Genomic DNA, 57,671 nt, shown 5'->3' on the forward strand with positions numbered 1-57,671 from the left:
TGTACCCCCGATGGGATTCGAACCCACGCTACCGCCGTGAGAGGGCGGCGTCCTAGGCCGCTAGACGACGGGGGCCTGGAACTTTCCTCGGCACCGACCGATCGGTGCCTTCGGAGAGAAGAAACACCCACCGAACCGCAGATCGGTGGGAGTCCGTTGTACCCCCGATGGGATTCGAACCCACGCTACCGCCGTGAGAGGGCGGCGTCCTAGGCCGCTAGACGACGGGGGCCTATGGAACTTCTTCTCTTCGCTCCCCGAAGGAAGCTCAGCCAGCATAGCTGGCCGAGGCGCTGCGGGCAAACCACCGCGCCTCAGCTGGGGTACCAGGACTCGAACCTAGAATGGCTGAACCAGAATCAGCTGTGTTGCCAATTACACCATACCCCAATGGTCTGTTCCGTCGGCCCGCGCTCTCGCGCTGCGGTCTCCGTTCCGAACCGAGAAGAAGATTAGCACCAACCCCGCCATGAACTACAAATCGGCTGGTCAGAGCACCGAAATCGAGCCCGGACACCATCTCGGCCCGTCGCCGGGAGCAGGCGGCGGGCCGAGAGGACGGACTCGTCAGGCGATACGAGTGCGGCCGGCGCGCAGCCGGGCGAGCGTGCGCTCCCGGCCGAGCAACTCCATCGACTCGTAGAGCGGAGGGCTGACGTGCGATCCGGTCACCGCGACCCGCACGGGCGCGAAGGCCTTCCTCGGCTTGAGTTCCAGGCCCTCGATCAGCGCGCTCTTCAACGCCTCCTCGATCGCCGGGGTGGTCCAGTCGGCCAGGCCCTCGAGGGCCGTGAGGGAGGCGTCGAGCACCGGCGCGGCATCCTCTTTGAGGTTCTTCGCCGCGGATGCCTCGTCGAGCGTGAAGTCGGCCTCGTCGACGAACAGGAACTTCAGCAGATCCCAGGCGTCGCCGAGCACCACGATGCGGGTCTGCACGAGATCGGCGGCCGTGCGGAAGAGCGCGTCGTCGACCTCGGCCCCGATCCTGCCGTGCTCCACGAGATAGGTCTTCAGGCGCGCGGCGAACTCCGCCGGTTCGAGCAGGCGGATGTGCTCGGCGTTGATCGCGTCGGCCTTCTTCTGGTCGAACCGGGCCGGGTTCGAGTTGACCTTGGAGATCTCGAAGGCCGCCACCATCTCGTCGAGGGAGAACACGTCGCGGTCGTCGGCGAGACCCCAGCCGAGCAGGGCGAGGTAGTTGAGCAGGCCCTCGGGGATGAACCCGCGATCGCGGTGCAGGAAGAGGTTGGACTCCGGGTCGCGCTTGGAGAGCTTCTTGTTGCCCTGCCCCATCACGAACGGCAGGTGGCCGAACTCGGGTGTGAAATCGGTGACGCCGATGCGCTGCAGCGCCGCATACAGCGCGAGCTGACGCGGGGTCGACGACAGCAGGTCCTCACCGCGCAGGACGTGCGTGATCTTCATCAGCGCGTCGTCGACGGGATTGACGAGCGTGTAGAGCGGGATGCCGTTGCCCCGGGTGAGCGCGAAGTCGGGCACCGAACCCGCCTTGAAGGTGGTCTCGCCGCGGACGAGGTCGTTCCAGGTGAGGTCCTCGTCGGGCATGCGCAGTCGCACGACCGGCTTCCGGCCCTCGTCGAGGAAGGCCTGCCGCTGCTCCGGGGTGAGGTCGCGGTCGAAGTTGTCGTAGCCGAGCTTCGGGTCGCGACCGGCGGCCTTGTGCCGCTCCTCGACCTCTTCCGGCGTCGAGAACGACTCGTAGGCCTCGCCGGCGTCGACGAGCTTCTGCACGATCTCGAGATGCAGGTCGCGCCGCTGCGACTGCCGGTACGGCTCGTACGGTCCGCCGACCTCCGGGCCCTCGTCCCATTCGAGACCCAGCCACCGGAGCGCGCCGAGGATCGCCTGGTACGACTCCTCGGTGTCGCGTGCGGCGTCGGTGTCTTCGATGCGGAACACGAAGGTGCCGCCGTGATGACGCGCGAAAGCCCAGTTGAACAGGGCGGTGCGCACCAGACCCACGTGCGGGGTTCCGGTCGGTGACGGGCAGAAACGTACGCGTACTTCGCTGGTGGTCATGACTCGCTCAGGGTTGAGGATCGACGGGAGACCATCCCAGGCTATCCGCCCTGCCGCGAGTTCCTGTCAGGATCCCTTCGCGACGACCGGGTTGGTGAGCGTACCGATGCCCTCGACTGTGATCGAGACCGTGTTCCCCGGCTCGATGGGCCCCACCCCCTCGGGCGTACCGGTGAGGATGATGTCGCCCGGGAGCAGCGTCATGACACCGGAGATCCACTCGACGAGCTTCGGGATGTCGTGCACCATCTTCGACGTCCGGCTGCGCTGCCGGATCTGCCCGTCGACCTCGGACGAGATCTCGAGATCGGAGGCATCGATGTCGGTCTCGATCCACGGCCCGAGAGGACAGAAGGTGTCGTACCCCTTGGCGCGACCCCACTGGCCGTCCGTGCGCTGATGGTCGCGAGCGGACACGTCGTTGGCGATCGTGTACCCGAGGATCGCCTCCCGCGCCTTCGCGGCGGGAACGTCCTTGCAGGGGCGGCCGATGACCACCGCAAGTTCCGCCTCGTGATGGACGAGCGAGGTGGAGGGTGGAATCACGATCGGCGCTCCCGGCCCCACGATCGAGGTGTTGGGCTTGAGGAAGATCATGGGCTCGTCGGGGACATCGCTGCCGAATTCGGCCGCGTGCGCGGCGTAGTTGCGGCCCACCGCGATCACCTTGGTGGCGAGGATCGGGGCGAGAATCCGCACGTCGGCGAGGGGCCAGCTCCGGCCCGTGAAGGTGGGATTGCCGAAGGGATGCTCGGCGATCTCCTTCACCCTCGCGGACTCCCCCTCCCCCTCCACGCTCACGAACGCGACTCCATCCGGGCTGGCAATTCGACCAAGGCGCATGTCCGGAGTCTAACGGGGTGCGCACACGGCGATCGACTGCCGGGTGGCCGGGAGGTAGAGTCCGGATCGAATTCCACATAACGGAACAGTCATCTCAGATAGTGAGAGAAATGGATAGTCCGGACATCGGCCGGCGGCGGTGGCTCATCCTCGCGCTCGGCGTCTTCGCCCAGGCCGCGCAGGCCACGGTGATCAACGGCGTCGCCTTCCTCATCCCGACCCTCGACGAGGACACCGGCCTCACCCTCGCCCAGGCCGGGACACTCGCCGGCGCACCACTGCTCGGCGGCGTGTTCACCCTCGTCGTGTGGGGTGCGATCGCGGATCGTTTCGGTGAGCGTCTCGCGCTCACCGCCGGACTGGGAATCGCCGGCACCGCGATGGGTGCCGCGAGCGCGACGACATCCGTGGAACTCTCCCGCACGACCTCCGCGGCCCTGCTCGGTGTGCTGCTGATGTGCGCGGGAGCCGGCGCCGTGAGCGCCAACTCGGCGAGCGGCCGGGTCGTCGTCGGATGGTTCCCTCCGCACCGGCGCGGCCTCGCGATGGGGATCCGGCAGATGTCGGTACCGCTGGGCGTCGCCGCGGGCGCCCTCGTCATTCCGACACTGGCGGGCGATCACGGAATCGCCTGGGCTCTCGCGTTTCCCGCGCTCGCGTGCGGTGGGGCGGCCGTCGCCTGCGCCGTCGGTGTGACCGATCCGCCACGCCCCGGCCGGACCGAAGCCGAACGCGCAGGTGTTCTTGCGAATCCGTATCGAACTTCGATGTCCCTCACGCGGATTCATCTCGCGTCGATACTGCTCGTGATCCCGCAGTACGTCGTGTGGACCTATGCCCTGGTGTGGTTGATCACCGATCGCGGATGGGACGAGGTCGGTGCCGGTCTCGTCATCACGGCAGCCCAGATCCTCGGCGCGATCGGCCGTGTCGTCACCGGAGCGTGGTCCGACCGCGTCGGGAGCAGGCTTGCCCCGATGCGCCTCGTCGCCGTATCGGTCGTCCTGGCGATGATCGCGCTCTCCGTCACGGCGTGGACGAACTCACCGATCGCCGTGGGTGTCCTGCTCGTCGCGTCGATCCTGACGTCGGCCCCGAACGGGTTGGCGTTCACCGCCGTGGCCGAGATCGCCGGACCGTTCTGGGGAGGTCGTGCACTCGGGATCCAGAACACGGGACAGTTCGTGTTCGCCGCGGCGGTCGGGCCCGTGTTCGGCGGCCTCATCGCCGCGGCCGGGTTTCCGATCGCCTTCGCGCTGGCCGCAGTGGCTCCGGCGGCGGCGGTTCCGGTGGTGCCGAAAGACTGACGGACCGTGTGGCTCCGGCAGGTACCCGACGGAGCCACACGGGAACGTCAGAGCGCGGCGGTGATGCGGTCGCCGATCTCGGTGGTCACGATCGGACCGGTGCCACGGGTCGAGAGATCGGCCTCGACGGCTCGCTCGACGCGGGCAGCGTCCTGCTCGCGTCCGAGATGGCGCAGCAGCAGTGCGGTGGACAGGATCGCCGCGGTGGGATCGGCGATGCCCTTGCCGGCGATGTCCGGAGCCGAACCGTGGACGGGCTCGAACATCGACGGGTTGGTGCCGGAAGCATCGATGTTGCCGCTCGCGGCCAGACCGATGCCACCGGTCACCGCACCGGCGAGGTCGGTGACGATGTCGCCGAACAGATTGTCGGTGACGATGACGTCGAACCGCGACGGGTCGTCGACCATGTAGATCGTCGCCGCATCGATATGGCAGTAGGCCGTCGTGACGTCGGGGAATTCCTTCCCCACCGTCTCGATGGCCCGTGTCCAGATCGCACCGGCATTGGACAGGACGTTGGTCTTGTGGATCAGCGTCAGGTGCTTCCGGCGGGTCTGCGCGAGCTCGAAGGCGTACCGCACCACACGCTCGGCTCCGAACCAGGTGTTCACCGACACCTCGGTGGCGATCTCGTGCGGCGTTCCCACCCGGATCGCTCCCCCGTTACCGGTGTACGGCCCCTCGGTGCCTTCACGGACGACGACGAAATCGATCTCGTGGTCGGCGGCGAGCGGCGACTTCGCTCCCGGGTACAGCCGTGCCGGACGGAGATTGACGTGGTGGTCGAGCGCGAACCGCATGTTCAGGAGGAGACCGCGTTCGAGGACACCGGGGGTGACCGACGGATCACCGATGGCGCCGAGAAGGATCGCGTCGTGCTCGCGAATCGCGGCGAGATCGGCATCGGGCAGCAGTTCACCCGTCGTGTTGTACCGGCGGGCGCCGAGGTCGTACTCGGTCGTCGCGAGGTCCGGGACGAGCGCGCGGAGCACTTTCAGCGCTTCCGCTGTGACCTCGACACCGATGCCGTCACCGGGGATGACCGCAAGTTTCATGAGCACTACTCACTTCCTGTGCGACGGTGGCCGCGACCGTGCAGACACGGTCGCGGCCACCGAATGATGGAGAACGAAACGATCAGGACAGGTCGACCTGGGCGACCCGCGCCTCGAGCGCCTGGGTGATCTGCTCGACCTCGGCGTCGCCGACAGGGCGATCGACGCGCAGGATCACGGTCGCGCCGGGGCCCTCCGCGTCCTGACTCAGGGCCGCGGCCTGAATGTCGATGCTCGCGTTGCCGAGCACGGTGCCGAGCGTTCCGAGGACACCCGGGCGGTCCTGGTAGTGGACGATCAGGTTGTGGCCCTCGGCGCGGAGGTCGAAGCTGCGGCTGTTGATGTTGACGATCTTCTCGACCTGCTGCAGGCCGGTGAGGGCACCCGCCACAGAGGTGACGTGTCCGTCCGGCGCCACGGCGCGGACCTCGACGGCGCTGCGGTGCGTGGTGGCCTCGCTGACCTTGTCGACCTCGACGGTCACGCCACGCTGCTCCGCGAGCTTGGGGGCGTTGACGAAGGTGACCGGCTCGTCGCTGCTCGCCGAGAACAGGCCGCGGAGGGCCGCCAGACCGAGGATGTCGACGTTCTCGGCGGAGAGCTCACCGCTGACGACGACCTGGACGTTCTGCACTGCCTCGGGCGAGAGGGTACCGGCGAGCAGGCCGAGCTTGCGGACGAGTTCGAGCCACGGCGCGACCTCCTCGCCCACGGGGCCACCGGAGACGTTGACGGCATCGGGCACGAACTCGCCGGCGAGGGCGAGCAGCACGCTCTTCGCGACGTCGGTACCGGCGCGGTCCTGGGCCTCGGCGGTGGAGGCGCCCAAGTGCGGGGTGACGACGACGTTGTCGAGATCGAACAGCTTGGAATCGGTGCACGGTTCGGTCTCGAAGACGTCGAGGCCGGCAGCTCGCACCTTGCCGCCGACGAGCGCGTCGTACAGGGCGTCCTCGTCGATCAGGCCACCACGAGCGGCGTTGACGATGATCACGCCGTCCTTGGCCTTGGTCAAGCGTTCGGCGTTGATCAGGCCGGCGGTCTCCTTGGTCTTGGGCAGGTGCACGGAGATGAAGTCGGCGCGGGCGACGAGTTCGTCGATGTCGACGAGCTCGATGCCGAGCTGTGCGGCACGAGCGGCCGGCAGGTACGGGTCGTACGCGATGACATGGGTCTCGAAGGCCGCGAGACGCTGGGCGAACAGCTGGCCGATACGGCCGAGGCCGACGACGCCGACCGTCTTGCCGAGGATCTCGGTGCCGTTGAAGCTCGACCGCTTCCAGGTGCGCTCACGCAGGGTGCGGTCGGCGGCCGGGACCTGGCGGGCCGCGGACATGAGCAGGGCGACCGCGTGCTCGGCGGCGGAGTGGATGTTGGAGGTGGGCGCGTTGACGACCATCACGCCGCGCTCGGTGGCAGCGGCGATGTCGACATTGTCGAGGCCGACACCGGCACGACCGACGATCTTGAGGTTGGGCGCCGCCGCGAGCACCTCGGCGTCGACGGTGGTCGCGGAGCGGACCAGCAACGCCTGGGCCTCGGGCACGGCCGCGAGAAGGGCGGGGCGGTCGGGGCCGTCCACCCAGCGCACCTCGACACCGTCACCGAGCGCGTCGACGGTCGACTGCGCAAGCTTGTCGGCGATCAGGACTACTGGACGGCCATTCTGGCTCACGTGCGGACTCCCTGTGTCGTGGATGTGTGAGTGGTCGACGGCGCTCGCGCCCGACAGCATGCACGGGCACCCGCGACCGCCCACAGTTTAGTGCCCCGACCCCGGCCACGGCGCCACCGGGATGGGGATCACGGTGGTGCGGGCGGATCCTTCCGTGGCGGCAGCACGACGTGCCGCGGAGACGCGACGAGCAGACTGCGCTCGATACCGGGTCGGTTGCGGGGGCGAAAGGCCGGTCGTGGTATCCGGCGACGTCCTCGAGTTCGACCGGTTCGGTCCGGTGGGATCGCCGGGCACGCACGACGACGACCGCCGGCGACGATACGATCGCGGCGAGCTGGGTACGCGCTCCGGCCTGTTCGAGCATCGGCGTCCGGCTGTCACCGGCGCGGATCGGGAATCCCCCTGTGCCACCGGCTGCGATGTTCACCACACCGAGAGCGCGCATCTCGGAGCCACATCGGCCGAGTGTCCTCCGCCGCCTTCGCCCGTGGGGCGGCATCGCTCACGACATCACCTGCTCACGATCGCACGGACGACGGCGGCCCGGCACCCCCGCAGGGGTACCGGGCCGCCGTGACCGGATCGGGAGGTCTTACGCCGTCTCGGTGATGGGGCGATCGACCCAGCTCATCAGGTCGCGCAGCTGCTTGCCGACGACCTCGATGCCGTGCTCGGCGTTCTCCTTGCGGAGGCCCTCGAGTTCCTTGTTGCCGCCCTCGACGTTGGCGACGAGGCGCTTGACGAAGGTTCCGTCCTGGATGTCCTTCAGGATCTCCTTCATCCGCTCCTTGGTGCCGGCGTCGATGACGCGCGGTCCGGAGAGGTAGCCACCGAACTCGGCGGTGTCGGACACCGAGTAGTTCATGCGGGCGATGCCACCCTCGTACATGAGGTCGACGATGAGCTTGAGCTCGTGGAGGACCTCGAAGTAGGCCATCTCGGGGGCGTAGCCCGCCTCGACCATGACGTCGAAACCGGTCTTGACCAGTTCCTCGGTGCCACCGCAGAGCACGGCCTGCTCACCGAAGAGGTCGGTCTCGGTCTCTTCCTTGAAGGTGGTCTTGATGACGCCGGCGCGGGTGCCGCCGATGCCCTTGGCGTAGGACAGCGCGAGCGCCTGGCCCTCACCCTTGGGGTCCTGGTGGACGGCGATGAGCGCCGGAACGCCCTTGCCGTCGACGAACTGGCGACGCACGAGGTGGCCGGGGCCCTTGGGGGCGACCATCGCGACGGTCACGTTCTCGGGAGCGGTGATGAGACCGAAGTGGATGTTGAGGCCGTGGCCGAAGAACAGCGCATCGCCGTCCTTCAGGTTGGGCTCGATGTCGTTGGTGAAGATCGACGCCTGTGCGGTATCGGGGGCGAGGACCATGATGACGTCGGCCCACTCCGAGACCTCGGCGGGCGTACCGACGGTGAGGCCGGCCTCCTCGGCCTTGGCCCGCGACTTCGAGCCCTCCTTCAGACCGATGCGAACGTCGACGCCCGAGTCGCGCAGGCTCAGCGAGTGCGCGTGTCCCTGACTGCCGTAGCCGATGACGGCGACCTTACGACCCTGGATGATCGACAGGTCGGCATCGTCGTCGTAGAACATCTCGACTGCCACAGTGATTACCTCTTTCAGAAAGTATGGGTGTGTTAAGGCTAACGGGTAGCCGTGATGGACTTCGGACCGCGTCCGACCGCGACGACACCGGACTGGACGATCTCGCGGATTCCGTACGGTTCGAGCATGCGCAGCAGCGCATCGAGCTTGGACCGCGTACCGGTGGCCTCGATGGTCAGCGACTCGGGCGAGACGTCGATCACCTTGGCGCGGAACAGATTCACCGTCTCGATGACCTGGGTGCGCACGCTGGCGTCCGCCCGCACCTTGATGAGCACGAGTTCGCGGGCGACGGACGCCTCGTCCTCCTGCTCGACGATCTTGATGACGTTGACGAGTTTGTTGAGCTGCTTGGTGACCTGCTCGAGCGGGAACTCGTCGACGGTCACCACGATCGTCATCCGCGAGATGTCGGGCACTTCCGTACCACCGACGGCAAGGGATTCGATGTTGAACCCGCGTCGCGAGAACAGCGATGCGACTCGGGCGAGCACGCCCGGCTTGTCCTCGACGAGAACACTGAGAGTGTGGCTCGTGCTCACTTGGTCTCCTCCTGGGCCGCCGCGTTCTCGCTGCGGGCTTCGAGCGCGTCGATGGTCTCGTGGATGACGGCGGGATCGTCGGCGGCGGCGTCGTCGTCGAACAACGGCCGGATGTCGCGGGCCGCCATGATCTCGTCGTTGCTCGTGCCGGCGGCGACCATCGGCCACACCTGCGCGTCCTTGCCGACGATGAAGTCGATCACGACGGGACGATCGTTGATCTCCTGCGCCCGGCGGATCGCCGGCTCGACGTCCTCCTCGCGCTCGACGCGGATGCCCACGCAGCCGAGGGCCTCGGCGAGCTTGACGAAGTCGGGGATGCGCAGCGAGTGCGTCGCCAGGTCGGTGTTCGAGTACCGCTCCTCGTAGAAGAGGGTCTGCCACTGCCGGACCATGCCGAGATTGCCGTTGTTGATGAGCGCGACCTTGATCGGCACACCCTCGACGGCGCACGTCGCGAGTTCCTGGTTGGTCATCTGGAAGCAGCCGTCGCCGTCGATGGCCCACACCTCGGTCTCGGGGCGGCCCATCTTGGCGCCCATCGCGGCGGGCACCGCGTAGCCCATGGTGCCGAGACCACCGGAGTTGAGCCAGGTGCGCGGCTTCTCGTAGTCGACGAACTGCGCCGCCCACATCTGGTGCTGTCCGACACCCGCGCAGTAGATCGCGTCGGGACCGGCGAGCTTGCCGACGGCCTGGATGACGTACTGCGGCGACAGGGTGTCGTCGGTGGGGCGGTCGTAGCTCAGCGGGTAGGTGCGACGGATGTCGTCGAGATAGGCCCACCAGGCCGCGTAGTCGAGCTTCGTGCCGGTCGCCAGGTCGGCGCGGATGGCCTCGAGCAGCTCGACGATGACCTCCTTGCAATCACCGACGATCGGCACGTCTGCGTGCCGGTTCTTGCCGATCTCCGCAGGATCGATGTCTGCGTGGATGACCTTGGCGTCGGGCGCGAACGAGTCGAGTTGGCCGGTCACCCGGTCGTCGAAACGGGCACCGAGGGTGATGAGCAGATCACTCCTCTGCAGCGCGGCGACCGCGGCGACGTTGCCGTGCATGCCGGGCATGCCGCAGTGCAGGTTGTGGCTGTCGGGGAACGCGCCACGGGCCATGAGCGTCGTGACGACCGGAATGCCGGTCAGCTCGGCGAGTTCGAGCAGCTCGGGCGACGCGTCGGCCTTGATGACACCGCCACCGACGTACAGCACCGGGTTCGTCGCGTCGGCGATCAGCCGCGCGGCCTCGCGGACCTGCTTGCCGTGCGGCTTCGTCACGGGGCGGTAGCCGGGCAGGTGCATCTCCGGCGGCCAGCTGAAGGTGGTCTGCGCCTGGAGGATGTCCTTGGGGATGTCGACGAGGACGGCACCCGGCCGGCCCGAGGAGGCGAGGTAGAACGCCTCGGCCAGGATGCGCGGGATGTCGGCGCCGTCGGTGACCAGGAAGTTGTGCTTCGTGATCGGCATGGTGATGCCGGAGATGTCGGCTTCCTGGAAGGCGTCGGTGCCGATGAGCGGACGACCGACCTGGCCGGTGATCGCGACGACGGGCACGGAGTCCATCTGCGCGTCGGCGAGAGGGGTGACGAGGTTCGTCGCGCCCGGACCGGAGGTGGCCATGCACACGCCGACCTTGCCGGTCGCCTGGGCGTAACCGGTGGCAGCGTGTCCGGCGCCCTGCTCGTGACGGACGAGCACGTGACGCACGCGTCGCGAGTCGAAGAGCGGGTCGTAGACGGGCAGGATCGCGCCGCCGGGAATGCCGAATACCGTGTCGACCTCGAGTTCCTCGAGTGCGCGGACCACCGACTGCGCGCCGGTGACCCGCTCGGGGGCGACCTGGCGACGGTTGGCGGGCTGCGCTGCGGCAGCTGCGGGAGTCGGGGTGGTGGACCCCGGCTTTCGCGGCGAGGGTTGAGGCCGTGCGGTTGGTGCGCTCACTGCGAGTTCCTCTGATTCTGGCTCCGGGCAACAAAAAACCCTCGTCAGCAAGTCTGCTGTACGAGGGTGGCGCGTCGTGGGCGAGTTGCGGAATGCGGCTCAGGCGACGACGCGCCGGCCGATTACGAGCAACCCATTCTGATTCACGCGCTCGACGGTAGGCGCATGGTGTCCAGACAGTCAACTTGATGCGGTCGACTGTCCCAGAATGTGAGATGCCGCGGCTGCAGTGCGAAGATGTAGAGGTGTCATCTTCCCAGCAGCCCGTGCCACCTACTCCATCATCCCACACGCCCGATTCGACGACGCAGGTCATCCAGATCTCGCGACTGTCGTTCCTGGCGTGCGCCCTGCTGTTCCTCGCCCTCGCCTCCCCCGCGCTGGCGTGGCCGGCGGCCTTCGCATGGACGCTGATCATCCCGTTTCTCGTCGCCGCATGGATCGTGCGTGTACGCACCGTCGTCGGCCCCGAGGGCATCGTCGCGCGGGCGACCTTTTCCACCACGACTCTGGACTGGGATTCCCTCGACGGCCTCCGGTTCCCGAAGCGGGGCTGGGCCCGCGCACGGCTCACCGACGGCAGTGAGGTCGCACTGCCGGTCGTCACCTTCGGCCGCCTGCCGCAGCTGTCGGAAGCCAGCGCCGGCCGCATCCCCGATCCGTACGCGGCCGCACGCCGCGCCGAGGAGGAGTCCCACCGCGCCGAGGCGGCATCCGAATCCGAATCCGGATCCGAATCGGTATCCGGTGCCGAAACCGCCGACGACGCAGGCACCGTCGAGAAGAAGGACCACCGCTCCTCCTGAGTCCCGCGACCGGGTGCGGATAGATGCACCCGGAGACACACGAGTAGATTCGTCGGTGCCGCTGCCCGAACCCGCCCCAGCCCGGCGACCGGATGCGGCCCGGCCGATTGCGCACACAGCCACCGTCAAGGAAGTCAGCCCATGCCCCCGTTGAGGTCACGCACCACCACCGTCGGACGAAACGCTGCAGGAGCGCGCTCCCTGTGGCGCGCCACCGGCCTGACCGATTCCGACTTCGGCAAGCCGATCGTCGCGATCGCGAACTCCTACACGCAGTTCGTACCCGGTCACGTCCATCTCAAGGACGTCGGTGAGATCGTCGCGAAGGCCGTGCGCGAAGCGGGCGGCGTGGCACGCGAGTTCCACACGATCGCCGTCGACGACGGCATCGCGATGGGCCACGGAGGCATGCTCTACTCGCTCCCGAGCCGCGAGATCATCGCCGACTCGGTCGAATACATGGTCAACGCGCACACCGCCGACGCGCTCGTGTGCATCTCCAACTGCGACAAGATCACGCCGGGCATGCTCAACGCCGCGATGCGCCTGAACATCCCGACGATCTTCGTCTCCGGCGGCCCGATGGAGGCCGGCAAGGCCGTCGTCGTCAACGGTGTCGCGCACGCCCCTACCGACCTCATCACCGCCATCTCCGCCTCCGCCAGCGAGGACGTCGACGACGCAGGCCTCGACGAGGTCGAGCGCAGCGCGTGCCCCACCTGCGGTTCGTGCTCGGGCATGTTCACCGCCAACTCGATGAACTGCCTCACCGAGGCCCTCGGTCTCGCGCTGCCCGGCAACGGTTCGACCCTCGCCACCCACGAGGCGCGACGCGCACTGTTCGAGACCGCCGGAACGACGATCGTCGAGGCAGCCCTGCGTTACTACCGCGACGACGACGAGTCGGTGCTGCCGCGAAACATCGCGACCCCGGCCGCCTTCCGTAACGCGATGGCGCTCGACGTCGCGATGGGTGGTTCCACGAACACCGTGCTGCACACCCTCGCCGCCGCGCAGGAGGGCGAGGTCGACTTCGACCTGTCCACCATCGACGAGATCAGCCGTCGGGTGCCGTGCCTGGCGAAGGTCTCCCCGAACTCCGACTACCACATGGAGGACGTGCACCGCGCCGGCGGAATCCCCGCCATCCTCGGCGAACTGCGTCGCGGTGGCCTGCTCGAGACCGACGTCTCCACGGTCCACACGAAGAGCTTCGACGAGTGGCTCGACACCTGGGACATCCGGTCCGGCAAGGCGTCCGAGACCGCACTCGAACTGTTCCACGCCGCCCCGGGTGGTGTGCGCACCACCGAACCGTTCTCGACGGACAACCGCTGGTCGTCGCTCGACACCGACGCCGCGGGCGGCTGCATCCGCGACATCGAGCACGCCTACACCGTCGAAGGCGGGTTGTGCGTGCTGCGCGGCAACCTCGCACCGGACGGCGCGATCCTCAAGACCGCCGGCATCGACGAGGATCTGTTCCACTTCGAGGGCCCGGCCTACGTCGTCGAGTCGCAGGAGGAGGCCGTCTCGGTCATCCTCGGCAAGAAGGTCAAGGCCGGGGACGTGGTGGTCGTGCGTTACGAGGGCCCGGCCGGCGGCCCCGGCATGCAGGAGATGCTGCATCCCACCTCGTTCCTCAAGGGAATCGGTCTGGGCAAGGTGTGCGCCCTGATCACCGACGGCCGGTTCTCCGGCGGCACGTCCGGTCTGTCCATCGGGCACGTCTCCCCCGAGGCCGCCTCGGGCGGTGTGATCGGCCTGATCGAGCAGGGCGACCGGATCCGCATCGACGTCGCGACCCGCACCCTCGAGGTACTCGTCGACGACGACGTGCTCGCCGAGCGACGCGCGAAGATGGAGGCCTCCGAGCGGCCCTGGCAGCCGGTCGACCGCGAGCGCACGGTCTCGAAGGCACTGCGCGCATACGCTGCGCTGGCGACCTCTGCCGACAAGGGTGCCGTCCGGCGCGTGCCGTAACCCCTCACCACACGAGGGCGAAGGCTCCGCGATCATCCGATCGCGGAGCCTTCGCCCTTGTCGTATCCCGGTTGTTCGTCGTATCCCGGTTGTTCGTGGGTCAGCGTCCGAAGATCCACAGGCACACGCCTGCCGCCACACCCAGCAGCAGTACGGTGAACGAACCCACGAAGGGGCGTGTCGCCCAGCCGCGTCGTCCGTCGACCGCGATGCGGCCCGGCCCGGTGAGGGTGATCGCCACCGCGCAGGCGACGAGGAGGGCCTCGAATTCGAAGCCCGACGATTCGGCGGCGAAGAACTGGACGCCCGGTTCGAGTTCGTGTTCGAACAGCACCGCGTTGATCATGATCGCGACGATCGCGGCCGCCGCGAACGGGGTGAGCAGACCGAGCACGAGCAGCGCACCGGCGGCGATCTCACCGACCGCGCCGACGATCGCGAGCACCGCCGGCTCCCGGTATCCCGCATCGCGCAGCAACGCTTCGAAACCGTCCAGCCCGGGGCCGTTCCACAGCCCCACCAGCTTCTGCAGTCCGTGGGCGACGAGGATCGCCCCGACCGCTGCCCGCAGGACGAACAGACCGAGGTCCAGGGTGCCCCGGCGGACCTTCACCGGAGTCCGCTCCCCGGCGGCCACCGCGCCGCCCGTCTCCGCACCGTAGACCGGTTCCGGCCGGTACATCTGCTCGGTGGGAGCGGCGTAGGCGTCGTTGCCCAGCGGAGTTCCGGCATCGAAGTCGTCGTCGGACCCGAGATACGACTCGCGTGGTCGGCGCATCTCGAGTGTGCGTTCGTCGGGCTGAGTGCCGTAGGGACTCGAACCCGCGTCCGGTACGCCACCGTTCTTGTTGTCGGCCACGTCCTCAGCCTAGGCCCGCCTCCGCACCCGCACCCGGCATCCGCGGGTGCGCGCGTCGTGCCGGTAACGTTTGCGGCATGACACGGGGTACGCGGTGGACCGGTTCGTGGGGCGTACGCGCGGCAGCGGCGGCGGTGGCCGTCGGAGTCCTCGCCGTCCCGTCGTGTGCCCGCTTCGACGACTCCGCATCGAGCCCGTTCACCCCCGAACCCACCTTCGATCCCGGTCCGGGTGTAGGCCCGCAGGATCCCACCGAGACGACGACGCCGAGCGCCTCCCCCAAGCTGCCGGGACCGTGTGTCGATCCCGACCCGGCGGTGATCGCGACCTGCCTCGACGTCACCGGTGGGCTGGTGACGATGCCCGACGGCAACTCCGCGCTCGTCACCGAACGCCGAACGGGTCGGATACTGCAGGTCGCGCCGGACACCGAGCCGGTCGAGGTCGCGACGATCCCCGTCGACGGGTCCGGAGACGGCGGGCTGCTGGACGTGGCGCTCTCCCCCACCTTCGCCGAGGACCGGTTGTTCTACGCCTACATCACCACGGCCTCCGACAATCGCGTGGTCCGGATCGCCGCGGGCGACACCCCCAAGGACGTGCTGACGGGGATACCCCGCGGCGCCACCGGCAATGCCGGCGCCCTCGAGTTCGTCTCGCCCACCGAGATCGCCGTCCTCACCGGTGACGCCGGAAATGCTTCCGCCGCAAACGATCCGAACGTCCTGTCCGGCAAGCTCCTGAAATTACCGCTCCCGGCGCCCGGAGCGGCGCCGGCACCGTCGGTGATGCTGTCGGGTATCGGTACCGCGGGCGACGTGTGCCGCGATCCGAACGGCAACCTGTGGGTCACCGACCGCACGCCCCTCGAGGACCGGCTCCAGCGGGTCGGGGTGGACGGCTCGACCGGCACCGGCCCGGCCTGGACGTGGCCCGAGCGGCCCGGCGTCGCCGGTTGTGCGGCGGCCCCCGACGGGATCGCGATCTCGCTCACCGACGCGAAAGCCGTCGCGGTCGTCACCACCGACCCGGGAACCGGGGCGGTCACGGCAGCCCCCGTCCTCGCCGCGGAGGACCGCTACGGCATGCTGCGCGGCGCGGCCTCGTCGCCCGACGGCCTGCTGTGGGTGTCCACGGTCAACAAGTCGGGCGCCGAACCGGGACCGAACGACGACCGCGTCGTCCGCATCCAGTTCCCGGCCGGCGGCGGCGGATTCGACTGATCAGGCCCGCTCCGGTGTCTCCGCCGGCGCGGGACGGTGGAGCAGTCCCGCGAGCATCGGGAGCACCAGGACGGTGACGGCGCCGGCCGCCACGAGGATCGACGCGCTCGCGTTCGACATCTGCCCGGCGGCCACCGCGACCCCCGTGACCGCGACGATCAGCGGGAGGCCGGTCGTCGAGTACAGCGCGATCTGCAGTTGTTCCGCGGTTCCGAACATCCGGTTCCCGGTCGCGTCGCGTTCGAGACGCGACGCGACGAACACCGGCACACCCCGTACGAGGATCAGCAGTCCGAGGAAGGCCAGCAGGATCCCCGGGGCGCCCACGACGGCACCGACGTCGATCGCCATGCCCGAGGTGACGAAGAAGATGGGGATGAGAAAGCCGTATCCCAGACCGTCGAGCTTCTTCTCGAGCCGTTCGTCGCCGGCCGGGATCGTGCGGCGCAGGATGAAACCGGCCGCGAACGCGCCGAGGATGATGTCGAGATCGAAGACCGCGGCCACCGCGATGAGCCCGACGAGCAGCAGCATCGTCAGGCGCACCGGGATCTGGGCGGTGGTGTCGGAGCCGAGCCGGACGAACTGCGAGAACCGCGTGCCCTCCCGCAGGATCCAGGTGGGCAGCACGGCGACGAGGACGGCCACCACCGCGAAGGCCAGCAACACGATCAGCGACCCGAGTGCGCCGCGCGCCCCGAGCAGGATCGCCATGGCGACGACCGGCAGCAACTCCCCGAACGCACCGTGGTTGAGCACCGACCGCCCGACCGGGGTGGCGACGAGTCCGCGGTCGGCGAGGATCGGCAGGAGGGTCCCGAGTGCCGTGGACGTCAGGGCGATCGCCACGGCGATCTCGGCGTGCACCTGACCCGTTGTTCCGAGGAGGGCGACGGTACCGAGCGCCGACAGCATGCACACGCACCAGGTGACCATCGCGCGACGTCCGCCTCGCCCGCGCAGCTCGGCCGGGTCGATCTCGTATCCGGCGAGCAGGAACAGCATTCCCAGCCCGAGCTCGCGCAGGATGCCGATCTCGCTACCGGTCTCCGCGAGATCGAGCGCGTAGGAGCCGATGAGGACACCGGCGACCAGCAGCAGCACGACCTCGGGGATCAGCCGACGCGGAACGAGGCCGGCGATCAGCGGTGCGAGCACCGCTGCGACGACGATCCAGAACAGCGAGGTGGCAACTGCGGCGTCCATGCGCCGCTACTCTAGCGGCGCAAGATCAACTGCAGGCGGCGATCACGAGTTCCTTCACGCGCGCCGGATCGGCCTGTCCGCGAGTAGCCTTCATGACGTCGCCGACGATCTTGCCGGCCGCCTGGACCTTGCCCGAACGGATCTTGTCGGCGATGTCCGGGTTGGCGGCGAGGGCGGCGTCGACCGCGGCCTGCAGCGCCGAATCGTCGCGCACGACCTCGAGACCGCGAGCGGCCACCACCTCGTCGGGTTCGCCCTCACCGGCGAGCACACCGTCGACGACCTGACGGGCGAGCTTGTTCGTCAGCTTGCCCTCGGCCACCAGCGCGATGACCCGGGCGAGCTGCTCGGGCGTGATGGGCAGCTCGGCGAGTTCGACGCCGCGGGTGTTGGCCTGCTGGGCCAGGTACGCAACCCACCACGAGCGGGCCTCCGAGGCGGAGGCACCGGCCTCGGTGGTCGCGATGACGAGATCGAGCGCGCCGGCGTTCACCAGGTCGCGCATCTCCTCGTCGGACACGCCCCAGTCGGCCTGGATGCGGGCCCGGCGCAGCCACGGCAGCTCGGGCAGGGTGGCGCGCAGTTCCTCGACCCAGGCGGCGTCGGGAGCGATGGGCTCGAGATCGGGCTCCGGGAAGTAGCGGTAGTCCTCGGCGGTCTCCTTGCGACGACCGGGCGAGGTGGTGCCGTCGGCCTCCTGGAAGTGCCGCGTCTCCTGGATCACCTCGCCGCCGGACACGAGCACCGCCGCCTGCCGGCGCATCTCGTAGCGCACGGCCACCTCGACGGACTTGAGGGAGTTGACGTTCTTCGTCTCGGTGCGGGTACCGAATTCCTTCGCGCCGATCGGCATGAGCGAGATGTTCGCGTCGCAGCGCATCGAACCCTGGTCCATGCGGACGTCGGAGACGTCGAGGGCCTTCAGCAGGTCGCGCAGGGCGGTGACGTAGGCACGCGCGACCTCGGGGGCGCGCTCGCCGGCACCGACGATCGGCTTGGTGACGATCTCGACGAGCGGCACACCGGCACGGTTGTAGTCGAGCAGCGAGTGGCTCGCGCCGTGGATGCGGCCGGTGGCGCCACCGACGTGCAGCGACTTGCCGGTGTCCTCCTCCATGTGCGCGCGTTCGATGTCGACCCGCCAGGTGGTGCCGTCGTCGAGCACGACATCGAGGTAGCCGTCGGTGGCGATCGGCTCGTCGTACTGCGAGATCTGGTAGTTCTTCGGCTGATCCGGGTAGAAGTAGTTCTTCCGCGCGAAGCGACCCCACGGGGTGATCGAGCAGTTCAGCGCGAGCCCGATCCGGATCGCGGACTCGACCGCGGCCTGGTTGACGACGGGCAGCGCCCCCGGCAGGCCGAGGCAGACCGGGCACACCTGAGTGTTCGGCTCGGCGCCGAAGGCGGTCGGGCATCCGCAGAACATCTTGGTGGCGGTGTGCAGCTCGACGTGCACCTCCATGCCCATCACGGGCTCGAACTTCGCGAGCACGTCGTCGTAGGCGAGCAGGTCAGCGGACACGGAGGCAGTCATGATGTCGATTTTAGACGGCGCCACGAGTGCCGCCGCGCGGCCTCACCCGAACAGGATCCGCATCTCCTGGTAGCGCTCGTCGGGCACGTACTTCGGCTCGGCGAGCTCGTCGAAATCGACCCGGGCGATGTCGGTGCCGTGCAGCGCGACCATGTGCCCCCAGTCCTCCTCGGCGACGAGATCGGTCACCGCCATGCCGAGGCGGGTCGCGAGCACCCGGTCGAATGCCGTGGGGACACCGCCTCTCTGGATGTGCCCGAGCACCGTCGCGCGGGTTTCGATACCGGTGTGTTCCTCGATGAGCGGGGCGAGCACCTCCGCGATACCGCCGAGGCGTGGCCGGTCGAAACCGTCGAGTCCCTTGATGGAGTACGCCTCCTCCATCTCGGGGAGCGTGAAGCCCTCCGCGACGACGACCATCGGCGCACGTCCGCGGTCGCGGACGCTGGTCACCCACTCGCAGATCTGTTCGAGGCTCTCGGGGTGTTCGGGGATGAGGATGGCGTGCGCACCACCGGCGGTGCCCGCATGCAACGCGATCCACCCGGCGTGCCGGCCCATGACCTCGAGCACCATGCACCGTTTGTGGGAGTTGCCCGTGGTGCGGAGACGGTCGATCGCCACGGTCGCGATCTCGACGGCCGTGTCGAAACCGAAGGTGTAGTCGGTGTGACCGAGGTCGTTGTCGATCGTCTTGGGCACACCGACGATGCGGATTCCCTCACCGAACAGCCGCTTCGAGGCGGCGGCGGTGCCCTCTCCCCCGATGGCGATCACGGCGTCGACACCGAGGCGGTCGAGCGTCTTCTGGATGTTCTGTGCTCCACCGTCGGGCCCCTGGTACGGGCCGAACCGGCTCGTACCGAGGATCGTGCCGCCCTGCTGGGCGAGACCGCGAACACGGCTGCGGTCCAACGGGATCACATCGCCCTCGACGAGACCGCGCCAGCCGTCGAGGAATCCGACGAACTCCTGCCCGTGCACCTCGGTCCCCTTGAGCACCGCACCGCGGATGACCGCGTTGAGACCGGGGCAGTCCCCGCCGCTGGTGAGAATTCCGATCCTCGTCACGCACTACCTCCCGTCGCATGGATCCGTACCGCACGGACCGATACCGCCCGGACCGCTGCTGCATTGCCATCCTGCCCGTTCACCGGCGCGACGGCAGCCCGATTCAGCCGGGTGTGACGAGACCGGACTCGTAGGCGAGCACCACGGCCTGCGCGCGGTCGCGCAGATGCAGCTTCCCGAGCACCTTTCCGACGTGGGTCTTCACGGTCTGTTCGGCGACGAACAAGCGTTCGGCGATCTCGGTGTTCGACAATCCGTGCGCGATCAGTTCGAGCACTTCGAGTTCGCGCGGCGTGAGTGGGTCGAGGACACGATCGCGTCCCCTCGTCGGTCTGCGCCGGCTGGTGACGTCGGCGATGAGACGACGGGTGACGGTCGGCGCGAGGAGTGCCTGGCCGTCGGCGACGACCCGCACGGCCCGCACGAGTTCGTCGGCGGGGGCGTCCTTGAGCAGGAACCCGCTCGCTCCCATCCCGAGCGCCTCGTAGACGTAGTCGTCGAGGTCGAAGGTGGTGAGCATGAGGACCTTCGACCGCGGCTCACGGGTGTCGGCAAGGATGTGCCGTGCCGCCTCGAGGCCGTTCATCTCGGGCATCCGCACGTCCATGAGAACGACGTCCGGGCGCAGGCGCGCGACTTCCGCGACGGCCGCCCGGCCGTCGGGAGCGTCGCCGACGACGCTGATGTCGGGCTGGGCACCCAGTAGCGCGCCGAAGCCCTGCCGGACCATGGCCTGGTCGTCGGCGATGAACACGGTGATGGGTGGGTGCGGTTCGGTCATCGGCACCCACCTTAGGCCCCGGTCGCCATCGGAAGGACCGCTCGGACCTCGAAACCTCCGTCGGGTCGTGGGTGAGCGACGAGCCGGCCGCCCACGACGGATGCGCGTTCGGCCATGCCCAGGATGCCGTTGCCACCACTGCGCTCCGACTGCCGAGCTGCAGCGTCGAACTCGGCGGCCACCGCCGGTCCGTTGGTCACCTCCACCGTCACGGTCGCCGGTTCCCACTGCAGCCGCGCGCACACGCGGGCACCGGGTGCGTGTCGGGCCGCGTTCGCCAGGGATTCCTGCAGGATCCGGTAGACGGTGAGTCCGACTCCGTCGGAGACGGACCCGGGGATGCCGACCGTCTCCGTCTCGAGCGTCATACCGGCTCGACGGGAGGAGTCGAACAGCTCGCCGATGCGGTCGATGCCGGGCTGCGGTTCGTGTTCGGGGAGTTGCCCGTCGCTGCGGAGCACACCGAGCAGGGTGCGGACGTCGTTCAGCGCTTCCCGCGCGGTCGCGCCGAGGGCCTCGAATTCGGCACGCACGTCGTCGTTCACGTCCGGAAGCCGATAGGGGGCACTCTGCGCCTGCACGACGATCATCGACATGTGGTGGGCGACGATGTCGTGCAGGTCGCGTGCGATGTGCGCCTTCTCCTCGAGGATGGCGCGACGCGCACGTTCGAGCTCGCTGACCTCTTCCTCCCGGGCGAGTTGCCGGCGGGAGATCAGCAGCCACCGCACCAGCAACCCGAAGACGACGATCGCGCTGATCCCGATGCCCCATCCCCAGCCGTCGCGGCCGGGAACGAAGGCCGCGAACAACAGGACGGTCGCGACCCACACGACCAGCACGACGCGGATCTCCTCGCGGATTGCGACGGCGAACACCAGCGCGAGCATCACCAGGATGTGCACGACCTGCCACGGATAGTCGTATCCCGGAAGCCGGTCGAACGCGATCGGGACGACGAGACCGGCCGCCGCAACCACCGCCCACCCGAGCGCCGGCCGGACCAGCACGAGGAGGAACGGGAGTACCGCCATCCCCGAGATCAGCGGCAACAGGGGCGGGGAGATGTCGTGCGTCAGGGGCAGCGTCGGCCACGCGATCGCATAGAGGATCACCGTCACGGCGACCACGGCGACGACACTCCACCGTCCCCGGCCCAGGCGTTCCGCGGTTCTCGCGCCGGACTTCGCAAGCTCTTTCACCTCACCCACGCTAGGAGCCGGGGTCTCGACTGTCCTCATACCTGGGAGTGAGATCCGCATAGCTCTGCGGGTGGTGTCGACCTCCTCGAGATCGCTCCGTCGCGGGGTCCGGTGCAGGGCTGCGCGTTCCTAGCGTCACCGGCATGACAGTGAGATCCGCAGCCGCCCGAATCGGGTCGGTCGTCTTCCTCGCCACCGCAGCGTATGCCGCCGCGCCGGGGGCGCTCGCCCACTCCGCCGCACCTCCGGCGGAGAACACCGCGGCCGCAGCGACGGTGACGGCGCTCGTCGCCGACGACCCGGAGCGAGCACTGTCGTCTCTGCCGGCCGATTTCACCGCCGTGATGGGGTATGCGCCGATCGTCGAACAGTGGGCGGACGGGACGACGGTGCTCGCCGACCCCGAAGGTGACTGCTCCGCTCCGGTGCCGCTGCCGGCGGCGTTCGAATCGGCATGCCGGGTGCACGATCTCGGGTACGACCTCCTGCGGTACGCCCACACCACCGGTGGCGAGCTGGGCACCGGTGCCCGCCGCGACCTCGACGGTCTGTTCGCACGGCATCTCGACACCGTCTGCCGTTCCGAACCCGGCATCCCCTCCTGCACGCCGATCGCAGGGATTTCTTCTGCAGCAGTGGAATTCAACTCGTGGCGACAGGGTCACCGGACACCTGTCGCGGAATCGCCGTGGGCCCTGGCCGTCGCTGCGGGCTCGGTCGTCCTGGCGTACACGGTGCGAAGGGTTCGGCGATGACGGTTCTCACGGTGGTTCTCGCGACGGTGATCTCCCTCGCTCCTCCCCTGCTGCCGCGACAGTCGGTCGTGCAGGGCGTCGTCACCGGGCTGTTCGTCGTGACGGCGCTGGCGCTGCTCCGCCTCGTCGTGTCCGTGCGGCGACGCCGGTCCGGGCGAACTGCACCTCCCGAGCGGTCCGAGCTCCGTCTGCCCGTCGCGCTCGTCGGTGGATCCGCCGTGCTGGTCGCGGCGGCCGGTGCCCATCGGTGGCAGAACCGGCTGCGGGAGGCGATGTCGGTCCCGACCCTGGACGTGCGCTACTGGTTCGAGGCGCTGGCGGTCACGATCGTGGTCGTCGCGGTGTTGCTCGCCGTTCCACGCCTGGTGAATCTCCTGTCGCGGCGCCGGGCGGCGACGGCCGTCGCCGTGATGGTGGTGATCGGCACCGCCACGGTTGCCTTCTCCCCCGGAAGGACGATCGACACGGTCGTCTCCCCCACCGCCCTGTCGGCCGGCCTGTCGGGCGGCGCGGGATCGGCGATGTCGTGGAACCGGTTGGGCAGCGAGGGACAGAAGTTCGTCTCCCTGCCTGCCGAGGGGTCACCGATCCGGATCTATGTGCCGTTGTCGGCCGCGCCGGATCCGTCTGCACGCGCCGAGTTCGCGGTGGACGAACTCCGTCGGACGAGTGCCCTCGACCGACCGCATCTCGTGGTGGCCGTGCCGACCGGCTCGGGTTGGGTCGATGCCGCTGCGGTCCGCGGCTTCGAGAACCGGTGGGGCGACGACGTCGCCATCGTCGCCCAGCAGTACTCGGACCTGCCGAGCTGGGCGACCTTCGTCCTCGACCGCCGTGCCGCGGCGGAGGAGGCCCACGCCCTCGTCACCGCACTGCGTGCCCACCTGTCCACCCTGCCGGACGAACGGCGTCCCGCCCTCCACGTCTACGGGCAGTCCCTGGGCGCGAGCGGCGCGAGCGCCGTCTTCGACGACATCGAGCCGGAGTCGTGCGCGCTCTTCCTCGCGGGGCCACCCGCCGGTGTCCGCACGGCCGGCGCGAGTGTCCTGGCGAACACCTCCGACCCGGTGGTGTGGTGGCGGCCGTCGCTGCTGTGGTCGCCGCCGGACCTGTCGCACGCGCGTGTCGACGCTCCCACCCCGCCGTGGCTACCGGTGGTGTCGTTCCTGCACACGACGGTGGATCTGCTCACCTCGCTCGATACAGCACCCGGCCACGGCCACCGTTACGGCGACGACCAGACATCGTGCACCTCACCCGCAGGATGATGCGACGGCCCGGAAGACCGCGACCCGCCGGCCGACGGGCGGCACGGCGGGTCGCGGTACGACAGCGGATCAGGCGACGATGGGTCCTCGTGCCGCCTCGAAGGCCGCACCCACGCGGTACAGGCGCTCGTCGGCCAGAGCCGGGGCCATGATCTGCAGGCCGACGGGAAGACCGTCGTCCGCGGAGAGGCCGGACGGCACCGACATCGCGCAGTGACCCGCGAGGTTGGTCGGGAGCGTGCACAGGTCGGAGAGGTACATCGCCAGCGGATCGTCGACCTTCTCGCCGAGCTTCCACGGCGTGAACGGGCTCGTGGGCGAGACGAGTACGTCGACCTGCTCGTATGCCTTGTCGAAGTCCTGGGCGATGAGACTCCGGACCTTCAGCGCCTGACCGTAATAGGCCTCGTAGTAGCCGGACGACAACGCATAGGTACCGATCATGATGCGGCGCTTGACCTCCTTGCCGAAACCGGCGGCGCGGGTCGCGGCCATGACCTGCTCGGCGCTCATCGTGCCGTCGTCGACGCGCATGCCGTAGCGCATCGCGTCGAAGCGGGCCAGATTGGAGGACACCTCCGACGGCAGGATCAGATAGTACGACGCGAGGGCATATTCGAAGTGCGGGCACGACACCTCGACGACCTCCGCGCCGAGCTTCGTGAGTGTCTCGACCGCCGCGTCGAACGACGAGAGCACGCCGGGCTGGTAGCTGTCGGAGTGCAGTTCCTTGACCACGCCGACCTTCAGGCCCGTCAGGTCGCCGGCCGCACCCTGCCGCGCCGCCTCCACGACGGGACGCACGGCGGCGTTCACCGACGTCGAATCGCGCGGGTCGTGCCCGGCGATGACCTCGTGCAGCAGCGCGGTGTCGAGGACGGTACGGCCGCAGGGACCACCCTGGTCGAGCGACGACGCGCACGCGACCAGGCCGTACCGCGAGACCGTGCCGTAGGTGGGCTTGGTGCCGACCGTGGCGGTGACGGCGGCAGGCTGACGGATCGAGCCACCGGTGTCGGTGCCGATCGCGAGCGGCGCCTGGTAGGACGCGAGTGCGGCAGCGGAACCACCACCGGAACCACCGGGGATGCGGCTGGTGTCCCACGGGTTGCGGGTCGGTCCGTAGGCCGAGTTCTCGGTGGACGAGCCCATGGCGAACTCGTCCATGTTGGTCTTGCCCAGGATGGGGATACCCGCCTCGCGCAGCTTCACGGTGAGCGTCGCATCGTAGGGCGAGACCCAGCCCTCGAGGATCTTCGAACCGCACGTGGTGGGCATGTCCGTGGTGGTGAACACGTCCTTGAGCGCGAGCGGGACACCGGCGAGCGCCGACGCCGGCTTCTCACCCGCGGCGACGGCGCGGTCGACCTCGGCCGCGGCGGCGAGCGCCTGCTCGGACGCGACGTGCAGGAAGGCGTTGTACTCCCCGTCCACCTCGGCGATGCGATCGAGGTGGGCCTGGGTGACCTCCACCGACGACAGTTCGCCGGCGTGGATCTTCGACGCCAGGGTCGCGGCGTCGAGACGGGTCGTATCGGCGCTCATTCGCCCTCTCCCAGGATCTGCGGGACCGAGAAGCGGTCCTCCTCGACGGCCGGCGCACCGGAGAGCGCCTGCTCGGGCGTGAGCCCGGGAACGACGACGTCGGGTCGGGTCACGTTGGTGACGGCGTTCGGGTTCGCCATGGGAGCCACATCGTCCGCGGCCACCTCCGACACCGCCTTGACGTGGTTGAGGATCGAATCCAACTGACCGGCGAACTCGTCGAGTTCGTCATCGGTCAGCGCAAGCCGGGACAACCGGGCGAGATGCGCGACCTCGTCACGGGAGATGGCAGGCACCGTGAATGGCCCCTTTCCGATGGAGAGTGAACGTCCTGTCCAGGGTAATGCGTCCTGGAAGCGGCGGCGCACGCGGTTCGACGACGTCACTCGCCGCCCGCGCGGTGCCGCTTTCCGCGGTCCGATGTTGCGGGCTCCGCAACGCTGTGTTGCATTCGTGTGACATCCCCGGTCGCGACCGGGGATTTTCGGTGGGCTCGGCCTATTTTCGATTCCGCACCGTCCCTGACGCCGTCGACGAGGTGCAAGGATGTGGTCTGCCAGAGGCCGATACGGCCCTTGGCGCCGGCATGCGGATGCCGGCGCACCACATGCCGTCGCTGTGGCGTTCGCCGACGGCACGAAACGACTGAGGAAGGACTCACGTGTCGTACCTCCTGCGTGTCAGGCTCCCCGATCGTCCCGGTAGTCTCGGCTCGCTCGCCCTGGCGCTCGGTTCGGTCGGCGCCGACATCCTGTCGCTCGACGTGGTCGAACGCGGCAGCGACTTCGCGATCGACGATCTCGTCGTCGACGTCGAACCGGGCAAGCTCCCCGACACGCTCCTCACCGCGGCCGAGGCCCTGCCCGGCGTCACGGTCGACTCGATCCGCCCCTACGCCGGGATCCTCGACACACATCGCGAACTCGAGCTGATCGATCACGTCGCCGCCGCGCGCGACGATCGGATCCAGATCCTCGTCGACGGCGCGCCTCGGGTGCTGCGCGTCGGCTGGGCGACCGTCCTCGGGGTCGGGCCGAACGGCATCTTCCGCATCGCGGGGAGCCCGGGTTCGCCGGAGACCCGTCTCAGCGGCGTCCCCTGGATGCCGCTCGCCGAAGCCACCCTGCTCGACCACGAGGGCGACTGGGTGCCGCAACTCTGGCGCGACATGGACACGATGCTCGCGGCCGCTCCTCTCGGCTCATCCGAGCGCGTCCTCGTCCTCGGGCGTCCCGGCGGACCCGAGTTCCGGCCGTCCGAGATCGCGCGCATCGGTTACTTCGCGGGCATCGTCGGCACCGTCCTCCGGTAGTCGCCCGAGGTTCGGGGACAGGCCTCAGCCGACGACGAGTCTGTGTGCCTGCGCGATCGCTTCCTCACGTGAATGCACACCCAGTTTCCTGTAGAGGGAACGCAACTGGGTCTTGACGGTGTTGAGGGTGACGAACTGTTCTTTGGCGATCGTGCCCGCCGTGCCGCCGGCGAGCAACGCGTCGAGGACCGCGCGCTCGCGTGGGGTCAGCCGTACGGCGACACGGATCTCACGGAAGATGCCGTACTCGGCCATCGCCGAGTCGAGATCGATCGGCAGGTCGACACCCAGGGACAGGATGTCGCGCACTGCCGACGGTGGGACACCGACGAACGGCCGCGTCACCCCGGCATGTTCCGCCAGCACCACTGCCCGCTGGAGCCGTCGTCGCGCATCGGTGCGGCGACCGAGTCGCAGCGCCGCCACCGATCCGATCAGGGCGAGTTCCGCACCGACGGCCGGACAGTGCTCACGGGCGGCATCCCCGCGATGCACGATCACCTCGGCGCCTCCGGGATCGCCGGCGAGCAGACTCGATCGCGCCCGGGCCGGAACGGTGAGGGGGTGTGTCGACCCGTCGAGCAGCTCGCGTGCCGCACCGGGCTCACCGAGAGCGAGGTGCAGATCGGCGCGCGCGGCATCGACCAACACCGCGGAGATACCGGTGAGGCGATGGGAGAAGTGCTGCAACTCCGAATCGATGTACAGCAGGCCGTCGGCGGGCACACCACTCAGCAACGCCAATCGACCGCGCGCGTACATGACGGCCGCCCACAACTCCTCCGTGTGGCGGAGTGTGCCGAGCTCGGAGAGTGCGCGGAAGGCCGTGCCGGTGTCGAGCCGGTCGAGTGCCACGAGCGCGGTGGCGGCCAGACCTGCCGTACGGACGAGGGCCTCGGCTTCTCCCAGGATCGGCGGATGCCGCTGTTCCTCCTCGATCCACCGGGTGGCCTCGTGGGTCCGGCCCCGGAGCGCTTCGAGCAGCGCGAGTTTGCCTGCGGCCTCCCGCTCGACGAACACCCCTCGCCCCGCCGTGTGGGCGTGGCGCAGCATCGTGCCGGCCTCGGTGGTGCGGCCGCCGAGGAGGTAGACGGTGCCGAAGTTGAGGTATTTCAGTCCGTGAGCGTGCCGGGCCGTGGTGTCGAGCGTCTCGAAATCCGGCACGGGTTCGGCGGCCAGGCCATCGCACACCTCCATCGCCTCGTCGTAGGAACCCTGCATCCGGAGACTTCCGAGGCGGAGGACCGCTTCGAAGGATTGCGGGAATGTCCACTCCCTCGGCTCTTCCGGGCGGTTCCGTGCACGGGTGATCGTCCGCAGCGACGCGACGGTGCGATCGTCGGTCGCCATGCCGTCGGGAAGCAACTCGAGCAGCACGATCCCCAGGGAGCGGAGCGATCCGCTCCCGTACAGCGCCACCCAGTTCTTCTCGACGATGTCGATCGCGCATCGCCGGTCGCGCCGCTCCACGGCGTGTTGGAGGGCGATGTCCGGACGTGAGCGCTGCAACCAGTAGTCGATGAGAGCCGACCGCGCATCCCCCAATTCCTCCGGGTATTCCGCGCTGCCCACCCGCAGGAGTGATCTTCTGACGACCTCGGGATAGCACCGGGTGGTCCGGCCGCTCGCGGGGTCCGCGTCCGTCGAACAGGTCTCGATCAGTCCCGAATCGGTCAGTGCGGCGAGGAAGACGTCGCCGTCGTCGATGTGCGGCAGGGCCGAGATCGACGACCGTGTCACCGTGTTCGGTGCGGCGGAGACGAGGACCGAGCGGGAGGGCAGTGCCGGTGAGGAATCCGCCGCCAGCGCATGCATGACGACGAGATCGACGGCCGAGTCGACGAGTACGTCGAGGGCGTCGGCGCCGTAGGCCCGGTGCGGTCTCTCCGCGCGCAGCGTCGCGCACACCGCTGCGACGAACGCGGCGAATCCGCCGGTGCGGCGGGTGATCCACTCGATGGTGCGTTCGTCCCGTGCGAGTCCGAAGAGACGACACAGTGCAGCGGTCTCGTCCACAGTGAACGCCAGGTCGTCGGTTCCGACGACCGTCCTGTGCCGGTGCCCGTCGACATGTTCGTCCCACGAGCCCGCAGCCCTGCTGGTCGCCACGACGCGCACCCGCGGACCGAGCTGCAGCAACCGCGCCACCCGGTCCTCGATCGCCTCGACCGACCGGACACCGTCGAGCACGAACATCACCGGTCGGGCGTGCCGGACCAGTACCGAACACACCGTGTCGAAGGAGCCTTCCGTTGCAACGGATTCGTCGATTCCGAGGGAATTGCACAGCGACGATGCCACCGTCGACCAGTACGCCTCGGGTGTGACATCGTGCGCGGGCTCGGGAACCACCACGGGCACCATGTCGGGGCACGGGTCGGTCGCCAGCCATGTGTCGACGAGTGTCGTCTTACCCGAGAAGGGACCACCGACGAGCACGGCGAGTTCGGAATGTGCAGACAGAACGGAGAACAATCGGCGACGAGACAAAGGCATCGTTCTCGGCACGTCCACTATCCCTTTCGCACCCGGACAGCATCGTCCCCGAAACGGACTCACAGATTTGTGCGAATTCTAGCAGTGTGCGGGGAAATTGACGGATTCAACCGGAATTCCGATCGAGCGCCGGGAATCACATCGAAGTAATTCTCCACTTCGATTCCCGCGGTCCACGAACGGTTCTCACAGCGACGGGGGAGAAGCTCCCTGAGCTTCTCCCCCGTCTGTGACACCGTCAGTGCGCGAATGCCTGGGCGGTGTGACCGCGGCCGACGCCCTTGCGGAGATATCCGACCACATCGGCGATGTCCTCGCCGAGCTTGTGGGCCATGTCCCGGCTGAAGCCCTCACGGAGCACGATGCGCAGCACCGCGACGTCCTCCGCGTCCGCCGGCATCGTGTAGGCCGGAACCTGGAACCCGCGGGCCCGCAGCTCGTGGGAGATGTCGAACACCGTGAAGCCGGGATCGCCCGTCACCTCGAAGGAGATCACCGGAATGGCGGAGCCCTCCGTGATGATCTTCATGTTCTCGATCTCGGAGATCTGCTCCGACAGCATGAGCGCCGTGTCGCGCAGCGTCTCCATGATCTGGGTGTAGCCGGCGACACCGAGCCGGATGAAGTTGTAGTACTGGCCGATGACCTGATTACCCGGGCGCGAGAAGTTCAGCGTGAACGTCGGCATGTCGCCACCGAGGTAGTTGACCCGGAAGACGAGGTCCTCGGGCAGATGTTCCTTCGAGCGCCAGACGACGAAACCGATACCCGGATAGGTCATGCCGTACTTGTGGCCACTGACGTTGATGGACACGACCCGCGGCACCCGGAAGTCCCATTCGAGATCCGGATGGAGGAAGGGTACGACGAAGCCACCGGAGGCGGCGTCGACGTGGAGCGGGACGTCGGGACCGCCGGAGGCCGCGAGCTCGTCGAGCGCGGCGGCGATCTCCGCCACCGGCTCGAGCTCGCCGGTGAAGGTGGTGCCGAGGATCGCGACGACGCCGATGGTGTTCTCGTCGACCGCGTCACGGACCTGCTCGGGGGTGATGACGTAGCGGCCGGGCTCCATCGGCAGGTACTTCGGCTCGACGTCGAAGTAGCGGCAGAACTTCTCCCACACCACCTGCACGTTGCTGCCGAGCACCAGGTTCGGCTTCGACGCGTCCTTGCCGGCGGCCTTGCGGGCCTCACGCCAGCGCCACTTGAGCGCGAGCCCACCGAGCATGACGGCCTCGGACGAACCGATCGTCGAGACGCCGGTGGCCGACGACGGATCGGCCGGATCGAGCTCCTCGGCGTGGAACAGGGCCGCGACCATGTTGACGCAGCGGGTCTCGATCTCCGCTGTGGCGGGGTACTCGTCCTTGTCGATCATGTTCTTGTCGAATGTCTCGGCCATGATTCGGCCCGCCTGCGGATCCATCCACGTGGTGACGAAGGTCGCCAGGTTGAGCCGCGAGCTGCCGTCGAGCATCAGCTCGTCGTGGATGAACTGGTAGGTCGCCTCCGGATCGGTCTCCGACTTGGGAAGCCGCAGAGCAGGAATCGGGTCGGTACCGAGCCGGCCCGTGTAGGCGGGTGCGAGTGTCTCGCTCGGAGCGGTGGGATCTGACATGGCTTCCTCCATTATTCGCGCATCGAACACTCGTCCGATCCGGTGGGCGTCGGGGCATACGGGGCAGTTCTCACACCTCGATCGGCGGGTACAGCCTCTCCATCGTGTAGCGGCGGTTGCGCCGGACCGACAGGGCACTCAGGGTCAACGATACGAGCAGAATTCCGACGAGAACGGCGATTGCGATCCACAATCGCGAATCGATGTTCTCGGCGACGGTGAGCTGCCGCAGACCGTTGACGGTGTAGGTCATCGGGTCGAACGGATGGATGTACTGGAACGGCTTCGCGGTGGTCGGCACAGGGTAGATACCGCCGGCCGAGACGAGTTGCAGCATCAGGAAGGCCAATGTCACCACACGGCCGACGGCGACCCCGAAGATCGCGTTGAACGCCTGGATCATGGCCAGATACGTCGCGGAGATCAACATCAGGAACAGGATCGTGCCCACCACGTGCTTCACGTCCAGTCCGACACCGAAATGGACGACCGTGTACATCACGCCCACCTGCAGGATGCCCACCAACAGCGCCGGCCAGTACGACGCGAGAACCGTGCGGTAGGCGCCGAGTCCCGCGACGGTGGGCCGCGACTGCAGCGGAGTGAGCAGCATCCAGGTGATGATGCCTCCGACGAACAGGGCGAGCGACAGGAAGAACGGCGCGAAACCGGTACCGAAGGTGGGTGCCTCGTTCGTGTAGTTCTGTTGCAGTGCAACAGGAGTCGACAACGTCTCGGCAGTGGAGGTGCGCTGTTCGTCCGTCCAGCTCGGCACCTGGGTGGCGCCCTGACTCAAGGCCTGCGCGAGTTCCTGCGAACCCGACTGCAGCTCGACCATCCCCGAAGACAGTTCTCCCGCTCCGTCGGCGAGCCGGACACTGCCGTCGGTGAGTTGGACGAGACCGGAGTTCAGCGTGGCGGCGCCGGAGCTCAGCTCGTCGACACCGCTGCGGAGTTGGTTCACCTCCGCCGCCAGACCCCCGCTCGACAACGTCGCCAGGGCGCCCTGAAGCGGACTGTTCGGATTGCCGAGTTGATATTCGAGTTGTTCGGCGTCGGCCTGCAGGCGCACGATCTCTGCGCGCAGGGCGTCGGCATCGGAGGCCGCCTGTTGCGCCGTCAGCGGCGTCAACGCCGTGATCGCCTGCTGCACGACCGGATCGGAGCTCCGGTTCAGAATGTCGACCACCTGCTGCACGGCCTGGTTCACCGTCGACTGTGCGGTCTGCGGAACGCGCGATTCGAGAGCGTCGAGCGAAGCCCGCAGCTCGGCTGCCTGCCCCGCGACACCCGAGAGGGCACCGCTGTCGAGCGCGCTGAGCAAAGGACCTGTCACACCGTCGATCGCGGTGGCGAGTTCGTTCGCGCCGACGGCGAGCTGCGCCGACCCGTCCCGCGCCGTGACCATGTTCGTCGCGAGCTCCTGCGATCCCGAGGCGAGCTGGTCCGCACCACTCTTGGCCGTGTCGATACCGTCAGCGAGCTGTCCGGCACCGTCGGCGGCCTGCTTCAGACCCGAGCCGGCGCTCTCGAGACCGGTGAGCACGGCCCCGACACCTTGGGCGCCGATCGCGGAGTTCACCTGTCCGATCACCTGTTCGGACGCGTCCTGCCCGATGATCGTCGCGAGATAGTTGTTCGCGTCGTTGAAGGTGAAGACCAGATTCGCCTTCTCGGGGTTGTCGCCGTTGGGGGATTCGACCGCTTCGGTGAAATTCTCCGGAATCGTGATGGTGTAGTAGTACTTTCCGTCGGCCAGACCGGCGACGGCGTCATCCTCCGACACCTCCGCGAGATCGAGCTGACCCGACGCGATGAGGGACTTGACGACCTGATCACCGGCATCGACCTGCTCCCCCGTCGACGAACGACCGGTGTCGTTGTTGACGATCGCCGCCGGGATCTTGTTCACTGCACCGAACGGGTTCCAGAAGGCCCACAGGTACATGGCGCCGTACAGCAACGGCATGAGAATGATCGTCGCGATCGCGATGCGCGGCATCGTGCCGCGGAAGTATCGCTTCGAGTCGCTACCGAGAGAGACGCCTGCGAGCACTCGTCACTTCCTCTTCGTCAGGACGCCGATGTCACCGGGTCCGAGCAGATCGTGCATGTCCACCACAGCCCGCACCCCGACGGTGGGATCGACGGGGTTCACGTCGCCGACGATCACCGACCGGTTCTCCCCGAGAGCGACGAGCCGGTCGAGCAGGGTGGCGCGTTCGACGTTGTCGGCGATCCGGTCGATCCGACCCACCACCAGCAGTGGCGGGCGTCGGGTGTCGGCCACCGAGATCCGCAGCAGCAGTTGCTGGAGTTCGGGGAGATCGTCGACGAACGCCTCGAGCGGTGGCAGCGGTACGTCGCCGAAGATCTCCTCGCACATCTCGGCGACGCCGTCCTCGCGCACCCGCGGAACGAACTTGTACCACGGGGAATCCCACCGCTTCTGCTCGGTGACGAGATCGCGCACGGTGACCGACGGGCGCACCTCGTCGAGTTCGTTCATGCACGCGATCGCCGACCGCGCGATGATCTTCTGCGGCCGGTCCTCACCGAGAACCGTCAACGATCCCCGGGTCAATCGCATGCGACCGCACAGGGCCATGAGCAGCGCGGTCCGTGCGGCACCGGCCTGTGCGGCCAGAACCGTCACGCCCCCGGCGTCGAGGTCCAGGTCGAGGGGGCCGAAGACGTGACCCCACGGTCCGTGGAGTTCGATCCCGCGCGCAGACACGAGCGTGCCCGGGGTCTGGCGGGCAACCGCCTGCTGCACGGCCGGAGCTCCGTACGGAGAGGCCTCGAGATCGTCCGGTCCGGCTGTGCCCGCCGATGTTCCGCCGTAGTTTCCATCCGCGACGAAGGGATCCTCGAGTTGTTCGTCCGACAACTCGTCCCATGCCCCTGCGTCGCTGTGCTGTCCGTAGTGGGTCACCGACCGTCCTTGCGCCGAACGAGTGGGGCGTGGTGTCGTGTCCGATACGCGTCCACGATCACAGGCTGTTCTTGACGACGTGGCCGTTCTTCACGATGACCGACAGGTTCTTGGCCGGATCGGCGATCAGACTCAGGTCCTCGAGCGGGTTTCCGTCGACGAGGAGCACGTCCGCCCAGGCACCCTTGTCGATCACGCCCCATCGGGCCTGCCGGTACGGATCGCGCTCGCCGGCGAGCCGGAACAGTTCGGCGTTGCCGGAGGTGAGCATCCGCAGCGCGTCGAGGTTGCTGTAGTGGTCGCCGAGCCGCGCGGCCATCTCGCTCTGGCGCGGCGCGATCTGCGGCTCGAGCAGCAGATCGGTTCCCCATGCGGTGTTCACGCCGTGCTTCTGCGCCCACTCGTAGACGTGGTCGGTGCCGGTGCAGATCTGCTTGTCCTTCTCCGCACGATCCGGATCGGGATAGTGGTGATCACCGAGCGCGAAGGGTTGCATCGACAACCACACCTCCTTCTCCGCCAGCAGCGCGACGGTCTCCTCGTCCGCGAGGTGGCCGTGCTCGATCGACTTCACTCCGGCCGCGACCGCGCGGCGGATCCCGGTGACGTTGTAGACGTGGGTGGCCACGTAGGTGCCGTAGTCGGACGCCGCCTGGACCGCGGCCCGCAGTTCCTTGTCGATGAACTGGACGGTGTACAGCGGGTCGTACATGGACGCCGCCCCGCCGCCGACCATCAGCTTGATCTGCGATGCGCCCTTCTTGAGTTGCTCGCGCACGGCTGCGAGGACGCGGTCCTCACCGTCGGCGACCCGCATGAAGCCGATCTGTTCGGCGCGCGCCTGGTCGCCGCCGAGGGCCGTGGGGCATTCGTAGACGAAGCCGAAGTCGCCGTGCCCGGACGTCTGCGAGATCGCGGCCTGGGACGGGTAGATCCGAGGTCCGTCGAACAGCCCCCGGTCTATCACCGACTTGATGCTGCCGGTGTCGCCGGCCATGTCGCGGACGGCGGTGAAGCCGCGCAGCAGCATGTTGCGGGCCTCCGCGAGGCCGTTGAGCGCAATGTGCGCTTCGCTGCCCATCACCATGTCGATATAGGAGTTCGCGTTGCCGACGAGGTGGACGTGCGCGTCGGACATGCCGGGCATGAGAACCCGCCCGCCGCCGTCGATCACGTCGGTTTCGCGGCCGGGTTCGTCGCCGATCGGCGATGCGGACACGGCCAGGATGCGGTCTCCGTCGATCAGGACGTCGCCGGTGACGAGTTCTCCGGAAATTCCGTCGAAAACTCGCACATTACGAAAAAGGAGGCGATGGGTGGACTTACCGGTCTCCGTCATGGCTGGGACGCTAACGCGCATCGAACACGGTTTCTTACCAACCGACAAGTTTCCGGGCTAATTCACCCCGGCCATTCACCCTTTTTATGAAATATACTCTGACCTGCACCTATCCGATCGGACAGTTTCTTCCGAAAACGCACAAATTCCCAATCTCCGACTTATACTGCGCCAATGCTGATTCACCCGACATTGCGCATGCAGTCCTGGGGATTCGCTATCGGGGCCGCCCTGTTCGCATTGGGTTCGGCACCCGGAATTGCGACGCGTCTCGGCACCGCAGGTGCAAATACTTCGTTCTTCGTGGGTTCCTGGTTCTTCACGGGTGCGGCATTCGTCCAATTGATGCGGAGCGGGCCGGCGACCGTCTCCGACAAGGGCAGCCCGGCGATCCGCGCCGACTGGCTGGCCTCGCTCACCCAGTTCATCGGTACGTTGCTGTTCAACGTCAGCACGGGAGCCGCACTGCACGCCCACACCGTCAAGGGTGAGATGCACCTGGTGTGGAACCCCAATCTCGAAGGTTCCCTGTGCTTCCTGGCGTCGAGCGCCATCGCGTGCACGATCCTCTGGCGGTCCGGCTCGCATTGGGCGCCGCGCTCGAAGGACTGGATCAGCGGATGGCTGAACATGCTCGGGTCGATCGCTTTCGGGGTCTCCGCGGTCGGTTCGTTCATCCTCGACGACGGAAATACTCTCGACCCGAGCCTGGCCAACGCCGGCACGTTCGTCGGCGCGATCTGTTTCCTCCTGGCCGCGGCGGTGTTCCTCGGTAGGCGAAGCGCCGAGGAACACGAGTCCGCTACGGCTCCTTGAGAATCCGTCGACAGGACACCTGCCGGCGGGACGGGTCTCAGTTCTCTCCTTCGCGCCCTTCCAGGTGGGCGCGAGCAGCGTCGGGCCCCTCGTCGAGCAAAATCCGGAAACCGTCCTCGTCGAGCACAGGCACCCCGAGATCGGCCGCCTTGTCGGCCTTCGACCCCGGATTGTCGCCGATCACGACGAAGGCGGTCTTCTTCGAGACCGATCCGGCCGCCTTGCCGCCACGCGCGACGACGGCCTCCTTGGCCTGGTCGCGGGAGAATCCCGCGAGCGTGCCCGTGACCACGATCGACAGTCCTTCGAGCGTCCTCACAATGGATTCGTCGCGCTCGTCGGCCATCCGCACGCCCGCTGCCGCCCATTTGTCGACGATCGCGACGTGCCAGTCGACGGTGAACCAGTCGGTCACCGCGGCGGCGATCGTCGGTCCGACGCCCTCGACGGCCGCGAGCTCCTCGACGGACGCGGACCGGATCCGGTCGAGGCTGCCGAACTCGGTGGCCAGGGCGCGCGCTGCAGTGGGTCCGACATGCCGGATCGACAGGGCGACCAGCACGCGCCAGAGCGGTTGCTCCTTCGCCTTGTCGAGATTCTGCAGTAGGCGTTCGCCGTTCTTCGACAGCACACCCTTGGTGGTACGGAAGAACGGGAGGCGTTCGAGGTCTTCTGCCGTGAGTGAGAACAGATCGCCCTCGTCGGCGATGACGTTTCCCTCGAGAAGCGCCGTGCCCGCCTCGTAACCGAGCGCTTCGATGTCGAACGCTCCCCTACCCGCGACGTGGAAGACTCGTTCGCGCAACTGCGCCGGGCACGACCGTGAATTGGGGCAGCGCAGATCGACGTCGCCCTCCTTCGCGGGAGCCAGAGGTGTGCCGCACTCGGGGCACTGCGAGGGCATCTCGAAGTGGTACTCGGTGCCGTCGCGCAGGTCGACGACGGGGCCGAGCACTTCGGGGATCACGTCACCGGCCTTGCGGATGACCACGGTGTCGCCGATCAGCACGCCCTTGCGCTCCACCTCGGACGCGTTGTGCAGCGTCGCGAGCGAGACCGTGGACCCGGCGACGGTGACCGGTTCCATGTAGGCGAACGGGGTCACGCGCCCGGTGCGCCCGACGCTGACACGGATGTCGAGGAGCTTGGTGGTGACCTCCTCCGGCGGATACTTGTAGGCGATCGCCCAACGAGGAGCCCGGGACGTGGCGCCGAGGCGGCGGTGCAGTCCCATGTCGTCGATCTTGACCACGAGACCGTCGATCTCGTGCTCGACGTCGTGCCGGTGCTCACCCCAGTAACGCATCCGCTCGACGACCGCCTCGGCACCCTGCACGCGCGCGGTGTGCGGGGAGACCGGCAGCCCCCAGGCGGCGAAGGCCGCGTAGGCGTCGGACTGCGAACGGGGTTCGAAGCCTTCCATTCGGCCGTAGCCGTGGCAGTACATACGCAGGTGCCGCCGCGCGGTGACGGCAGGATTCTTCTGCCGCAGGGACCCGGCGGCCGAGTTGCGCGGATTGGCGAAGGGCGGTTTGCCCTCGGCAACCAGGCCCGCGTTGAGGGTCTGGAAGTCCTCGAGCCGGAAGAACACCTCCCCGCGAACCTCGAGCAACGAGGGAATCGGGTATTCGTCACTGCCGGTGAGTTTTTCGGGAACGTCGTCGATGGTGCGGGCGTTGAGGGTGACGTCCTCGCCGGTGCGGCCGTCGCCGCGGGTGGCGGCGCGGACGAGTTTGCCGTTCTCGTAGATCAGACTCAGCGCGACACCATCGATCTTCACCTCGCACAGATAGTCGGGGTGTGTGCCGGTCTCGGCCTCGGCGCGCGAAAGCCACGCACGCAATTCGTCCTCTGTGAAGACGTTGTCGAGGCTGAGCATGCGTTCGAGATGTTCGACGGCGCCGAACTCGGTGGCGAATCCGCCACCGACCAGCTGAGTGGGCGAATCCGGCGTGCGGAGTTCGGTGTACTGCTCCTCGAGCGCCTGCAGTTCGCCGAGGAGCGCATCGAACTCTCCGTCGGAGATGACGGGGGCGTCGCGCACGTAGTAGCGGAACTGATGCTCGCGCACCTGTTCGGCGAGATCCTGCCAGCGCTCACGCGCCTCCGGAGGAGCGGTGATGGGTGCGTCCGTCGGTTCACTCACAGCCTGCAAGCCTAGTCGAGGGAGCCGACAGGAACGCTCAGAGTGTGTCGGCTTCCTCGGCGAACGCCGAGGCGACGTCGCGCACGGAACGCAGGGCAGCCCGCGCCCCGTCCGTGGACGCCGAGGCCAGCCCGCAGACCGGACTCACCGCCACCGAGTGCAGCACCTTCCGGGGGAAACCGAGCCGGTCGATCAGGTCGACGGCCGGTGCCGCGTACTCGCGCCAGCCCGTCGACGCCGGAGCGGTGGCAGGCACGAGCCCCAGGATCGGGACCGTGCCGGAGTCGAAGAGTTCCCCGAGTCCGTCGAGGTCGGAGCGTCGCACACGACCGACGTCGAAAGCGACCGCCTCGGCAGCGCTGCGCCGCAGGAAATCGGCCGGGAAGGTGTCCGCGCAGCAGTGCACCGCGACGGACAGTCCGGTGCCCCGGATCGTCGTGTCGAGCACGTCCAGCGCTTCCGGATCCGGGACCGCGGGCACGGTCTCGAGAATGGTCCGGCCCTTCAGCGTTCCGGCGAGCACGTCGGGAAGCGACGGTTCGTCGAGTTGCGCGACGACCGGCACACCGATCCGGCGGGTGATCTCGGCCGCGTGCCGGGCCAGCCCTTCCGCGAGCGATTCGGCCAGCTCGCGGACGGCGCCGCGGTCGGTGAGCACCCGTCGCCCGGTGGCGAGTTCGACGTGGGCGGCGAGGGTGAGCGGTCCGGCGGACTGCACCTTCACCGGGCGGGTGACGTCCGAGCCGGCGCGTTCCCAGGCCTCCTCGAGCGCGTCGAGATCCTGCGCGAGCAGATCGCGCGCCCGGGCGGCCACGGTGCCGCGCCGCGACACCAGGCGATATCCGGTGGTCGAGGTGTCGAGATACATGTCGACGAGCAGAGCACTGACGCGCCCGATGATATCGGCACCGAGCCCACGCGCCGGTAACTCGACGAGATGCGGCAGATCGGCGAGTTCGCCGACGACGACCGCAGCGGCCTCGCGCGGGTCCGTTCCGGGCCACGAACCGATGCCTGTCGCGGCACCGGACCACACCTCGCGGCCGGGGGCAGGTGCCGTCACCGCTCCCCTGCCGTAATGGTGCCGCTGCCGAGAACGATGTCGCCCGCTGCATCGGGGCGGTACAGCACGGCGGCCTGACCGGCGGCGACACCGGTGAGCGGTTCGCGCAGCGTGATCTCGATACCCGTGCCCGCCGCTTCGGCGACGGCCGGGGCCAGTCCACCATGTGCGCGGACCTGAACGACGCACTCGATCGGGCCGACGGGAGCCGTGCCCGAGGTCCACACGGCGCGCTCGGCCCGGATCGACCCGACCTTCAGCTGTTCGGCGCTGCCGACCCGCACGGTGCCGCTCCCCGGCTCGATCGCCGTGACGTAGCGGGGACGTCCGTCGGGTCCGGGTCCGGCGATGCCGAGCCCCTTGCGCTGGCCCACGGTGAAGCCGTGTACGCCGTCGTGCTGCGCGAGCACCTCACCGGAACGGTCGTCCACGACGGCGCCCGGGCGCACGCCGATCCGGGCACCGAGGAAGGCTCGCGTGTCGCCCGAGGGGATGAAACAGATGTCGTGGCTGTCGGGCTTGTTCGCCACCGCGAGTCCGCGTTCGGCCGCCTCCTCGCGGATCCGGCTCTTGGGGGTGTCGCCGACAGGAAACACCGCGCGCGACAACTGCTGCGCGGTGAGCACGGCCAGCACGTACGACTGGTCCTTGTCGGCGTCGACGGCGCGGCGCAGCACCCCGCCGTCCAACTGCGCGTAGTGACCGGTGGCGACGGCGTCGAAGCCGAGGGCCACGGCGCGGTCGGCCAGCGCCGAGAACTTGATCTTCTCGTTGCAGCGCAGACACGGATTCGGGGTCTCACCGGCCGCGTAGGACGCGACGAAGTCGTCGATCACGTCCTCCTTGAAGCGGTCTGCGAAATCCCACACGTAGAACGGGATTCCGAGCACGTCGGCGGCGCGACGGGCGTCGCCGGCGTCCTCCTTCGAACAGCATCCCCGCGAGCCGGTGCGCAGAGTGCCCGGCGCGCTCGACAACGCGAGGTGTACTCCGACGACGTCGTGTCCGGCCTCGACCATGCGGGCGGCGGCGACCGCCGAGTCCACACCGCCGCTCATTGCCGCAAGAATCCTCATCTCCGGTCACCTCCTCGTCCACCGGCGCTCGCCAGTCCGGCGGCGCGAGCCCTGTCCACCACGGAAGGGAGAGTTTCGATCAGCTTCTCGATGTCGCCACGGGTCGTCGTGTGTCCCAACGAGAATCGGAGCGATCCACGCGCCGTGACGGGGTCCGATCCCATCGCGACGAGCACGTGGCTCGCACGCGCGACCCCGGCCGTGCACGCCGAGCCGGTCGAGCATTCGATACCGGCTGCGTCGAGCAGCATCAGCAGCGAATCCCCTTCGCACCCGGGGAATGTGAAGTGTGCGTTGTTGGGCAGTCGTCCCGCCCCGCGGGGGCCGTTGAGGATCGCGTCGGGAATCACCGACTCGACACCTGCGACGAGAAGATCGCGCAGGCGTGCCAGTTCGGCGTTACGTCCGGGCAGATCCGAGGTGACCTCGCGCAGCGCCGTAGCCATCGCCACGACGGACGCGGTGTCCTGTGTACCCGAACGCACGTCGCGTTCGTGACCGCCGCCGTGGGCGAGCGGCACGCACGGCACCTGCCTGCCGAGCAGCAACGCGCCCACCCCTTGCGGCCCCCCGAACTTGTGGGCGGCCAGGGTCAGCGCCGACAGGCCGCTCGCGGTGAAGTCGACGGGGAGATGAGCGACCGCCTGCACGGCGTCGCTGTGCATCGGGACGTCGAACTCGGCGGCGACGGCGGCGAGTTCGACGATCGGCATGACGGTGCCGACCTCGTTGTTCGCCCACATCACGGACACGAGGGCGACCTCGTCGGCGTAGCGCGAGAGTTCGTCGCGGAGCGTGCCGGGATCGACGCGCCCGGACCGGTCGACCGGAAGCCACGTCACCACTGCGTCCTCGTGCTCGACGAGCCATTCGACGGCGTCGAGCACAGCATGGTGCTCGACCGCGCTCGCCAGGATCCTGCGACGACGGGAATCCTGGGCGCGGCGGCCCCAGTAGATGCCCTTGATCGCCAGGTTGTCGCCCTCGGTACCACCGGAGACGAAGATCACCTCGGAGGGCCGGGCGCCGAGGGCGGCTGCGATCGACTCTCGCGACTCTTCGATGCGGCGGCGCGCTGCGCGCCCCGAACCGTGCAGGGACGACGCGTTTCCGACGGTGGTGAGGACCGACGTCATCGCCTCGACGGCCGCAGGAAGCATCGGCGTCGTCGCGGCGTGATCGAGGTAGACGGTCGTGGAGGTACCGGAGGGACCGGAGGCGGGCGAGGTCATGACCGATCCAGGATAGCGGGTGGGCACGGGTGCCCGCCGCGCTCAGGGGGTCCGCGGGCGGGCGGCGTCCGCCCGGTGCGCCGCACGGGCAACCGGTGAGCGGTCGACCGGCACGGAGGATATGGCATCGGCCACACGATCGGCGCGGACCGCGCGGTCGCATCGGGCCGCGAGATCACGCCGGTCCTGTCCCGGCCGTTCGAGCGGCGCCAGGACGACTTCGGCGACGACACCACGGTTCCGGATCATCCGCCGGAGCGACGACCCGATCGTCTCGTCACCGACGAAGGCGGGCACCGCGGTGGACTCGCCCGTGCGCTGGCGGTAACGCAGTCCGACCGGCTGGACAAGGCACTGTACGTCCACCGCCGCCTGGAGCAGTGCGGGACGGAAACCGCCGTAGGCCCGACCGCACCATGTCGTGCCCTCGGGGAAGACCGCGACACGTTCGCCTGCGAGCAGGCGGGTACGTATCCGATCGATCACGTCGGGCAGCAGACGCAGCCGTTCCCGGTCGATGGCGATGACACGCATCCGGCGTGCGAGTGTGCCCAGCACACCCCAGTCGAGCAGGTCCGCCCGTGCCACGAAGACAGCGGGAGCGACCGCGGTGAGGACCAGCACGTCGGTCCACGAGACGTGCGGTGCAACGACGAGCACGCCCCCTGCGTGCGCCCGCCGGTCACGTCTGTCGTCGACCGTCGGGTGAATGCCCACGCACCACAGCAACACGCGCGCGCTGCGACGCAACGTGTGTTCCCGGCGCGTCGCAGGAATCATCCGTCCGGCCGACAGGAGTGGTACCACCGTCAGCACGAGCGCCACGAGCGCGATGCGCAGCCCCACCGTCGGCAGACCCACACGGTCCGCGTCGTCCGGCAGACACCGCACGCCGCACGGGCTCGACGGCATCCACCCGTGCAACCGCGTCATCGCGTACCACCCTCGTTGCGCTCCGCGACGGCCCGCAAGCGGGCGAGATACCGTGCGTTCGCCCGGTCCACGGCGAGTATCGCGACGAAGTCGGCGACGCCGAAGTCCGGGTCGTGGGCCGGTTCACCACAGATCCGGGCACCGAGCCGGAGATATCCGCGCAGCAGCGGCGGCACCACGGGGCGCGGTGGCGGCGCGATCTCGTCGAGAGGATGGCCGTCGACCACGACGGGGTTCAACGGGCGTACCCGTGATGCGGGCTCGATCGCGTGTCGGTCGAGCAGAAGGTCGCGCACACCCCGCACGTTCGACGCCTCGGGTTCGTCGGGCGTCGTGCGCAGGGGCACCGACACGCATCCGACGACCTCGTGGTGTCCGGTCATCTCGAGATAGAGCAGGATCCCGGCCCACATGAGGGTGAGCACGGACCCGGAGCGGTGGGCCGGATCGACGCAGGCCCGACCCATTTCGACGAGGCCGCGTCCGTGGGGGTCGAGGGCGGTGAGATCGAATTCGGTGGCGGTGTAGTACCCACCCGCCTCGCGCGCGGCCTCGGGCAGCAGCATCCGGTAGCAGCCGACGACATCGTCGGTGACCCGGTCGTGCACGAGTATGTGGTCGCAGAACTCGTCGAAACGGTCCGTGTCGAGACCGGTCCCGGAATGAGGGAGCCGGAAGCCCGGTTCGTTCGCGAAGACCCGATGGCGCAGACGTTGCGCAACCGTGCGAACGGACGGTTCGGTCGAGACGACGAGAGAATAACGGGGGCCGGACAGGATCGGGGCGGTGAAATGACTCGGGCGGTACAGCACCGACGATGTGGTCATGCCGAAGGTGTAACGAGTGCGGGAGGCGTGCCGGCGGCGCCGGGATGTCGCGGTGATGCATCGCCGATGAACACTCCGCCGAACAGATGTGGCCCCGCTCCTCGAAAGGAACGGGGCCACCCAGGGATCGGTCTGCCCGAGCAGATCAGCCCTTGTGCTTCTTGACCTCGTCGGTCAGCTGCGGAGCGACGTTGAACAGGTCGCCGACGACGCCGTAGTCCGCGATCTCGAAAATCGGGGCCTCTTCGTCCTTGTTGACGGCGACGATGGTCTTCGAGGTCTGCATGCCGGCGCGGTGCTGGATCGCACCGGAGATGCCGAGTGCGACGTACAGCTGCGGCGAGACCGTCTTGCCGGTCTGACCGACCTGGAACTGGCCCGGGTAGTAGCCGGAGTCGACAGCGGCGCGGGACGCACCGACGGCGGCACCGAGCGAGTCGGCGAGTTCTTCGACGACGGAGAACTTGTCGGCCGAACCGACACCGCGGCCGCCGGAGACGACGATCGACGCCTCGGTGAGCTCCGGACGGTCGCCGCCGACGATCGGATCGCGCGAGACGATCTTCACGGCGTTCTCTTCCTGAGCCGGAACCTCGACGGCCACGCGCTCGGCGGCAGCGGCTTCGGGCTTGGCCTCGACGGCACCCGGACGGACGGAGATAACGGGGACCTCACCGTTGGTCTTGGCATCGACGGTGTACGCACCACCGAAGATCGAGTGCACGGCCGAGCCGTCGGCCTTGACGTCGACGACGTCGACGAGCAGACCGGAACCGATGCGGGCGGCGAGACGGCCCGACACCTCCTTGCCCTCGACGGACGCGGCGGTGATGACGGCGGCGGGGCTGGTGGACTCGACGAGCGACGCCAGGATGTCGACCTTGGGGGTGACCAGGTACTTGTCGACGTCGTCGGACTCGGCGGCGTAGACCTTGACCGCACCGGCGGCGGCGAGGGCGTCCTGCAGCGCGTCGGCGGTGCCGGGAGCACCGGCGACGACGGCGGCGGGTTCGCCGAGCGCACGCGCGGCGGTGATCAATTCGGTGCTGACCTTCTTGAGCGCGCCCTCGGCATGCTCGACGAGCACGAGTACTTCTGCCATTACTACTTCTCTCCTAGATATGTCAGATGTTGTCGCGGGGGCGCGATCAGATGATCTTCTGGCCGACCAGGTACTGGGCGATCTTGGTGCCGCCGTCGCCCTCGTCGGCGACGCGCTCACCTGCGGTGCGCGGCGGCTTCGGGGTCACACCGGTGACGGTCGAGGCCGCATTGGCGACGCCGAAGATCTCGGGATCGAGGCCGATGTCGGCGAGGGTGAGGGTCTGAACTTCCTTCTTCTTGGCGGCCATGATGCCCTTGAAGGAGGGGAAGCGAGGCTCGTTGATCTTCTCGGTGACCGAGATGATGGCGGGGAGCGGAGCTTCGATGCCGAAGACACCCTCGTCGGTCTCACGCTCGCCGGAGGCCTTGCCGTCCGCGATGGTGAGCTTGCGCAGGTGCGTCAGGTGCGGCAGGCCGAGGTACTCGGCGATGATCGCGGGAACGGCACCCACACGGCCGTCGGTGGCCTCGTTGCCGGCGATGACGAGCTCGACACCTTCGATCTGACCGAGCGCCGCGGCGAGCGCGTACGCGGTCTGGATGGAGTCCGAGCCGTGCAGGGCCGGGTCGTTGAGGTGGATCGCCTTGTCGGCGCCCATGGACAGCGCCTTACGGATGGCGTCGGTCGCGCGGTCGGGACCGGCGGTCAGAACGGTGACCTCGCCGCCGTCGCGCTCCTTGATGAGCAGAGCTTCCTCGACGGCGCGCTCGTTGATCTCGTCGAGCACGGCGTCGGCGGCCTCACGGTCGAGCGTGTAGTCGCCGTCGCTGAGCTTGCGCTCGGACCACGTGTCGGGGACCTGCTTGATCAAAACGACGATGTTCGTCATGGGTCTGCGTCGACCTCCTGTGTGTAGCTGCCTTTGGTCGGCAAGGCGCTGCCTGAACCGAGCACTCGTGTCTTTCGCACGGCGTGTGCGATAGATTATCAGCCGCTAAGTTACCAGCCGGTAACTTGACGGAATTCCCGATTCACCATAACCGCACGGAAGGACGACCGAAGCTGTGATCCGGAACACCGGAGACCTCCCCTCCGGGAAGGGGGCTAATGTCGTGGCGGTGAGCGACACCCCCGCCCGCGCCGACGATGCGCACACCCTTCCCCTCACCGGCGAACGGACGGTCCCGGGCATCGCCCAGGAGAACTACTGGTTCCGACGTCACGAGGTCGTCTACCAGCATTTTCTTCCCCGGTGCGCGAACCGGACCGTGCTCGAGGCCGGCGCCGGCGAAGGCTACGGGGCCGCCATGATCGCCGACGTCGCCGCCCGGGTGATCGGTCTCGACTACGACGAGAGCGCCGTCGCCCACATCCGCGCGCGCTACCCCCGCGTGGACATGCGGCACGGCAATCTCGCCGAACTTCCCCTCGAGGACGAATCGGTCGATACGGTCGTGAACTTCCAGGTGATCGAGCATCTGTGGGATCAGACACAGTTCCTACGCGAATGTCACCGCATTCTCACTCCCGGCGGTGAGCTGCTGATCAGCACGCCCAACCGCATCACCTTCTCCCCCGGCCGCGACACCCCGCTCAATCCCTTCCACACCCGTGAGCTGAACGCCGCCGAACTGACGCAACTGCTCGAGGACGCCGGCTTCCGCGTCGAACTCATGACGGGCGTGCACCACGGACCCGCCCTGCGCGCTCTCGACGCCAAGCACGGCGGATCGTTCATCGACGCTCAGATCGAGCGGGCGCTCGCCGGCGAGCCGTGGCCGGACGACCTCACCGCCGATGTCGCCATGGTCTCCGTCGACGACTTCGCCATCGTTCCCGAGAACATCGACGCGAGCCTCGATCTCGTCGCCATCGCCGTGAAGGACCCTGCAGCGAAGGACACTGCGCCGTGAGTGCCGCATCACCTCGCGAGCCGGGTATGTTCGCGCTCGTCCTCCATTCCCACCTCCCGTGGCTCGCCCATCACGGCCGGTGGCCCGTCGGCGAGGAATGGCTCTACCAGTCGTGGGCCGCGACCTATCTGCCCGTCACCGACGTCCTCAGACGGCTCGCCGCCGAAGGCCGGACCCGGATGCTCACGCTCGGGGTCACCCCGGTGCTCGCCGCGCAACTCGACGATCCGCACTGCCTCGCCGGGATGCACCACTGGCTCGGCAACTGGCAACTCCGCGCGCACGAGGCCGCCGGGATGCGGGAGGAGTCCTACCGCGCGCTCGGCGCCCGCGAGCACCGTGCCGCCTCGACCGCACTCGAGGATTTCGAAACCCATTGGCGCCACGGAGGTTCCCCCGTCGTCCGGCAGCTGATCGACGCCGACGCGATCGAACTCCTCGGCGGACCTCTGGCCCATCCCTTCCAGCCCCTCCTCGACCCGCGACTGCGCGCCTTCTCCCTGTCGGAGGGCCTCGCCGACGCCCACGCCCGCTGGAACCATCGGCCGCGCGGCATCTGGGGTCCGGAATGCGGTTACACGCCGGGCATGGAGAAGGGTTACGCCGCAGCGGGTGTCGAGCACTTCATGGTCGACGGCCCCGCACTGCGCGGCGACACCTCGCTCGGTCGCACGGTCCGCGACTCGGACGTGGTGTGCTTCGGCCGCGACCTGCAGGTCTCGTACCGGGTGTGGTCGCCGAAATCCGGCTACCCGGGCCACTCCGCCTACCGCGACTTCCACACCTACTGCCACGACACCGGACTCAAGCCCTCCCGGGTCACGGGCCGCACGGTGCCCTCGCACGAGAAGGCTCCCTACGACCCCGAACTCGCCTCGCAGGCCGTCGACCGGGACGTCGCCGACTTCGTCGAGACCGTCCGGAAGCGGCTGCGCAGCGAGTCCGACCGCATCGGCCGGGACGCGCTCGTCGTCGCGGCATTCGACACCGAACTGTTCGGGCACTGGTGGTTCGAGGGCCCGATCTTCCTCGAGCGGCTGTTGCGCGCTCTTCCCGAGGCCGGTATCGAGGTGGGAACCCTCGCCGATGCCCGCGACCGCGGCTACGTCGGCGCCTGCGTCGATCTCGAGGATTCGTCGTGGGGCTCGGGCAAGGACTGGCGGGTCTGGGCCGGCGATCAGGTCGCCGACCTCGTGCGACTGAACGACGAGGTGGTGCGCACGACCCTCGACAGCATCGACAAGGCCCGCGAACAGAACGTCTCGCCGGTCGCGCTCCGCAACCGCGTGCACGACCAGATGCTGCGCGAAGCGCTGCTCACGGTGTCCAGCGACTGGGCGTTCATGGTCAGCAAGGACACCGCCGCCGCCTACGCCCGCGACCGCGCGCACAAGCACGCCCACGCACTGCGTGAGATCGCCGAGGCCGTCGGCTCCGGACGCACCGAGACGGCGCGACGTCTGGCCGACGGATGGAGCCGCGCCGACAATCTCTTCCCGGGACTCGACGCCCGGCGACTGCCCGGACGCCACGGAGGCCCGCGATGAAGATCCTGCTCGTGTCATGGGAGTACCCACCCGTCGTCGTCGGCGGCCTGGGCAGACACGTCCACCATCTCGCCACCGAACTCGCCGCGGCCGGCCACGAAGTGGTGGTGCTGTCGCGTCGTCCGACCGGCACCGATGCGTCGACCCATCCCACGGTCGGTCATATCGCCGACGGCGTGCTCGTGGTGGCCGTCGCGGAGGACGCACCCCACTTCGACTTCGGCGAGGACATGATCGCCTGGACCCTCGCGATGGGCCACGCGATGGTCCGCGCCGGGATCGGACTGAGCCGCGGCGGTATCGGCGAAGGCTGGTATCCCGATGTCGTCCACGCCCATGACTGGCTCGTCGCCCACCCCGCGATCGCGCTGGCCGAGTTCTTCGATGTGCCGCTCGTGTCGACCCTGCATGCGACGGAGGCGGGTCGCCACAGCGGCTGGCTGTCCGGCCGGATCAATCGGCAGGTGCATTCCGTCGAATGGTGGCTCGCCAACGAATCCGACCGGCTCATCACGTGTTCGGTGTCGATGCACGACGAGGTGACGGAGCTGTACGGCCCGGACCTGCCGGAGATCTCGGTGATCCGCAACGGCATCGACATCACCACCTGGTCGTACCGGGACCGCGAACCGCGTCCCGGGCCGGCCCGGCTGCTGTACGTCGGCCGCCTCGAATACGAGAAGGGTGTGCAGGACGCGATCGCCGCCCTCCCCCGCATCCGCCGATCGCATCCCGGCACGACCCTCGTGATCGCCGGCGAAGGCACCCAGTTCGAATGGCTCCGTGAACAGGCACGGGTGCACCGCGTCGCACGCTCGGTGAGTTTCCTCGGCAACCTCGACCACACCGAACTGCTCGGCTGGCTGCACGGCGCCGACGCGATCGTGCTGCCGAGCCGCTACGAACCGTTCGGCATCATCGCCCTCGAGGCGGCGGCCGCGGGCACCCCGCTGATCGCGTCCACCGCCGGTGGCCTGGGCGAAGCGGTGGTCGACGGCGTGACCGGACTGTCGTTCCGGCCCGGCGACGTGGCGGGCCTCGTCTCGGCCGTGCGGGAGACCCTCGACGACCCCGAGGACGCACAGGTGCGTGCGCGGGCCGCCCGGGCGCGGCTGACCGACGACTTCGACTGGCGCCGCGTCGCCGAGGAGACCGTACAGGTCTACTCGTCGGCGAAACGGCGGGTACGTCACCCGCTGGCACGTCCCACGATCCCGCAACGCCCACTCCCGGATCGCGGATGAACGGGCAGCACACCGCCGGGATCGAACGCCTCGAACCGCACCGATCCGACGTCGTCGCCGTCACCGGCCTGCTCAATGCCGTCTACGCGGTGGCCGAGGACGGCATGTGGGTGCCGGGCACCACGCGGACCGACACGGACGAGATCACCCGGTACGCACGGGAAGGCAGTATCCGGATCGCCCGGTCGCACGGCCGGGTGGTCGGATGCATCCGCGTGACCCCGGTGGACGGGACGACGGCCGAGTTCGGGATGTTCGCGTCCGACCCGGAGGTCCGCGGAACGGGCGTCGGCCGTCTCCTGATCGATGCCGTCGAGGCAGAGTGCGCGGAGCGGGGTTTCGAGACGGTGCAACTCGAGGTGATCCGGCCGCGCGGGACCTCGCACGAGTCGAAGGTGTTCCTCGACCGGCTCTACACCCGGCTCGGGTACGTGCCGGACGAACCGGCACCGCTCGATACTCGACATCCGGAACTCGTTCCTGCCCTTGCAGTTCCGTGCGAGACGGTCGTGTACCGGAAGTCCTTGGCGTTCTGAGTCGACTTCCGGCTCAGGAGGCGGCGGACAACTCGGCCGGAGCGAGCGGCGGCTGCCACTCGAACCACGGCCGGGCCTGTTCGAGTTCGCCGGCGAGCGCGAGGAGCACACCTTCCCCGCCGAGCGGCGCGACGAACTGCACCCCCAGCGGCAGACCGGAGGCCGTCCAGTGCAGCGGGACCGACATCGCCGGTCGCCCGGTGATATTGGCCAGCTGCGTGTACGGGGTACGGCCCAGGTTGTCGTCCACCATCCGGTCGACGAAACCGGCACGCCCCGCGAGCCACGCCGTCCGGGTCCTCAGGAGGGCCTCGCCGGCGCGCCGCATCCAGCGCGGCGTGTCGAGTTCGCCGATGCGCGACGGTGGGAAAGCCAGAGTCGGCGTGAGCAGCAGATCGTAGCGCTCGTGGAACTGCGCGAGACCGCTCGCATACTCGGCCCAACGGGTATGGGCCGCAATGTAGTCCGATGCCGACGTCGCGGCCCCCATGGCGGCCATGATGCGGGTGTCGAATTCGAAGTCCTCCGCCCGTGCCCCGGTCCGGCGACGAGCGTCGGCGACCTCCGCGGCGGCCGTGGCGAACCACATCGTGAGGAAGTCCTCCGCCAGACGTCGTTCGTCGATACCCGTCGAGGCGGGTTCGACGTGATGACCGAGTTCCTCGAGCACCGCGACGGCACCGTCCACCGCGGCCACCGCCTCCGGGTCGACCGGCGTCCCGATCGGTGACGCGGTCTCGTATCCGATCCGCAGCCGCTTCGGGACCGAGCGCGCGGCCTCCGCGTACGACTGCGCCCGCGCGGCGAGATAGGGGCCACCCGCATACGACCCGGCCATGACGTCGAGGAAGGCCGCGGCATCGCGAACCGTCCGGCAGATCACCCCGTTGACGGCGGCCCCGTGCAGAGGTTCCCCGCCGCGCGGACCGGTGGGCACGAGCCCACGTCCGGGTTTGAGTCCCAGGAGACCGCAACACGCGGCGGGAATCCGGATCGAGCCGCCGCCGTCGCTCGCTCCGGCGACCGGAACGACGCCCGCCGCGACCGCGGCGGCGGATCCGCCCGACGACCCGCCCGGCGTCACCGCCGGATTCCACGGATTGCGGCCGGCACCGAAGGCCTCGGGCTCGGTGATGCCCTTCGCCCCGAACTCGGGAGTGTTCGTCTTCCCGAACGGGACCAGCCCCGCACCGAGCCACCGGTCCACGATCACCGAGTTCTCGTCCACCGGCAGGTTCGCGAGAACGCGGGAACCACTCGAGGTCGGCTCACCGGCCAGATCCTGCCCCAGATCCTTGAGCAGGAACGGCACCCCCGCGAACGGGCCGGCGAGTGGTTCGCGGGCGCGGGCGCGGGCCCGGTCGTCGAGCCTGCGGACGACGGTGTTCAGTGTCGGTTCGACAGTGTCGAGCCGCGCGATCGCGGTCTCGAGCAGCTCACTCGCCGACACCTGGCCCGTTGCGACGAGTTCGGCGAGGCCGATCGCGTCGCGACTGCGATACTCCGAGTACTTCATGGCTGTCCCCCACCTGTGGTCCGGCCCGCGTCGCTACCGGTGCACGTCCGCGGGCGTGTCTCCCGACTTCTTCCGTGCGATGTCGGCGAGCGCCGCTTCCCTGGCAGCACGTTCGGCGGCGGCGCTCTCCCATGCCACCTTACGGTTCTTGACCACCTTGGCGGGCGAACCCACCGCGATAGCGAAATCGGGGATGTCGCCCTTGACGACCGCGTGCGCTCCGAGCACCGAACCACGGCCGACGCGGGTACCCCGGAGCACGGTGACCTTCGCGGCGATCCAGGTGTCCGGGCCGATCCGGACGGGGCTCTTCACGATGCCCTGGTCCTTGATCGGATAGGTGATGTCCTCGGTGCGATGGTCGAAGTCGCAGATGTAGCACCAGTCCGCGACCAGCGTCGACGCGCCGATCTCGATGTCGAGATAGGTGTTCACCACGTTGTCCTTGCCGAAGACGACCTTGTCGCCGATCCGGAGCGAGCCCTCGTGGCAACGGATCGCGTTGCCGTCCCCGATGTGGACCCATCTGCCGATCTCGAGACGCGAGAGTTCCGGCGTCGCGTGGATCTCGACGTTCTTGCCCAGGAACACCATGCCGCGCAGCACCACGTGTGGATTGGCCAGTCGGAACTTCGCCAGGCGGTAGTACCGGACCAGGTACCAGGGCGTGTACGCCTTGTTGTCCAGCACCCACTTCAGAGAAGACAGCGTCAGGAATCGTGCCTGTTCGGGATCCCTGCGACGGGACCCGCGCCACCTCGCCGTCAGAGGTGCACCCCACATGCTCGTCATAGGGGCAGCCTACGGTCCGCCTCGTTCGCGGCACACGACCCCCGGCCCGATACGCTGACACGTCGAATCGTTCGCCTGTGGAGGAGTTGAGTGATGCGGGGTGTCCTGCGGACCGCGGTCCCGGCGCTGACTGTGGTCTTCGCGCTGAGCGCGTGCGGCGGTGGCGGCACCGACGACGTGTTGTCCACCGGTGGCTGGCCGGGCCGTCACTCCGATGCCCGCAACAGCAACACCGCGACCGCCGACGGTGTCGACGATCTCACGGCCGGCTGGACCCGCCCGCTGGGTGGAGCGGTCGGCTCGCCCGCCGGCATCGCCGCCAACGGTCAGGTCTCGGTGACCGCCGCGACGGCGGCCGGATGCAATCTGTTCTCCTTCCAGATGGATTCCGGTCGCAAGCGCTGGTGCACGCGTCTCGCACCGGCCGTCACGACGATCACACCGGTCTCCGACGCGGTCGCCAACATCTACGTCGGGGAGGACGGCGGGGTGCTGTCGTTCAACGAGCACGGTCAGCGTCGCTGGCGCCTTCCTGTGAGCGGCAGCCCGCGCAGTGCGCAGTTCACGTCCGACGGAAGTCTGCTGGTGGTCACCCACTTCGGTCAGGTGAATGTCGTCGATCCCCAGACGGGCCACCTCGAGGCGCCCTTGTTCGATCTCGTGCCGGTGCCGACCGTCGCGGACGGGCAGAATCTGCCGCGACTCGCGAGCGATCACGGTCTGCCGGCATGCTTCGGCGGCTCGGAGGACTGCCCGGTGGCCACCACTCCGGCCGTCGACACCGCCACCGATCGCGTCTTCGTCACCGTGTGGCGGCCGGGCGCCGACCGGTCCGCGCTCGTGGCGCTGCGCTACACGGGCGGCGACGACGCCGCGGTGACCGAGGAGTGGTCGGCGCCCGATCTTCCCGGGGGTGCGGTGACGAGTCCGGTGCTGTCCGCGGACGGTTCCACGGTCTACGTCCATGACGGGGACGGCACCCTGTGGGCGCTCGACACCGAGACCGGCGAGGCGCGGTGGAGCCACGAGACCGGTCGTCCCACGGCACTCGGTCCCGCCGTCACCGAGGACGGGCTGTTGCTCCTCGCGTCGGCCGACGGCAGCGCGCCGCTGACGGCGTTGCGCGACAACGGCGACGGTGCCGACCTCGAGTGGGAGCGGACGGATGTGAAGCCCTACGGTGCGCCGGCGGTGACCGCCGACGGCCGGGCCTACGTGGTGGTCGACGGCGACCGGGGTCTCGCTGCCGCGGTGCTCGATCTCGCGGACGGCGCGACCACCGAGAAGGAACCCCTCGAGCCCACCACCGGACTGCCGGTCGGCACCGGCATCGGCCCGGACGGGGAGTTCGTGATCACGACCGTCGACGGCGACGTGGTGGTGCTGCGCGCCCCGCAGTCGGTGTGAGGGTGTGCCGGCCGTTCAGCGTGAGGGGGTGCAGACGAACGCTTCGGGCGTCCGGCCGATGCGGGTGAGGACCACGCTGAGCGAGGCCGACCCGCGTAGCTTCAGCCGCGGACGCAGGACCGCCGGGTCGACGTCGACACCGCGCACGAGGATCTCGACCGCACCGCAGTCGTGGCGGGCGAGTGCCTGACGGAGCGTCTTCTCGCTGTACTTGAGACGTTCGACGATCCGGAAGCCCCGCACGCCGTCGGGCAGACGGTCGCCGGTGAGATAGGCGATCCGCGGGTCGAGTTGCCACAGTCCGTGCGCGGCGGCGTAGTGGCGCACGAGACCGGCACGCACGACGGCACCGTCCGGGTCGACGATCCACTCCCCCGGCTCGCGCTCGGGGATGTCGTCGTCCGCGTCGTCGGTGATCTCGAAACCGGTTCCGTCGGAACGCAGTACAGCAGCACGGCGCCGCACGCCCGGTGCGCTCAGGCCCGGCGAGTACAGGCATGCCTCGCGGACTCCGCCGTCGAGCGAGACGACTTCGACCTCGCCGGCCCAGCCGAGTGAGTCGAAATCCAGTCCCGGCGCGCACTTCACGGCGAGATCGCGGCCCGCGTAGGCGTCGAGGAGATCGGGTAGCGGTGGTTGCAGCGCCGCCGGATCGTGGGTGCGCCGACCGCCCGACCGGCGTGCGGGATCGGCGACGACGGTGGTGCCTTTGGTGACCGGACGCAGGGCGTCGGCGCGTACCAGATACGCCCCGGGGACGTTGTGCGCGGCCATCGCCAGACGCACGTCGTCGAGGTCGCTGCCGATCACGGTCTCGGCGACCCCGACGAGTTCGGTGAGTTCGGCGCCGATCGAACACGTCACGTCGTGCACGGTGCGGCCGCGCAACCGCCGGGCACGGTGTGCCGCGACGCGCGTCGGCGTGGACTGCTGCAGGGCGTCGTCGGTGAGAACCCACTCGGTGCCACCGGCGATCTTCGTCTCCGCCTTACGTCGCAACATGACGGTTTCGACGAGCATGCCGGCGCGATCACCGAAATGCGTACGCGCCCAGCCGATGTCGGCGAGGCGCGTACGCGTCGACAGTTCGCGGCCGGCGACACGTGCAAGAGCGTCGCGGCCGTCGCCCGACGTCAGATACGCGACGTCGGCGAGGGTGAAGTCGTAGCCCAACTACTTGCCGGGCTTCACACCGGTGATCATGACGTTGTAGAAGAAGCTGCGGGGAACGACGTGCTTGAGCACGTTCTCGTCGACCCAGCTCAACGCCTTCCATCCGCCGAAGGCGAACTTCGCCCAGTTCCAGCCGAGCTTCTCCTGCGGCACCGCGGCCTCGAAGGTACGCACCGGCCAGCCGAGCAGTGCCGCGGCGAATTCCTCACTCGACGCTTTCACCTCGACGGCACCGGCCGACGAGGCCAGCTTCTCGAGATCCGAGGGGTCGAAGGTGTGCAGGTCGACGACGGCCTCGAGAGCGGCCGCCCGGGAGGACTCGTCGAGTTCGGTCTGCGGACGACGCCAGTCGCGCAGGAAGGGCAGCCGGGTGATACTGGTGGTGGCCTCCCAGGTGACCCGGCCGAGCAGGCGCGCATAGGCGTTGCCGATCGTGCTGGGTTCACCGGCGAAGACGAACCGGCCACCGGGCTTCAGCACGCGCAGCACCTCGCGGAGAGACTGCTCGACGTCCGGGATGTGGTGCAGCACAGCATGTCCGACCACGAGGTCGAAAGTGTCGTCCTCGTAGGGAATGGTCTCGGCGTCGGCGACGCGGCCGTCGACGTCGAGACCGAGATTCTCGGCGTTGCGCAGCGCGACCTTCACCATGCCGGGCGACAGATCGGTGACCGACCCGCTCTTCGCGACCCCGCCCTGCATGAGGTTGAGGAGGAAGAAGCCGGTGCCGCAACCGAGTTCGAGAGCACGCTCGTAGGGCAGGGGCTGGTCGCCCGCAGCGGCGACGAACCGGCCCTTGGCGTAGTCGATGCAGCGCTCGTCGTACGAGATGGACCACTTCTCGTCGTACGTCTCGGCTTCCCAGTCGTGGTAGAGCACCTGGGCAAGCTTGGTGTCCTCGAGGGCCGCTGCGACCTCTTCGGCCGTGGCGTACGGATTCGGCGCGGGGTCGGCCCCGTCGGTCCTGCTGGCAGTCATGCGGTGATCCTACTCGTCGGTAAGCTGTGGACAAGTGTGCGTGCCGGTCGCGTCATTCGCCGACGAACTGCGCCTTGCCCGGCCCGTTCTCGACGAACGATTCGAGGCCGATCGTGCGATCCTTCGTGGCGAACAGGGCAGCGAAGACGTGCTGCTCGATCTTCAGACCCGTGTCCAGATCGGTGTCGAGCCCCTGGTCGATCGCGGCCTTCGCAGCGGCGAGCGCGCGCGAGGCCGCGCCGGTGAACTGCCCGGCCCAGCGACGCGCCGCCTCGTAGACGTCGTCGGGTGCGACGACCTCGTCGACGAGACCGATCGACAGGGCTTCGTCGGCACCGACGAAGCGACCCGTGAAGACGATGTCCTTGGCCTTCGCCGGACCGACGAGCCGGGCCAGTCGCTGGGTGCCGCCGCCACCGGGGATGATCCCCAGCAGGATCTCGGGCGTACCGAGCTTGACGTTGTCGCCGACGATGCGACGGTCGGCACCGAGCGCGAGTTCGAGGCCGCCGCCGAGGGCGTAACCGGTGATCGCGGCGACGGTGGGCTTGGGGATGTCGGCGATCGAGCCGAGGGCCGACTGCAGGTCGCCGACGATCTCGCTCATCTGCACGAAGTTCAGGTCGGCCAGTTCCTTGATGTCGGCGCCGGCCGCGAACACCTTCTCGCCGCCGTACACGATCACCGACTTCACGTCGGAACGCACGGTCGCCTGCCGCGCAGCCTCCCGGATCTCCTCCTGGAGCTGACGATTCAGGGCGTTCATCGGGGGTCGATCGAGACGGATGGTGCCGATCCCGTCGGAGACGTCGAGGGTCACGAATTCAGCCATGCCGTTCAGCCTAGATGTCGGAGCGCCGGGCCCACGGATGAGTACCGGCCTCGTAGTAGGCCTCCTCCCCGTCGAACGTGATGTGGACCGCGCCGTCGCGGCGGCTCATGACGGGCAGGATCGGCTCGATGACCGGATCGGCTGCCATGAGGTCGGCGACCGTGGTGAAGCCCGACAGGATCGACAACTGGCTCCACGTGGGCGGAAGCAGGAGGCACCGGCCCGAACGCCAGTCGGCGAGGGCTTCCTCCACCGTTTGCCACTGCACCAGATCGGTCTCGGTGGTGTTCCCGTCCGCCCGCTGTCCTTCCGGCACCGCGGCGACGAAGAAACGCGTGTCGTAGCGGCGCCGCTCCCCCAGCGGGGTGATCCAGTTCGCCTGCGGACGCAGCAGGTCGGCGCGCAGCACGAGTCGCTCCTTCTCCAGGAAGTCGCCGAACGACAACTCGCGCGCCTCGAGCAGGCGCCGCGCCTCGGCGTAGTCGGTCGTGTCGGCCACCACGGAATCCGGGGTCGGGCCGGCGAGCAGCACGCCGCATTCCTCGAAGGTCTCGCGCACGGCCGCGAGCACCAGCGCGCGGGCCTGCGCTTCGTCGATACCGAACTTCTCGGCCCACCACGCCACGTCCGGGCCGGTCCAGCACACCTCGGCGTCGGTGTCCGAGGGGTCGACACCACCGCCGGGGAAGACGGTCATGCCGCCGGCGAAGTCCATACCGACGACGCGGCGCTGCAGGAACACCTCGACACCGCGCGCGGAGTCGCGCACGAGCATCACGGTGGACGCGTCGCGGATGGGCACCGCGGTGGGATCGAAGGTGGATGCCGAGCGATCGATAGCCATGGCCTCAACCTAACCGATCGGCCCCGGCACCACCCGGCCCGGAGTTACCTGCGGTGCCGGCCCGGCCGGCGGGTGCGGCGGGCGAAGAAGCGGTCGTCGACCTTGTCGAGCGAGATCGACTGGCTGAACGCAGCACTGAGGTTCTCGGCGGTGATCACGTCGTCCAGCAGACCCTGAGCGACGACACCGCCCTCCTTCAGGAGCATCGCGTGTGTGAAGCCGGGCGGGATCTCCTCGACGTGATGGGTGACGAGCACGATCGCCGGCGCGTCCGGATCGGCCGCGAGGGCTCCGAGCCGGGCCACGAGTTCCTCACGACCACCCAGATCCAGACCCGCTGCCGGCTCGTCGAGCAGCAGCAGCTCCGGGTCGGTCATCAACGCCCGGGCGATGAGCGCGCGCTTGCGTTCGCCCTCCGACAACGTCCCGTACAGACGATCGGCGAGATGCTCCGCTCCGAGGCTCTCGAGCATCTCCACCGCCCGGCTCGTGTCGATGTCGTCGTACCGCTCACGCCACCGGCCCAGCACGCCGTAACCCGCGGAGAGCACCAGATCGGTGACCTTCTCGTCGTTGGGCACGCGGTTGGCCAGCGCCGCGGAGGACAATCCGATCCGGGGTCGCAGCTCGGACAGATCGGTCCGGCCGAACGTCTCCGCGAGGACGTGCGCGGTACCGGAGGTGGGGAACGTCTCGGCCGCCGCGACCCGCAGCAACGAGGTCTTTCCCGCCCCGTTGGGTCCGAGAACCACCCAGCGTTCGTCGAGTTCCACCTTCCAGGTCACGGGACCGACGAGGACGTTCCCG

General features: G+C 68.6%; 49 protein-coding genes and 3 tRNA genes (1 of these 52 running past the window's edge). 13 read left to right on the plus strand and 39 right to left on the minus strand.

What is annotated here, in order from left to right; all coding sequences use genetic code 11:
* Nucleotides 1–2 precede the first annotated feature (2 nt).
* From PV766_RS16305 to PV766_RS16325, 5 genes are all read right to left on the minus strand, one after another.
* A tRNA-Glu gene (locus tag PV766_RS16305) sits at nucleotides 3–75 on the minus strand.
* An 84-nt stretch (nucleotides 76–159) separates the two neighbouring features.
* A tRNA-Glu gene (locus tag PV766_RS16310) sits at nucleotides 160–232 on the minus strand.
* Nucleotides 233–318: 86 nt separating this feature from the next.
* A tRNA-Gln gene (locus PV766_RS16315) sits at nucleotides 319–390 on the minus strand.
* A 177-nt stretch (nucleotides 391–567) separates the two neighbouring features.
* Nucleotides 568–2,040 (minus strand): glutamate--tRNA ligase, encoded by a 1,473-nt coding sequence (gltX, locus tag PV766_RS16320; protein WP_421097413.1) that lies wholly within the window; start codon nucleotides 2,038–2,040, stop codon nucleotides 568–570.
* A gap of 66 nt (nucleotides 2,041–2,106) precedes the next feature.
* Nucleotides 2,107–2,883 (minus strand): fumarylacetoacetate hydrolase family protein, encoded by a 777-nt coding sequence (locus PV766_RS16325; protein WP_064065373.1) that lies wholly within the window; start codon nucleotides 2,881–2,883, stop codon nucleotides 2,107–2,109.
* 110 nt (nucleotides 2,884–2,993) lie between these two features.
* On the opposite strand from PV766_RS16325, the gene PV766_RS16330 reads away from it, so the two are divergent.
* The gene (locus PV766_RS16330) at nucleotides 2,994–4,190 is read left to right on the plus strand and encodes an MFS transporter (RefSeq protein ID WP_421097414.1); all 1,197 of its coding nucleotides are present in this window, start codon (nucleotides 2,994–2,996) and stop codon (nucleotides 4,188–4,190) included.
* Nucleotides 4,191–4,237: 47 nt separating this feature from the next.
* Here the strand turns inward: PV766_RS16330 and PV766_RS16335 are convergent, their stop codons facing one another.
* From PV766_RS16335 to PV766_RS16360, 6 genes are all read right to left on the minus strand, one after another.
* A complete protein-coding gene (locus PV766_RS16335; protein WP_026003504.1) occupies nucleotides 4,238–5,248 on the minus strand; it encodes a 3-isopropylmalate dehydrogenase in 1,011 nt (336 codons plus the stop codon).
* Nucleotides 5,249–5,330: 82 nt separating this feature from the next.
* Entirely contained in the window at nucleotides 5,331–6,923 is a 1,593-nt protein-coding gene (gene serA / locus PV766_RS16340; protein ID WP_016935093.1) for a phosphoglycerate dehydrogenase, read from the minus strand.
* A complete protein-coding gene (locus PV766_RS16345) occupies nucleotides 6,850–7,425 on the minus strand; it encodes a SulP family inorganic anion transporter (protein WP_421097415.1) in 576 nt (191 codons plus the stop codon). The genes serA and PV766_RS16345 overlap by 74 nt, the downstream gene beginning before the upstream one ends.
* Nucleotides 7,426–7,518: 93 nt before the next feature.
* The gene (ilvC, locus tag PV766_RS16350; protein ID WP_016935634.1) at nucleotides 7,519–8,520 is read right to left on the minus strand and encodes a ketol-acid reductoisomerase; all 1,002 of its coding nucleotides are present in this window, start codon (nucleotides 8,518–8,520) and stop codon (nucleotides 7,519–7,521) included.
* 50 nt (nucleotides 8,521–8,570) lie between these two features.
* Entirely contained in the window at nucleotides 8,571–9,074 is a 504-nt protein-coding gene (ilvN, locus tag PV766_RS16355) for an acetolactate synthase small subunit (protein ID WP_006554535.1), read from the minus strand.
* A complete protein-coding gene (locus PV766_RS16360) occupies nucleotides 9,071–11,011 on the minus strand; it encodes an acetolactate synthase large subunit (protein ID WP_421097416.1) in 1,941 nt (646 codons plus the stop codon). Before PV766_RS16360 ends, ilvN begins: the two co-directional genes overlap by 4 nt.
* A gap of 266 nt (nucleotides 11,012–11,277) precedes the next feature.
* Here PV766_RS16360 and PV766_RS16365 point away from each other — a divergent pair, with 266 nt between their 5' ends.
* Both PV766_RS16365 and ilvD read left to right on the plus strand, forming a co-directional pair.
* The gene (locus PV766_RS16365; protein WP_421097434.1) at nucleotides 11,278–11,817 is read left to right on the plus strand and encodes a PH domain-containing protein; all 540 of its coding nucleotides are present in this window, start codon (nucleotides 11,278–11,280) and stop codon (nucleotides 11,815–11,817) included.
* A gap of 141 nt (nucleotides 11,818–11,958) precedes the next feature.
* Nucleotides 11,959–13,800, plus strand: coding sequence for a dihydroxy-acid dehydratase (gene ilvD, locus PV766_RS16370; RefSeq protein WP_255161291.1), 1,842 nt, complete (start codon nucleotides 11,959–11,961; stop codon nucleotides 13,798–13,800).
* Nucleotides 13,801–13,900: 100 nt separating this feature from the next.
* Here ilvD and PV766_RS16375 read toward each other — a convergent pair whose 3' ends face one another.
* On the minus strand, nucleotides 13,901–14,659 hold the full coding sequence (locus tag PV766_RS16375; protein ID WP_064065378.1) for a DoxX family protein: 759 nt from the start codon (nucleotides 14,657–14,659) through the stop codon (nucleotides 13,901–13,903).
* 77 nt (nucleotides 14,660–14,736) lie between these two features.
* On the opposite strand from PV766_RS16375, the gene PV766_RS16380 reads away from it, so the two are divergent.
* Nucleotides 14,737–15,882, plus strand: coding sequence for a PQQ-dependent sugar dehydrogenase (locus PV766_RS16380; protein WP_421097417.1), 1,146 nt, complete (start codon nucleotides 14,737–14,739; stop codon nucleotides 15,880–15,882).
* Here the strand turns inward: PV766_RS16380 and PV766_RS16385 are convergent, their stop codons facing one another.
* The 5 genes from PV766_RS16385 to PV766_RS16405 all read right to left on the minus strand — a co-directional run bounded on the left by PV766_RS16385 (nucleotide 15,883) and on the right by PV766_RS16405 (nucleotide 21,685).
* Nucleotides 15,883–17,088, minus strand: coding sequence for a cation:proton antiporter (locus tag PV766_RS16385; RefSeq protein ID WP_421097418.1), 1,206 nt, complete (start codon nucleotides 17,086–17,088; stop codon nucleotides 15,883–15,885).
* A gap of 25 nt (nucleotides 17,089–17,113) precedes the next feature.
* The gene (gene gatB / locus PV766_RS16390; protein ID WP_421097419.1) at nucleotides 17,114–18,622 is read right to left on the minus strand and encodes an Asp-tRNA(Asn)/Glu-tRNA(Gln) amidotransferase subunit GatB; all 1,509 of its coding nucleotides are present in this window, start codon (nucleotides 18,620–18,622) and stop codon (nucleotides 17,114–17,116) included.
* 42 nt (nucleotides 18,623–18,664) lie between these two features.
* Nucleotides 18,665–19,693, minus strand: coding sequence for a 6-phosphofructokinase (locus tag PV766_RS16395; protein WP_064065382.1), 1,029 nt, complete (start codon nucleotides 19,691–19,693; stop codon nucleotides 18,665–18,667).
* A gap of 103 nt (nucleotides 19,694–19,796) precedes the next feature.
* The gene (locus PV766_RS16400) at nucleotides 19,797–20,474 is read right to left on the minus strand and encodes a response regulator (RefSeq protein WP_064065383.1); all 678 of its coding nucleotides are present in this window, start codon (nucleotides 20,472–20,474) and stop codon (nucleotides 19,797–19,799) included.
* A gap of 11 nt (nucleotides 20,475–20,485) precedes the next feature.
* A complete protein-coding gene (locus PV766_RS16405; RefSeq protein ID WP_421097435.1) occupies nucleotides 20,486–21,685 on the minus strand; it encodes a sensor histidine kinase in 1,200 nt (399 codons plus the stop codon).
* Between the two features lie 134 nt (nucleotides 21,686–21,819).
* Between PV766_RS16405 and PV766_RS16410 the strand changes: the two genes are divergently transcribed.
* Both PV766_RS16410 and PV766_RS16415 read left to right on the plus strand, forming a co-directional pair.
* Nucleotides 21,820–22,431 carry a hypothetical protein gene (locus PV766_RS16410; protein ID WP_421097420.1) on the plus strand — a complete coding sequence of 204 codons (612 nt, stop codon included), beginning with the start codon at nucleotides 21,820–21,822 and terminating at the stop codon, nucleotides 22,429–22,431.
* Entirely contained in the window at nucleotides 22,428–23,699 is a 1,272-nt protein-coding gene (locus tag PV766_RS16415; protein ID WP_421097421.1) for an alpha/beta-hydrolase family protein, read from the plus strand. Before PV766_RS16410 ends, PV766_RS16415 begins: the two co-directional genes overlap by 4 nt.
* Before the next feature lie 69 nt (nucleotides 23,700–23,768).
* Here the strand turns inward: PV766_RS16415 and gatA are convergent, their stop codons facing one another.
* On the minus strand, nucleotides 23,769–25,244 hold the full coding sequence (gatA, locus tag PV766_RS16420; protein ID WP_064065386.1) for an Asp-tRNA(Asn)/Glu-tRNA(Gln) amidotransferase subunit GatA: 1,476 nt from the start codon (nucleotides 25,242–25,244) through the stop codon (nucleotides 23,769–23,771).
* Nucleotides 25,241–25,540, minus strand: coding sequence for an Asp-tRNA(Asn)/Glu-tRNA(Gln) amidotransferase subunit GatC (gene gatC / locus PV766_RS16425; protein ID WP_016933597.1), 300 nt, complete (start codon nucleotides 25,538–25,540; stop codon nucleotides 25,241–25,243). Before gatC ends, gatA begins: the two co-directional genes overlap by 4 nt.
* 365 nt (nucleotides 25,541–25,905) lie before the next feature.
* Here gatC and PV766_RS16430 point away from each other — a divergent pair, with 365 nt between their 5' ends.
* Nucleotides 25,906–26,556 (plus strand): hypothetical protein, encoded by a 651-nt coding sequence (locus tag PV766_RS16430; protein WP_064065007.1) that lies wholly within the window; start codon nucleotides 25,906–25,908, stop codon nucleotides 26,554–26,556.
* A 24-nt stretch (nucleotides 26,557–26,580) separates the two neighbouring features.
* Here the strand turns inward: PV766_RS16430 and PV766_RS16435 are convergent, their stop codons facing one another.
* The 5 genes from PV766_RS16435 to PV766_RS16455 all read right to left on the minus strand — a co-directional run bounded on the left by PV766_RS16435 (nucleotide 26,581) and on the right by PV766_RS16455 (nucleotide 34,944).
* Nucleotides 26,581–29,052, minus strand: coding sequence for a LuxR C-terminal-related transcriptional regulator (locus tag PV766_RS16435; protein ID WP_421097422.1), 2,472 nt, complete (start codon nucleotides 29,050–29,052; stop codon nucleotides 26,581–26,583).
* A 238-nt stretch (nucleotides 29,053–29,290) separates the two neighbouring features.
* The gene (locus PV766_RS16440) at nucleotides 29,291–30,670 is read right to left on the minus strand and encodes a glutamate decarboxylase (protein ID WP_026003165.1); all 1,380 of its coding nucleotides are present in this window, start codon (nucleotides 30,668–30,670) and stop codon (nucleotides 29,291–29,293) included.
* Nucleotides 30,671–30,740: 70 nt separating this feature from the next.
* A complete protein-coding gene (locus PV766_RS16445; protein ID WP_421097423.1) occupies nucleotides 30,741–32,726 on the minus strand; it encodes a YhgE/Pip family protein in 1,986 nt (661 codons plus the stop codon).
* A gap of 3 nt (nucleotides 32,727–32,729) precedes the next feature.
* Nucleotides 32,730–33,605 (minus strand): hypothetical protein, encoded by an 876-nt coding sequence (locus tag PV766_RS16450; protein ID WP_421097424.1) that lies wholly within the window; start codon nucleotides 33,603–33,605, stop codon nucleotides 32,730–32,732.
* A 58-nt stretch (nucleotides 33,606–33,663) separates the two neighbouring features.
* Complete coding sequence (locus PV766_RS16455; protein ID WP_421097425.1) at nucleotides 33,664–34,944, minus strand: amidohydrolase family protein; 1,281 nt, start codon at nucleotides 34,942–34,944, stop codon at nucleotides 33,664–33,666.
* Nucleotides 34,945–35,118: 174 nt separating this feature from the next.
* Between PV766_RS16455 and PV766_RS16460 the strand changes: the two genes are divergently transcribed.
* Nucleotides 35,119–35,760 (plus strand): hypothetical protein, encoded by a 642-nt coding sequence (locus tag PV766_RS16460; RefSeq protein WP_421097426.1) that lies wholly within the window; start codon nucleotides 35,119–35,121, stop codon nucleotides 35,758–35,760.
* A gap of 37 nt (nucleotides 35,761–35,797) precedes the next feature.
* Here the strand turns inward: PV766_RS16460 and ligA are convergent, their stop codons facing one another.
* The 8 genes from ligA to PV766_RS16500 all read right to left on the minus strand — a co-directional run bounded on the left by ligA (nucleotide 35,798) and on the right by PV766_RS16500 (nucleotide 44,971).
* Nucleotides 35,798–37,906 carry an NAD-dependent DNA ligase LigA gene (gene ligA / locus PV766_RS16465; protein WP_421097427.1) on the minus strand — a complete coding sequence of 703 codons (2,109 nt, stop codon included), beginning with the start codon at nucleotides 37,904–37,906 and terminating at the stop codon, nucleotides 35,798–35,800.
* A 37-nt stretch (nucleotides 37,907–37,943) separates the two neighbouring features.
* Nucleotides 37,944–38,969, minus strand: coding sequence for a methionine synthase (locus tag PV766_RS16470; RefSeq protein WP_421097428.1), 1,026 nt, complete (start codon nucleotides 38,967–38,969; stop codon nucleotides 37,944–37,946).
* Entirely contained in the window at nucleotides 38,966–40,045 is a 1,080-nt protein-coding gene (gene mnmA, locus PV766_RS16475) for a tRNA 2-thiouridine(34) synthase MnmA (protein ID WP_421097429.1), read from the minus strand. Before mnmA ends, PV766_RS16470 begins: the two co-directional genes overlap by 4 nt.
* Entirely contained in the window at nucleotides 40,042–41,277 is a 1,236-nt protein-coding gene (locus tag PV766_RS16480) for a cysteine desulfurase family protein (RefSeq protein ID WP_064065016.1), read from the minus strand. The genes mnmA and PV766_RS16480 overlap by 4 nt, the downstream gene beginning before the upstream one ends.
* Nucleotides 41,278–41,319: 42 nt before the next feature.
* Nucleotides 41,320–42,210, minus strand: a complete 891-nt coding sequence (locus tag PV766_RS16485) for a lysophospholipid acyltransferase family protein (protein ID WP_064065017.1) — start codon at nucleotides 42,208–42,210, stop codon at nucleotides 41,320–41,322.
* Nucleotides 42,207–43,037: a GNAT family N-acetyltransferase gene (locus PV766_RS16490; RefSeq protein WP_064065018.1), complete on the minus strand. Its 831-nt coding sequence runs from the start codon at nucleotides 43,035–43,037 to the stop codon at nucleotides 42,207–42,209. Before PV766_RS16490 ends, PV766_RS16485 begins: the two co-directional genes overlap by 4 nt.
* 145 nt (nucleotides 43,038–43,182) lie before the next feature.
* Complete coding sequence (locus tag PV766_RS16495; RefSeq protein ID WP_064065019.1) at nucleotides 43,183–44,139, minus strand: electron transfer flavoprotein subunit alpha/FixB family protein; 957 nt, start codon at nucleotides 44,137–44,139, stop codon at nucleotides 43,183–43,185.
* Between the two features lie 46 nt (nucleotides 44,140–44,185).
* Nucleotides 44,186–44,971: an electron transfer flavoprotein subunit beta/FixA family protein gene (locus tag PV766_RS16500; protein WP_016935711.1), complete on the minus strand. Its 786-nt coding sequence runs from the start codon at nucleotides 44,969–44,971 to the stop codon at nucleotides 44,186–44,188.
* A gap of 223 nt (nucleotides 44,972–45,194) precedes the next feature.
* Here PV766_RS16500 and PV766_RS16505 point away from each other — a divergent pair, with 223 nt between their 5' ends.
* Genes PV766_RS16505 through PV766_RS16520 form a run of 4 tightly spaced genes read left to right on the plus strand, consistent with a single transcriptional unit; the run spans nucleotide 45,195 to nucleotide 49,322 of the window.
* Nucleotides 45,195–45,995 (plus strand): class I SAM-dependent methyltransferase, encoded by an 801-nt coding sequence (locus PV766_RS16505; RefSeq protein ID WP_421097430.1) that lies wholly within the window; start codon nucleotides 45,195–45,197, stop codon nucleotides 45,993–45,995.
* Between the two features lie 26 nt (nucleotides 45,996–46,021).
* Nucleotides 46,022–47,542 (plus strand): glycoside hydrolase family 57 protein, encoded by a 1,521-nt coding sequence (locus PV766_RS16510; RefSeq protein ID WP_129976514.1) that lies wholly within the window; start codon nucleotides 46,022–46,024, stop codon nucleotides 47,540–47,542.
* On the plus strand, nucleotides 47,539–48,786 hold the full coding sequence (locus PV766_RS16515) for a glycosyltransferase family 4 protein (protein WP_064065022.1): 1,248 nt from the start codon (nucleotides 47,539–47,541) through the stop codon (nucleotides 48,784–48,786). The genes PV766_RS16510 and PV766_RS16515 overlap by 4 nt, the downstream gene beginning before the upstream one ends.
* Nucleotides 48,783–49,322, plus strand: a complete 540-nt coding sequence (locus tag PV766_RS16520; protein ID WP_421097431.1) for a GNAT family N-acetyltransferase — start codon at nucleotides 48,783–48,785, stop codon at nucleotides 49,320–49,322. The genes PV766_RS16515 and PV766_RS16520 overlap by 4 nt, the downstream gene beginning before the upstream one ends.
* Nucleotides 49,323–49,335: 13 nt before the next feature.
* On the opposite strand, the gene PV766_RS16525 is transcribed toward PV766_RS16520, so the two are convergent.
* On the minus strand, nucleotides 49,336–50,838 hold the full coding sequence (locus tag PV766_RS16525) for an amidase (protein ID WP_421097432.1): 1,503 nt from the start codon (nucleotides 50,836–50,838) through the stop codon (nucleotides 49,336–49,338).
* Between the two features lie 33 nt (nucleotides 50,839–50,871).
* Nucleotides 50,872–51,630: an acyltransferase gene (locus PV766_RS16530; RefSeq protein ID WP_064065025.1), complete on the minus strand. Its 759-nt coding sequence runs from the start codon at nucleotides 51,628–51,630 to the stop codon at nucleotides 50,872–50,874.
* A 93-nt stretch (nucleotides 51,631–51,723) separates the two neighbouring features.
* Here PV766_RS16530 and PV766_RS16535 point away from each other — a divergent pair, with 93 nt between their 5' ends.
* On the plus strand, nucleotides 51,724–53,037 hold the full coding sequence (locus PV766_RS16535) for a PQQ-binding-like beta-propeller repeat protein (RefSeq protein WP_129976353.1): 1,314 nt from the start codon (nucleotides 51,724–51,726) through the stop codon (nucleotides 53,035–53,037).
* A gap of 15 nt (nucleotides 53,038–53,052) precedes the next feature.
* Here the strand turns inward: PV766_RS16535 and PV766_RS16540 are convergent, their stop codons facing one another.
* The 5 genes in view from PV766_RS16540 to PV766_RS16560 are tightly spaced (at most 52 nt apart) and all read right to left on the minus strand, a layout consistent with a single transcriptional unit that may run on beyond the window.
* Nucleotides 53,053–54,210, minus strand: a complete 1,158-nt coding sequence (locus PV766_RS16540) for a THUMP-like domain-containing protein (protein WP_129976354.1) — start codon at nucleotides 54,208–54,210, stop codon at nucleotides 53,053–53,055.
* Nucleotides 54,211–55,188: a class I SAM-dependent methyltransferase gene (locus PV766_RS16545; protein ID WP_064065028.1), complete on the minus strand. Its 978-nt coding sequence runs from the start codon at nucleotides 55,186–55,188 to the stop codon at nucleotides 54,211–54,213.
* Nucleotides 55,189–55,240: 52 nt separating this feature from the next.
* A complete protein-coding gene (locus PV766_RS16550; protein ID WP_064065029.1) occupies nucleotides 55,241–56,020 on the minus strand; it encodes an enoyl-CoA hydratase-related protein in 780 nt (259 codons plus the stop codon).
* Between the two features lie 10 nt (nucleotides 56,021–56,030).
* Nucleotides 56,031–56,864, minus strand: a complete 834-nt coding sequence (locus PV766_RS16555; RefSeq protein WP_064065030.1) for an NUDIX hydrolase — start codon at nucleotides 56,862–56,864, stop codon at nucleotides 56,031–56,033.
* A 44-nt stretch (nucleotides 56,865–56,908) separates the two neighbouring features.
* Nucleotides 56,909–57,671, minus strand: partial view of an ABC transporter ATP-binding protein gene (locus PV766_RS16560; RefSeq protein WP_016934626.1) — the 3' portion only. 68 nt of this gene lie beyond the right edge of the window; 763 of the gene's 831 nt are visible here — the last part of the coding sequence; its start codon lies off the right edge, out of view; the stop codon is at nucleotides 56,909–56,911.

Origin of the sequence: Rhodococcus sp. As11 (assembly GCF_048957735.1) — a bacterium.
Taxonomy (GTDB): domain Bacteria; phylum Actinomycetota; class Actinomycetes; order Mycobacteriales; family Mycobacteriaceae; genus Rhodococcus; species Rhodococcus gordoniae.

Excerpts from the sequence above, each read along its gene's own strand:
- PV766_RS16510 (WP_129976514.1), top strand. The coding sequence starts at position 46,022 with ATGTTCGCGCTCGTCCTCCATTCCCACCTCCCGTGGCTCGCCCATCAC.
- gltX (WP_421097413.1), bottom strand. The coding sequence starts at position 2,040 with ATGACCACCAGCGAAGTACGCGTACGTTTCTGCCCGTCACCGACCGGA.
- PV766_RS16410 (WP_421097420.1), top strand. The coding sequence starts at position 21,820 with ATGACAGTGAGATCCGCAGCCGCCCGAATCGGGTCGGTCGTCTTCCTC.
- PV766_RS16325 (WP_064065373.1), bottom strand. The coding sequence starts at position 2,883 with ATGCGCCTTGGTCGAATTGCCAGCCCGGATGGAGTCGCGTTCGTGAGC.
- PV766_RS16435 (WP_421097422.1), bottom strand. The coding sequence starts at position 29,052 with ATGCCTTTGTCTCGTCGCCGATTGTTCTCCGTTCTGTCTGCACATTCC.
- PV766_RS16530 (WP_064065025.1), bottom strand. The coding sequence starts at position 51,630 with ATGACGAGCATGTGGGGTGCACCTCTGACGGCGAGGTGGCGCGGGTCC.
- PV766_RS16490 (WP_064065018.1), bottom strand. The coding sequence starts at position 43,037 with ATGACCACATCGTCGGTGCTGTACCGCCCGAGTCATTTCACCGCCCCG.
- PV766_RS16335 (WP_026003504.1), bottom strand. The coding sequence starts at position 5,248 with ATGAAACTTGCGGTCATCCCCGGTGACGGCATCGGTGTCGAGGTCACA.
- PV766_RS16415 (WP_421097421.1), top strand. The coding sequence starts at position 22,428 with ATGACGGTTCTCACGGTGGTTCTCGCGACGGTGATCTCCCTCGCTCCT.
- PV766_RS16380 (WP_421097417.1), top strand. The coding sequence starts at position 14,737 with ATGACACGGGGTACGCGGTGGACCGGTTCGTGGGGCGTACGCGCGGCA.
- ilvD (WP_255161291.1), top strand. The coding sequence starts at position 11,959 with ATGCCCCCGTTGAGGTCACGCACCACCACCGTCGGACGAAACGCTGCA.
- gatB (WP_421097419.1), bottom strand. The coding sequence starts at position 18,622 with ATGACTGCCTCCGTGTCCGCTGACCTGCTCGCCTACGACGACGTGCTC.
- ilvC (WP_016935634.1), bottom strand. The coding sequence starts at position 8,520 with ATGTTCTACGACGACGATGCCGACCTGTCGATCATCCAGGGTCGTAAG.
- PV766_RS16460 (WP_421097426.1), top strand. The coding sequence starts at position 35,119 with ATGCTGATTCACCCGACATTGCGCATGCAGTCCTGGGGATTCGCTATC.
- PV766_RS16485 (WP_064065017.1), bottom strand. The coding sequence starts at position 42,210 with ATGACGCGGTTGCACGGGTGGATGCCGTCGAGCCCGTGCGGCGTGCGG.
- PV766_RS16495 (WP_064065019.1), bottom strand. The coding sequence starts at position 44,139 with ATGGCAGAAGTACTCGTGCTCGTCGAGCATGCCGAGGGCGCGCTCAAG.
- PV766_RS16535 (WP_129976353.1), top strand. The coding sequence starts at position 51,724 with ATGCGGGGTGTCCTGCGGACCGCGGTCCCGGCGCTGACTGTGGTCTTC.
- PV766_RS16440 (WP_026003165.1), bottom strand. The coding sequence starts at position 30,670 with ATGTCAGATCCCACCGCTCCGAGCGAGACACTCGCACCCGCCTACACG.
- PV766_RS16525 (WP_421097432.1), bottom strand. The coding sequence starts at position 50,838 with ATGAAGTACTCGGAGTATCGCAGTCGCGACGCGATCGGCCTCGCCGAA.
- mnmA (WP_421097429.1), bottom strand. The coding sequence starts at position 40,045 with ATGAGGATTCTTGCGGCAATGAGCGGCGGTGTGGACTCGGCGGTCGCC.
- PV766_RS16385 (WP_421097418.1), bottom strand. The coding sequence starts at position 17,088 with ATGGACGCCGCAGTTGCCACCTCGCTGTTCTGGATCGTCGTCGCAGCG.
- PV766_RS16480 (WP_064065016.1), bottom strand. The coding sequence starts at position 41,277 with ATGACCTCGCCCGCCTCCGGTCCCTCCGGTACCTCCACGACCGTCTAC.
- PV766_RS16400 (WP_064065383.1), bottom strand. The coding sequence starts at position 20,474 with ATGACCGAACCGCACCCACCCATCACCGTGTTCATCGCCGACGACCAG.
- gatA (WP_064065386.1), bottom strand. The coding sequence starts at position 25,244 with ATGAGCGCCGATACGACCCGTCTCGACGCCGCGACCCTGGCGTCGAAG.
- PV766_RS16345 (WP_421097415.1), bottom strand. The coding sequence starts at position 7,425 with ATGCCGCCCCACGGGCGAAGGCGGCGGAGGACACTCGGCCGATGTGGC.
- PV766_RS16500 (WP_016935711.1), bottom strand. The coding sequence starts at position 44,971 with ATGACGAACATCGTCGTTTTGATCAAGCAGGTCCCCGACACGTGGTCC.
- PV766_RS16515 (WP_064065022.1), top strand. The coding sequence starts at position 47,539 with ATGAAGATCCTGCTCGTGTCATGGGAGTACCCACCCGTCGTCGTCGGC.
- PV766_RS16455 (WP_421097425.1), bottom strand. The coding sequence starts at position 34,944 with ATGACGGAGACCGGTAAGTCCACCCATCGCCTCCTTTTTCGTAATGTG.
- PV766_RS16545 (WP_064065028.1), bottom strand. The coding sequence starts at position 55,188 with ATGACTGCCAGCAGGACCGACGGGGCCGACCCCGCGCCGAATCCGTAC.
- PV766_RS16330 (WP_421097414.1), top strand. The coding sequence starts at position 2,994 with ATGGATAGTCCGGACATCGGCCGGCGGCGGTGGCTCATCCTCGCGCTC.
- PV766_RS16555 (WP_064065030.1), bottom strand. The coding sequence starts at position 56,864 with ATGGCTATCGATCGCTCGGCATCCACCTTCGATCCCACCGCGGTGCCC.
- PV766_RS16520 (WP_421097431.1), top strand. The coding sequence starts at position 48,783 with ATGAACGGGCAGCACACCGCCGGGATCGAACGCCTCGAACCGCACCGA.
- PV766_RS16550 (WP_064065029.1), bottom strand. The coding sequence starts at position 56,020 with ATGGCTGAATTCGTGACCCTCGACGTCTCCGACGGGATCGGCACCATC.